The 42528-nt window shown below is 45.5% G+C and carries 38 protein-coding genes and 1 tRNA gene; 14 read left to right on the top strand and 25 right to left on the bottom strand.

Annotation, left to right across the window (positions count from 1 at the left end; translation table 11 throughout):
• Positions 1 to 2: 2 nt before the first annotated feature.
• Positions 3 to 88 (bottom strand) — tRNA-Leu (locus tag AAC033_RS08745).
• A 346-nt stretch (positions 89 to 434) separates the two neighbouring features.
• Between AAC033_RS08745 and AAC033_RS08740 the strand changes: the two genes are divergently transcribed.
• Genes AAC033_RS08740 through AAC033_RS08720 form a run of 5 tightly spaced genes read left to right on the top strand, consistent with a single transcriptional unit; the run spans position 435 to position 6861 of the window.
• Positions 435 to 1142 carry an NUDIX domain-containing protein gene (locus AAC033_RS08740; RefSeq protein WP_339737128.1) on the top strand — a complete coding sequence of 236 codons (708 nt, stop codon included), beginning with the start codon at positions 435 to 437 and terminating at the stop codon, positions 1140 to 1142.
• A gap of 25 nt (positions 1143 to 1167) precedes the next feature.
• Positions 1168 to 2658 carry an L-arabinose isomerase gene (araA, locus tag AAC033_RS08735; protein ID WP_339737126.1) on the top strand — a complete coding sequence of 497 codons (1491 nt, stop codon included), beginning with the start codon at positions 1168 to 1170 and terminating at the stop codon, positions 2656 to 2658.
• A 43-nt stretch (positions 2659 to 2701) separates the two neighbouring features.
• A complete protein-coding gene (locus AAC033_RS08730) occupies positions 2702 to 4420 on the top strand; it encodes a sodium:solute symporter (protein ID WP_339737124.1) in 1719 nt (572 codons plus the stop codon).
• Between the two features lie 58 nt (positions 4421 to 4478).
• On the top strand, positions 4479 to 5162 hold the full coding sequence (gene araD, locus AAC033_RS08725) for an L-ribulose-5-phosphate 4-epimerase (RefSeq protein ID WP_339737122.1): 684 nt from the start codon (positions 4479 to 4481) through the stop codon (positions 5160 to 5162).
• Between the two features lie 19 nt (positions 5163 to 5181).
• Complete coding sequence (locus AAC033_RS08720; protein WP_339737120.1) at positions 5182 to 6861, top strand: ribulokinase; 1680 nt, start codon at positions 5182 to 5184, stop codon at positions 6859 to 6861.
• A 145-nt stretch (positions 6862 to 7006) separates the two neighbouring features.
• Here AAC033_RS08720 and AAC033_RS08715 read toward each other — a convergent pair whose 3' ends face one another.
• Positions 7007 to 7888 (bottom strand): DUF72 domain-containing protein, encoded by an 882-nt coding sequence (locus tag AAC033_RS08715; protein ID WP_339737118.1) that lies wholly within the window; start codon positions 7886 to 7888, stop codon positions 7007 to 7009.
• A 42-nt stretch (positions 7889 to 7930) separates the two neighbouring features.
• Positions 7931 to 8563: a pyridoxamine 5'-phosphate oxidase gene (gene pdxH / locus AAC033_RS08710; protein ID WP_339737116.1), complete on the bottom strand. Its 633-nt coding sequence runs from the start codon at positions 8561 to 8563 to the stop codon at positions 7931 to 7933.
• Between the two features lie 78 nt (positions 8564 to 8641).
• Between pdxH and AAC033_RS08705 the strand changes: the two genes are divergently transcribed.
• Together AAC033_RS08705 and AAC033_RS08700 are read left to right on the top strand one after the other, a co-directional pair.
• A complete protein-coding gene (locus AAC033_RS08705; protein WP_339737114.1) occupies positions 8642 to 9244 on the top strand; it encodes a thioredoxin family protein in 603 nt (200 codons plus the stop codon).
• A gap of 213 nt (positions 9245 to 9457) precedes the next feature.
• Positions 9458 to 9844 (top strand): response regulator, encoded by a 387-nt coding sequence (locus AAC033_RS08700; protein WP_339737112.1) that lies wholly within the window; start codon positions 9458 to 9460, stop codon positions 9842 to 9844.
• Here AAC033_RS08700 and AAC033_RS08695 read toward each other — a convergent pair.
• Positions 9836 to 11041, bottom strand: a complete 1206-nt coding sequence (locus AAC033_RS08695) for a hypothetical protein (RefSeq protein ID WP_339737110.1) — start codon at positions 11039 to 11041, stop codon at positions 9836 to 9838. The genes AAC033_RS08700 and AAC033_RS08695 overlap by 9 nt on opposite strands.
• A 298-nt stretch (positions 11042 to 11339) precedes the next feature.
• On the opposite strand from AAC033_RS08695, the gene AAC033_RS08690 reads away from it, so the two are divergent.
• Complete coding sequence (locus AAC033_RS08690) at positions 11340 to 13271, top strand: OmpA family protein (RefSeq protein WP_339737108.1); 1932 nt, start codon at positions 11340 to 11342, stop codon at positions 13269 to 13271.
• A gap of 86 nt (positions 13272 to 13357) precedes the next feature.
• Here AAC033_RS08690 and elbB read toward each other — a convergent pair whose 3' ends face one another.
• The 8 genes from elbB to AAC033_RS08650 form a co-directional block, all read right to left on the bottom strand.
• Complete coding sequence (gene elbB, locus AAC033_RS08685; protein ID WP_339737106.1) at positions 13358 to 14014, bottom strand: isoprenoid biosynthesis glyoxalase ElbB; 657 nt, start codon at positions 14012 to 14014, stop codon at positions 13358 to 13360.
• Between the two features lie 68 nt (positions 14015 to 14082).
• Positions 14083 to 15000: a homoserine O-succinyltransferase gene (gene metA, locus AAC033_RS08680; protein WP_339737104.1), complete on the bottom strand. Its 918-nt coding sequence runs from the start codon at positions 14998 to 15000 to the stop codon at positions 14083 to 14085.
• A 58-nt stretch (positions 15001 to 15058) separates the two neighbouring features.
• Positions 15059 to 16363: an O-acetylhomoserine aminocarboxypropyltransferase/cysteine synthase gene (locus tag AAC033_RS08675; protein WP_339737101.1), complete on the bottom strand. Its 1305-nt coding sequence runs from the start codon at positions 16361 to 16363 to the stop codon at positions 15059 to 15061.
• 18 nt (positions 16364 to 16381) lie between these two features.
• Positions 16382 to 17728 carry a hypothetical protein gene (locus AAC033_RS08670; protein WP_339737099.1) on the bottom strand — a complete coding sequence of 449 codons (1347 nt, stop codon included), beginning with the start codon at positions 17726 to 17728 and terminating at the stop codon, positions 16382 to 16384.
• 460 nt (positions 17729 to 18188) lie between these two features.
• Positions 18189 to 18920 (bottom strand): hypothetical protein, encoded by a 732-nt coding sequence (locus AAC033_RS08665; RefSeq protein ID WP_339737097.1) that lies wholly within the window; start codon positions 18918 to 18920, stop codon positions 18189 to 18191.
• A gap of 72 nt (positions 18921 to 18992) precedes the next feature.
• On the bottom strand, positions 18993 to 19712 hold the full coding sequence (locus tag AAC033_RS08660) for a tRNA threonylcarbamoyladenosine dehydratase (RefSeq protein ID WP_339737095.1): 720 nt from the start codon (positions 19710 to 19712) through the stop codon (positions 18993 to 18995).
• A complete protein-coding gene (locus AAC033_RS08655; protein ID WP_339737093.1) occupies positions 19705 to 20406 on the bottom strand; it encodes a TatD family hydrolase in 702 nt (233 codons plus the stop codon). The genes AAC033_RS08660 and AAC033_RS08655 overlap by 8 nt, the downstream gene beginning before the upstream one ends.
• Positions 20363 to 20776, bottom strand: coding sequence for a threonyl-tRNA synthetase editing domain-containing protein (locus tag AAC033_RS08650; RefSeq protein WP_339737091.1), 414 nt, complete (start codon positions 20774 to 20776; stop codon positions 20363 to 20365). The genes AAC033_RS08655 and AAC033_RS08650 overlap by 44 nt, the downstream gene beginning before the upstream one ends.
• Positions 20777 to 20907: 131 nt before the next feature.
• On the opposite strand from AAC033_RS08650, the gene AAC033_RS08645 reads away from it, so the two are divergent.
• A complete protein-coding gene (locus tag AAC033_RS08645) occupies positions 20908 to 23106 on the top strand; it encodes a trypsin-like peptidase domain-containing protein (protein ID WP_339737089.1) in 2199 nt (732 codons plus the stop codon).
• Here the strand turns inward: AAC033_RS08645 and AAC033_RS08640 are convergent.
• From AAC033_RS08640 to AAC033_RS08620, 5 genes are all read right to left on the bottom strand, one after another.
• Positions 23100 to 24512 carry a thioredoxin-like domain-containing protein gene (locus AAC033_RS08640; RefSeq protein WP_339737087.1) on the bottom strand — a complete coding sequence of 471 codons (1413 nt, stop codon included), beginning with the start codon at positions 24510 to 24512 and terminating at the stop codon, positions 23100 to 23102. The two genes, AAC033_RS08645 and AAC033_RS08640, sit on opposite strands and share 7 nt — an antisense overlap.
• On the bottom strand, positions 24484 to 25596 hold the full coding sequence (locus AAC033_RS08635) for a glycosyltransferase family 4 protein (protein ID WP_339737085.1): 1113 nt from the start codon (positions 25594 to 25596) through the stop codon (positions 24484 to 24486). The genes AAC033_RS08640 and AAC033_RS08635 overlap by 29 nt, the downstream gene beginning before the upstream one ends.
• A gap of 73 nt (positions 25597 to 25669) precedes the next feature.
• Positions 25670 to 26704, bottom strand: a complete 1035-nt coding sequence (locus AAC033_RS08630) for a hypothetical protein (RefSeq protein ID WP_339737083.1) — start codon at positions 26702 to 26704, stop codon at positions 25670 to 25672.
• Positions 26688 to 27254 (bottom strand): hypothetical protein, encoded by a 567-nt coding sequence (locus AAC033_RS08625; protein WP_339737081.1) that lies wholly within the window; start codon positions 27252 to 27254, stop codon positions 26688 to 26690. The genes AAC033_RS08630 and AAC033_RS08625 overlap by 17 nt, the downstream gene beginning before the upstream one ends.
• 11 nt (positions 27255 to 27265) lie before the next feature.
• Complete coding sequence (locus AAC033_RS08620; protein ID WP_339737079.1) at positions 27266 to 27823, bottom strand: sigma-70 family RNA polymerase sigma factor; 558 nt, start codon at positions 27821 to 27823, stop codon at positions 27266 to 27268.
• Between the two features lie 112 nt (positions 27824 to 27935).
• Here AAC033_RS08620 and AAC033_RS08615 point away from each other — a divergent pair, with 112 nt between their 5' ends.
• The 3 genes from AAC033_RS08615 (at position 27936) to AAC033_RS08605 (ending at position 30491) form a co-directional block, all read left to right on the top strand.
• On the top strand, positions 27936 to 28829 hold the full coding sequence (locus AAC033_RS08615; protein WP_339737077.1) for a cation diffusion facilitator family transporter: 894 nt from the start codon (positions 27936 to 27938) through the stop codon (positions 28827 to 28829).
• Positions 28830 to 28981: 152 nt separating this feature from the next.
• Complete coding sequence (locus AAC033_RS08610; protein ID WP_339737075.1) at positions 28982 to 29911, top strand: aldo/keto reductase; 930 nt, start codon at positions 28982 to 28984, stop codon at positions 29909 to 29911.
• A 316-nt stretch (positions 29912 to 30227) separates the two neighbouring features.
• A complete protein-coding gene (locus tag AAC033_RS08605; RefSeq protein WP_339737073.1) occupies positions 30228 to 30491 on the top strand; it encodes a DUF1456 family protein in 264 nt (87 codons plus the stop codon).
• Positions 30492 to 30536: 45 nt separating this feature from the next.
• Here the strand turns inward: AAC033_RS08605 and AAC033_RS08600 are convergent, their stop codons facing one another.
• Together AAC033_RS08600 and AAC033_RS08595 are read right to left on the bottom strand one after the other, a co-directional pair.
• Positions 30537 to 31556 (bottom strand): DUF3500 domain-containing protein, encoded by a 1020-nt coding sequence (locus AAC033_RS08600; protein WP_339737071.1) that lies wholly within the window; start codon positions 31554 to 31556, stop codon positions 30537 to 30539.
• 120 nt (positions 31557 to 31676) lie between these two features.
• Entirely contained in the window at positions 31677 to 32117 is a 441-nt protein-coding gene (locus AAC033_RS08595; RefSeq protein WP_339737069.1) for a hypothetical protein, read from the bottom strand.
• Positions 32118 to 32425: 308 nt separating this feature from the next.
• On the opposite strand from AAC033_RS08595, the gene AAC033_RS08590 reads away from it, so the two are divergent.
• Together AAC033_RS08590 and AAC033_RS08585 are read left to right on the top strand one after the other, a co-directional pair.
• Entirely contained in the window at positions 32426 to 33133 is a 708-nt protein-coding gene (locus AAC033_RS08590) for a protein-L-isoaspartate(D-aspartate) O-methyltransferase (protein WP_339737067.1), read from the top strand.
• Complete coding sequence (locus tag AAC033_RS08585; protein ID WP_339737065.1) at positions 33126 to 35504, top strand: hypothetical protein; 2379 nt, start codon at positions 33126 to 33128, stop codon at positions 35502 to 35504. The genes AAC033_RS08590 and AAC033_RS08585 overlap by 8 nt, the downstream gene beginning before the upstream one ends.
• Before the next feature lie 20 nt (positions 35505 to 35524).
• Here AAC033_RS08585 and AAC033_RS08580 read toward each other — a convergent pair whose 3' ends face one another.
• The 6 genes from AAC033_RS08580 to speA form a co-directional block, all read right to left on the bottom strand.
• Positions 35525 to 36544: a cytochrome d ubiquinol oxidase subunit II gene (locus tag AAC033_RS08580; protein ID WP_339737063.1), complete on the bottom strand. Its 1020-nt coding sequence runs from the start codon at positions 36542 to 36544 to the stop codon at positions 35525 to 35527.
• Entirely contained in the window at positions 36537 to 37847 is a 1311-nt protein-coding gene (locus AAC033_RS08575) for a cytochrome ubiquinol oxidase subunit I (RefSeq protein WP_339737061.1), read from the bottom strand. The genes AAC033_RS08580 and AAC033_RS08575 overlap by 8 nt, the downstream gene beginning before the upstream one ends.
• 94 nt (positions 37848 to 37941) lie before the next feature.
• Entirely contained in the window at positions 37942 to 38526 is a 585-nt protein-coding gene (locus AAC033_RS08570) for a uracil-DNA glycosylase family protein (RefSeq protein WP_339737059.1), read from the bottom strand.
• An 11-nt stretch (positions 38527 to 38537) separates the two neighbouring features.
• On the bottom strand, positions 38538 to 39329 hold the full coding sequence (locus tag AAC033_RS08565; protein WP_339737130.1) for a cation transporter: 792 nt from the start codon (positions 39327 to 39329) through the stop codon (positions 38538 to 38540).
• A gap of 91 nt (positions 39330 to 39420) precedes the next feature.
• Positions 39421 to 40380 carry a hypothetical protein gene (locus AAC033_RS08560; RefSeq protein ID WP_339737057.1) on the bottom strand — a complete coding sequence of 320 codons (960 nt, stop codon included), beginning with the start codon at positions 40378 to 40380 and terminating at the stop codon, positions 39421 to 39423.
• Between the two features lie 127 nt (positions 40381 to 40507).
• Entirely contained in the window at positions 40508 to 42400 is a 1893-nt protein-coding gene (gene speA, locus AAC033_RS08555) for a biosynthetic arginine decarboxylase (protein ID WP_339737055.1), read from the bottom strand.
• Positions 42401 to 42528 lie beyond the last annotated feature (128 nt).

Genomic DNA, 42528 nt, shown 5'->3' with positions numbered 1-42528 from the left:
TGTGCCCAGAACAAGACTCGAACTTGCACGACCGTAAGCGGTCACCAGCCCCTCAAGCTGGCGTGTCTACCAATTTCACCATCTGGGCAATATGTTTTGTAACAAAGCTAAGCCAGCGTGTTTTTTGTCAACAGGTGCCGGGGCTCTGGCTTTTCGTTTAAAGCGATGCAAATATAAAAAAAATGTCGTTGTCTCGTTTGTTTTTGTTGAAATTATTCCGTTCGTCCGTTTGCCCGGTCGTGAAACTCAGGATCGGGTGGGCTCTGTAATTTTAGAAATCGATTGCAATTGTCCAAACCTTCACTGGCAAACTCTTTTAATTCATTCTTACCTTACAAATCCAGATCTGCTACTTTTGTGTTATAGAACATCTATCTTAAAAAAATAGGAAAAGCTCATTAAGAGTAAAAAATACTTTTATAATTTTGAACCGTATGGAATCAACAAATGAATTTTTGTCTGAAATGTATGGGGCGCACCCCAAGCATTATGTCGCCGTAGATTGCGTCATTTTTGGATATAACAATGGTGAGTTAAAATTGCTGTTGTACCCGCGCAGCTTTGAACCTTCAAAAGGGAACTGGTCTTTGCCTGGCGGATTTGTTCAAAATTACGAGTCTTCGGATCAGGCTGCTATCCGAATATTGAAAAAAACCACGGGCCTTGATAATATTTTTATGGAGCAGGTGGCTGCCTTTACTGAGCCGGAGCGTGAAAGATCGGCCCGAGTCATTAGTTTGGCTTATTACGCATTGGTGCGACTGGATAAGTACGATGATAATCTTTTAAAGGAACATGGTGCTACTTGGTATGCCCTGACGGATATGCCGGATCTTATTTTCGATCATAACGAGATGGTGGCAAAAGCCTTAGCGAAGCTGCAATACACGGCAGGCTATCAGTTGGTGGGATCGGAATTGTTGCCTGAGCTTTTTACACTGACCCAGTTGCGACGACTTTATGAGGCGATTTTTCAGCGCGAACTTGACCCAGGTAATTTTAGAAAGAAAATTCTGTCGTTGGGTATTTTGAAAAAATCCAACAAGAAAGACTCAACGGAATCGAAAAAAGGCGCCTACTATTATTGTTATCACCAAGAAGGGATTGACGAAAAGGAAATTGGTCGAATTATTAAAGTATAAAATAACAAAATAAAAAGTGGACACAATGGAAACAAAAGATTTAAAATCGTATGAAGTCTGGTTTATAACCGGAAGTCAAAATTTGTATGGTGAAAAAACGCTGCAACAAGTTGATAAAGATTCAGAAACAATAGCTAAGGCTTTTGATGCTTCAGCTACTATTCCTGTAAAGATTGTTTTCAAGCCGGTACTGAAAACCCCGGATGAAATTTACAATTGCTGCCTTGACGCTAACAGTTCGCCCAACTGTATTGGGTTGATTACCTGGATGCATACCTTTTCTCCATCAAAAATGTGGATTCAGGGTCTGAGCGTGCTGAATAAACCGTTTGTTCACCTGCATACCCAGTTTAACCGTGACATTCCATGGGATACCATTGATATGGATTTTATGAATCTGAACCAATCTGCACATGGTGATCGCGAGTTTGGGTTTATCTGTTCGCGCATGCGGCTGAATCGGAAAGTGATTGTTGGTCATTGGGAAGATCAGAATGTTCAGGAAAAACTAGGCCGATGGACACGCTCCGCTGTTGGTTACAATGAATCAAAAAATCTGAAAATCTGTCGTTTTGGTGACAATATGCGACATGTGGCGGTTACCGAAGGCGACAAGGTAGAAGCTCAGCGTATTTTAGGTTGGCAGGTCAACTACCATGGGGTAGGCGATTTGGTGGCCAGTATGGAGACTGTTTCTGAAGCCGACATCGATGCTTTGATGGATGTTTATGCCAGCGAGTACCAATTGAACGATAAATCAAGCGAGAATATTCGTTACCAGGCTAAAATTGAACTGGGTTTGAAGAAGTTTCTGGATAAGTATGGCTACAAAGCTTTTACCACTAATTTCGAAGATTTGCATGGTCTGAAGCAGCTACCTGGCTTGGCTTGTCAGCGATTGATGGCGCAAGGTTATGGTTTTGGAGCCGAAGGCGACTGGAAACAATCCGCTTTGGTTCGCATTATGAAAGTCATGTCGCAGGGAATGGAGGGTGGCTGCTCATTCATGGAAGATTATACCTATCATTTGGATCCGGCGCAGCCAGCCGTTTTGAGTGCGCATATGCTTGAAATCTGTCCTACAATTGCAGCCGAAAAACCTAAAATTGAAGTGCACCCCTTGGGGATTGGCGGAAAAGACGCGCCAGCCCGTTTGGTATTCAACGCGCCTGAAGGTGATGGTATTAATGCCACCTTGGTTGATATGGGCGGTCGCATGCGGATGATTATTAATCCGGTGAAATGCATCACGCCAAAAGCCCTCCCGAAATTGCCGGTTGCCTGTGCCTTGTGGGTTCCAATGCCTAACCTGGAAGTGGGAGCCGCTGCGTGGATCTTAGCTGGCGGAGCTCATCATACCAGTTTTAGCATGGCATTGAACAGAGAGTATCTGGAAGATCTGGCTGAAATGATTGGTGTGGAATTGGTGGTGATTGATGAGAAGACTCAAATTTCAGAATTCAAAAAAGAACTGAAATGGAATGATTTGTACTATCATCTTTCCAAAGGACTATAGGAATTAAATAAACTAATAAACACAAACTAAAAACATTGAACTAATGGGTTTACTTGACTGGATTGTGATCGGGATCTTTGCCCTGGCACTGATCGGGATTATCGTGTGGGTGTTTAGGCAAAAAGAAGAAACTTCAGGCGACTATTTCCTTGCGGGCCGAGGAGCCTCCTGGATCGCCATCGGCGCATCAATTTTTGCATCCAATATTGGATCTGAACACTTAATCGGTTTGGCCGGCGCTGGAGCTTCAAGCGGAATGGCTATGGCTCACTGGGAAATTCAAGGGTGGATGATTCTGGTATTGGGCTGGGTGTTTGTCCCCTTTTACTCGCGAAGTATGGTAACCACTATGCCCGAGTTCCTGGAGCGACGGTACAATAAGGAATCGCGTACGATTTTATCAATGATCTCGTTGATCAGTTATGTCCTGACGAAGGTGGCCGTAACGGTTTATGCCGGTGGATTGGTTTTCAAGGAAGTCTTTGGAATCGAGTCGATGTGGGGAATTGATTTCTTCTGGATCTCAGCCGTGGGGCTTGTCCTTCTGACAGCTATTTATACTGTTATTGGCGGGATGAAATCGGTGCTTTACACATCGGTATTGCAAACACCGATTTTGCTCTTGGGCTCTATCATCATCGTTGTATTAGGACTGCGTGCTCTGGGTGGTTGGGATGAAATGATGAGAATAGCCAGCGCGACTCCGGTAAACGAATATGGCGACAGCATGACTAACCTGATTCGAAGCAACCGGGATCAAGACTTCCCCTGGTTGGGCGTATTTATTGGCTCAGCAGTGATTGGGTTTTGGTACTGGTGTACCGACCAGTTTATTGTACAGCGCGTACTTTCGGGTAAAAACGAAACCGAAGCCCGCCGGGGAACCATTTTTGGCGCTTATTTGAAACTGACTCCCGTATTCTTATTTATGATTCCGGGGATGATTGCTTTCGCGATGGCACAAAAGGGAGTGGTAATCAACGGGCAGGTATTTGCTTTAACTAGTTCAGATGCCGCTTTCCCAACGCTGGTGGCAACCTTGCTGCCTGCCGGTGTAAAAGGCTTGGTCGTTTGCGGTATTTTGGCAGCTTTGATGAGTTCGTTGGCTTCGTTGTTTAACTCATCGGCTATGTTGTTCACCATCGACTTTTATAAAAAATACCGCCCGGAAGCCAGTGAACGCAGGCTGTTGCATGTTGGCCGTATTGCAACCGTTGTGGTGGTTGTACTCGGTGTTCTTTGGATTCCGGTTATGCGTAGCATTGGCGATGTGCTATATACTTACTTGCAAGATGTACAGTCTGTATTGGCCCCGGGTATTGCAGCAGCTTTCCTTCTGGGAGTTGTTTCGTCACGACCTACACCCAAAGGCGGCATGTGGGGTATGATTGCCGGTTTTATTATCGGGGTTCTGCGGATTGGTGCCAAGGTGCTTTATACCTCTCAGGCAAAAGCTGACGGTTTCGCTGACGTAAAACTGTGGGCAGCCGAAACCGGTGTTACCAATTGGTTTTACACCCTGTTCTACGATGTTAACTGGCTGTTCTTTAGCGGCGGTATGCTGGTTTTCAGTATTCTGGTTATTATGGTGGTGAGTCGTTTTACCCAGGCAGCTCCCGCAGCGCAGTTGGAAGGCTTAACCTTTTCATCAGCCACTGCCGGACAAAATGCAGCAACTCGAGCCAGCTGGAATCATTGGGATGTGATACACTCCGTAATTATTCTTGGTATTACTGTAGCTTTCTACATTTATTTTTGGTAGAAGAAGGATCCACCAGAGGATCAATAATCGATTGCAATTTTTTTGAAAAAAGCATAAGATGTTAGAAGAATTAAAAGTACAGGTTTGTCAAGCTAATCTCGACCTTGTAAAACACCAGTTGGTGGTATTTACCTGGGGAAATGTGAGTGGCATTGACCGCAAAAATGGATTGGTCGTTATCAAACCCTCAGGAGTTTCCTACGATGGTATGAAACCGGAGGACATGGTGGTGCTCGACCTTGATGGGAAACAGGTGGAAGGCAAATACAAGCCTTCGTCTGATACACCAACACATTTGGTATTATATCGGAATTTCAAAAATATCGGTGGTATTGTGCATACACATTCCGAATGGGCCACAAGCTGGGCGCAGGCTGGAAAACCAATCCCGGCTATTGGAACAACACATGCCGATTATTTCTATGGTGAAATTCCGTGTACACGGAAAATGACTGATGACGAAATCAAAGGCGCTTACGAGCTGGAAACCGGCAATGTAATAGTGGAGCGGTTCAAAGAACTGAATCCTGATTTTATGCCCGGGGTGTTGGTTAATAATCATGCGCCATTTTCGTGGGGAACCGATCCGCATGATGCGGTACACAATGCGGTTGTACTGGAGGAAGTAGCTAAAATGACTTTCCGGTCTTTCCATCTTAATCCAAATACAGAAATGGCGCAAACTTTACTCGATAAACATTTTTTGCGCAAGCATGGGAAAGATGCTTATTACGGACAATAAAAACTAAAAACTGATTGATATGGCACAAACAAAATACACAATCGGATTGGATTATGGTTCAGATTCGGTACGTTCGCTAATCGTGAACGTGGAAACGGGCGAAGAAGTCGCCAGCGTGGTTTTCGAATATCCGCGCTGGAAAAAAGGATTGTATTGCGATCCGGCACAAAACCAGTTTCGTCAACATCCGAAAGATTACCTCGAAGGATTGGAATACACCATTGTGGAAGCTTTGAAGCAGGCTCCTGCAGGAGTTGCTGAGAACGTAGTCGGAATTTCAGTCGACACAACCGGTTCAACCCCTGTGGCCGTCGACGAGAAGGGGATACCTCTGTCGTTAACCCCTGGCTTTGAAGAAAATCCCAATGCCATGTTCGTATTGTGGAAAGATCATACGGCGGTAAAAGAAGCCGATGAAATTAATGAATTGGCTCGGAAGTGGGAGATCGATTTTACCAAGTTCGAAGGGGGCGTTTATTCTTCGGAATGGTTTTGGGCGAAATTGTTGCACGTTTCGCGGGTGGATGCTGCGGTTTACCGTGCAGCCAATTCGTGGGTTGAGCATTGCGACTGGATTCCGGCAGTCTTGGTGGGTAATACCCGCCCAAAAACATTGAAAAGAAGCCGTTGTGCGGCAGGGCATAAGGCCATGTGGCATGAAGCGTTTGATGGCTTACCATCCGAAGAATTTTTAACGGCACTCGACCCTTTGCTGGGTGGTTTGCGCGAACGTTTGTACAAGGAGACTTTCACCTGCGATGTGGCCGTTGGCAAGTTGTCGCAGGAGTGGGCAGACAAGTTGGGCTTATCGACAAATGTGGTAGTTGGTGTGGGGGCATTTGATGCGCATCTTGGTGCCTTAGGCGCCGAAATTGAGCCTTACCATCTGAGCAAGGTGATGGGAACATCAACCTGCGATATGCTGGTAGCACCGATGGAGGAAGTTGGCGATAAGCTGGTGGCTGGGATTTGCGGACAAGTGGACGGTTCTATAACGCCAGGCATGCTGGGCATGGAGGCCGGGCAATCCGCCTTTGGCGATATTTATGCCTGGTTTAAACGACTGCTGTTATGGCCAGCCGAACAAATTCTTGCAAAGAGTGAATTGGTGAGCGAAGAACAACGCAAGGCACTGATCGAAGAAATGGCCGATAATATGATTGCCGAGCTCTCGAAAGAAGCAGAGAAAATAGGTATTGGAGAAAGTGGTGTTTTAGCTATTGACTGGATGAACGGGCGACGTACACCCGATGCCAATCAGAACCTGAAAGGCGCAATCGCCGGCTTAAGTTTGGGGACCGATGCTCCGCGTATTTTCCGTGCCTTGGTCGAAGCCACAGCGTTTGGTTCCAAAGCCATTGTTGATCGTTTCCGTAGCGAAGGCGTTCGCATTGATGGCGTCATAGCGTTGGGAGGCGTAGCTAAAAAATCGAAGTTGGTGATGCAAATAGTCTGCGATGTGCTGAATATGCCAATTAAAGTGGCGCGTTCGGAACAGGCTTGCGCTTTGGGATCCGCCATGGCAGCTGCCGTAGTTGCCGGCGTTTATGCTACAACCAACGAAGCGCAGAAAAAAATGGGTGGTGGTTTTGAAACCGAGTATCATCCGATTCCGGAGAATGTGGCCAAATACCAAAAGATATATGAAGAATACCTGGCTTTAGGTGGATTCATTGAAGAAGAGCTTACGGTCAAATAACATCGTTAAATTGTATTAACTATTGAGAGGGGAGTGTGGTCAGCATTGATGGCACTCCCTTTCTTTAATAAATCATACACGTCAGAGTATCCCCACAAGTCTTCATGCTTTCCAATGAATATTCAAAAGCAAAACCAGATTAAAACTATTTTCCATTGGAGATATCCGGTATTTTCAAATCGGTTCCAAGCCGTTCATTCAGCTTCTGAATCAAGTAGCCAGCAAGAAGAGGCGATTCCATTTCGACATTCTGATGAACAAAAAAGTAGATGTCCTGCAATCCAAGTTCAACCCATCTTTCCAGACGGTCTACCCAAGCATCCAGTCGTTTGTATTTGCTTTCGGTGTGATTGGCTCCCACGTAACGGATAAAAGCTGTAGGGGTTGTTAAGCGCATGTGCAGCAAATCTCTTCTGCCAGCGGTATCAACCAGAACATTTGTAACGTCGTTTCTTTCCAGTAAATCAAAATAGGCATCGGCATTTTTGGGATCTTCAAACCATTCCGGATGCCGCACTTCGGCGGCCAGGGGAATAACTTTTGGAAATTTTTCAAAGAATGAACTTAGCCGGTCAAGATTCTTATAGCCAAAATTGCCATGCAACTGCAGGAAAGCCATCCCAAGTTTACCCTCGAATTGGATAATCCGATCGCAAAATTCCTGGGTTAATTGATCCACATTGTTCAAGCGTCTAAAATGACTTATGGATTGATTGACTTTTGGGAAGAACTTAAAATCTTCGGGCGTTTTATCATGCCAGGTTTTAATTTGAGCGGCATCAGGAATTCTATAAAACGTGGCATTCAGCTCAATGGAATTAAATTGGCTGGAATAGTAGGCCAATTCATCTTTCGTTCCACGCGGATAGAAACCTTTCAGCTCTTGCCGGTTCCATTTGGCGCATCCCACGTAAACGCGCAGGTTTGTATCCTGCTGCTGCTTTTTCAGAATTTCTTGTGTGTCCGGATGATCAGCGGGAAGCGTAAAATCGATTTGCCCGGGGTTATCCACTTTTCCAAAATCCATAGTATATAATTTTAATGACAAAGAATCTGGGCAATAGGCAGTTTATGGCGAAAGGCGTTTGAATTCCCAGTTATGCTTCGGTATGCGATAATACCTAATCCGGTCATGAAGCCGGCTCGGGCGTCCCTGCCAGAACTCAATTTCATAGGGTGTCACCTGGTAGCCGCCCCAAAAGGCTGGTTTGGGAATGATTGTGCCTTCGTACTGTTTCTCCAACAGTTTATATTTTTGCTCCAACTCTTCACGGCCAGTCAGTGTTTCACTCTGTGCCGATGCCCAGGCACCCAATTGGCTTTCGCGTGGGCGGGTATTGAAATACTCGTTTGAGAGGTTGGCATGCACCTTCGAAATCAAGCCCTTGACCCGCACTTGCCGCTCCAGTTCAGGCCAGAAGAAATTGAGCGCCACTTGGGAATTCGATGCAATCTGCTTTGCCTTTGCACTGTCGTAGTTGGTGTAAAACAGAAAGTTACCATCGTCAATTTCTTTTAAGAGAACCACACGCGTATCAGGAATATTGTGGGCTGAAGTTGCCAGAATCATTGCCGTCGGTTCGTTTACTTGTCCTTGAATGGCTTCATTCAGCCAAAGATTAAACAGTGCGATAGGATCTCCAGGTAAATCAACTTCTTCCAGTTTGTGTTTTTGGTAATTATTTCGGATTTCTCTAAGCATTTACAGTTGTTTAGATTTATTTACAAACAACTTGCAAAAAGGTTTTGTTATTCTGTCATAACCAATACAAATACAGATATGAAAACCTTATTGTCTTTTATTTTAATTATTAACGGTTTTCTTGCTTATGCGGGGGAACCCCATTTAGAAATTGGCGACAAAGCCAAGCACACTTCTGTAAAAATGCTGGATGTTTCGGGTGAAAAGATGTCCTTGGACGATGCCCTTGATCAAAATGGCCTGGTGCTGATATTTTCCTGTAATACCTGTCCTTTCGTTTTAAAATGGGAAGACCGGTATAATGGATTAAAGCAGTGGGCCGATGAGCACAATGTAGGTATGGTGGTTGTAAACTCAAACTACAAGAACAGGGATGGCGTAGATTCCTATGAGGCGATGCAAGAGCATGCGAAGGAAAATGCCTACAACTTTCCGTACCTTGTAGATGAAAACAGCTTGCTGGCCAATGCTTTTGGCGGTCAGACTACTCCGCATGTTTTTCTGTTTGACAAAGATTACAAGCTGGTGTACAAGGGAGCCATCGATGATAACTACGATGATGCCTCAGGCGTGAAAAAAGCCTATCTGAAAACAGCTATCGCCAGTCTTTCGGAAGGAACAGAAATTGCCCAGACTGAGACCAAGCCTGTTGGCTGTAGTATTAAGCGGAAGACAAATTAGGATGCTCCAAGCCGGAGTCTGACTTCGGTTTGTCTCTGAAACAATCAACTGTTCAATATTTAAAGTTGAACAGTTTTTTTTTGAAAAATACCCAAGTTGGTGCCGAGAAGAATGATCCGGATTAAATTGAAACGAACGATCTGAATGATGTTATTAAAAAGCTTTGATGAAATTGTTCAATTTTTTGCTTAACTTTTCAGGAAAAGAATTACTATGACAGTATTCGACGAGGACTTATCAGGCAAAACGGTTCTTATTGTTGAAGATAATGAAAATAGCAACAGTTATTTCAAAGCTGCCTTACACAAATTTGGAGTTACCACCTTATCGGCGGGAAACGGCAAGCAAGCGGTTCAGATGTTTGGCGAAAACAAACAGATAGACTTGGTTTTGATGGATTTAAATATGCCCGAAATGGATGGATTTGAAGCCACGCAAAAAATCAAGTCGATGCGCCCCGAAGTTCCTGTAATTGCACAAAGTGCTTACATTTTGTCGGGTGAAGAAAAGCGTAGTATTGAAGCCGGATGCGATGAGTTTTTGGCTAAACCCATTCGACTGAGCTCCTTGGTTGACGTGCTGCAACGGTACCTAAGATAGCAGCAGATAAGCCCCAAATAGACTGTCGTTTTTAGGGGCAGTGAGCGACAGGAAACCTTTCCGCAGTCGCTGATCCCTCACAATAAGCGGATTTTTTTTTGCCTGCTCTTCAACAAATTCCTTGTAGCTTTTTCCTGGATCGTAGTAAGTCAGAAACATACCGCTACTTTCCGGATGAATCTTCTGCGCAATCGCCTGACTCAAAATGCCCATATTCAAGCGTGGATTTATTTCCAGGCAGGGCTGAATTTTAATTTCACGACCTACTCCGTATACCAAGGCATCGATCCCTAAAAAACCGTGGTAAAGACTCTGAAAGTAACTTTTTCGGAGTTGATCGGTCAAGCGATTAGCGATTGTTGTCAGTTCGTCCTGCTGAAAATAGGGATATGCCAAATCTGTAGGGGGATTTATGTGATGTCCCAGGTACTGCCCGTTGTTGTTCGTTTTGAAATGGCTGATCCCCAGAAACACGATTTCGCCCGATGGCTTCAATTCAAACTGAAATGACAGGTCTGCCCTTTTATTGAATAAGGGCTCGGCAACCAGATAATTTTGCTGAGCCAGTGTGGTTTTAATCCAGCGCCTGTTTGAATCATTCAGTTCGTTTTTGCGAATAACCTGTAGGCCACGTCCACTGGAACTTAAGGGAGATTTGAGAACAATTTGTTGATGTTTGAATAAATAACGGTCAATGGCGTCAAGAGAATCAAGCAGTTGAGGGCGTTCTTCTTTTCTGGGGAAGAAGGGTTGTGGGTTGTCATCCAAAAAATCATTGACAAATCGTACCGCATGTTTACGTTGAAACAGATCGCTGTTCACAATTTGCTGATGTTGTTTTCGAATTTCAGTAGGCTGCTCGTATGTGGCTAGAAAATTCAGCGCTGCAGGACTCCATCCCCAGGGCTGTAAAAGAACGGGTTCGCTAGTTAGTACCTCCAGTGATTGCACCTTTGACATGCATGGTGCGCTTGAAAGCCCTAGTTCACGCATTCGTTCGATGAATTGATCGGGGAGTGGTCTTTCTTTTAAAACGTGATCATTGGCAGAAGCGAAAAGCAACAAAATGGGGGCCAGCTCCTCTTCAAACTCCCGAAGGATCGCGGGCGCCTGATAATGGGGTGAACCGTTGGCAATGGCCAGCTCACAGGTTGGATTAAAATGAAATATCTTTCGTAATTGGCTTAATTTTCTCATTTTTCAGGCTTTAAAAATAGCTATATTCTACGTCTGATTTCGGTTGTAGCGGCTGTTTACGTGCTTAAAAGGTTATTTTGGCATAGAATACGGATTCTTTGATGATATTCTGTTAAAAAATTATGAAATTAGGCCATCAAATAAAAGGGGAAAGGAACGAGCCTGTTTCAGGCATGAAAGAGCAGGAGGACTCGGTAGTTTCTTGTATGGCAATCAAGTCAAGAAAGGCTTGTAGCCAGATTGTCTCAAGTACAGAATTTGAATGGGGTTTTCCCGGTTGAGCTAAAACGATAAACCAATGAAGTTACTAATAACCATTATCGCCTTGTGCCTGATTCTTGGTGTCAATGCCCAGGAGTTGTCAACTTCAAGTAAGAAAGCTGAAAAATCTTTTCATAACGCAACAAATCTTTTCCAGCAGGGGGCAAACAGTGCTGCCATTGGTGAACTTCAAAAAGCCTTGAAGTCAGATGCTGGCTTTTTGGAGGCCATGCTGTTAATGGCCGATATTTATAATGAAATCAAGCAGGATAGTCTGCAGGTTGTTTATTTGGAACGAGCCTTGAACCTGAAATCTGAGCATACCGCCAAAATTAATTATGTGCTGGCAAATGCCTGTTATCGTATGGGGAAATACCAGCAGGCACTTGAGGCCTACCAAGCTTTTGTCAGCTTGGAATCACCTAATCATCCTTTTTACGAAAAGGCACAGGCAAAAATTCCCGATTGCCGGTTTGCCATTTCCTTATACAAACATGCCGTTGAAATGGATGCCGTGAATTTGGGAGATCAAGTGAATTCAGAGTACAACGATTATTGGCCCAGCCTTACGGTTGATGGGAAAACGCTTGTTTTCACCAGGCTGAATCCAGCTAGTGGAGCGACTTCGCGTCAATATCAGGAAGATTTTTATATGTCGGCATACGAGAATGGCGCATGGATGGAGTCACAACCGATGCAATCGATTAACACCCCAAATAATGAAGGAGCTCAAAGTATTTCGGCCGATGGGAAATTGCTTTTCTTTACCGCCTGTTCGCGCAGTGATGGCTATGGTAGTTGTGATATATATTATTCGAGAAACCGGAATGGTAACTGGTCGATACCACAAAATGCAGGCGAACCTGTCAATTCCGGGGCCTGGGAGTCGCAGCCATCCATTTCTGCTAACGGCGAGTATTTGTATTTTGCTACGAATCGTAAAGGCGGCAAAGGCGGCATGGACATTTGGCGTTGCCGCCTGAACGGATTCGATACTTCAGGAAAGCCACAGTGGAGTGACCCTGAGAATCTGGGCGATTCAATCAATACGGCAGGAAACGAAACTTCACCATTTATTCATGCCGACGGACGAACCCTGTACTTTGCATCAGATACTCATCGCGGCTTGGGCGGTTCCGATATTTTTTATGCCCGCTTAACGGGTGATTCGTGCTGGAAAACACCTGAAAACATGGGCTATCCCATCAATACTCACAACGACGAGCAAGGTTTGATTGTGAATGCTGCCGGTGAAACAGCCTATTTTGCATCTGACCGCCCCGGCTCAGAAGGTCTCGATATTTACCAGTTTGAGCTGTACCCGGCCGTACGGCCAACACCGGTTTCGTACGTGAAAGGCAAGGTCTTTGATGATTCAACCAAGCATGCCTTGTGTGCTCAAATCGAATTGATTGATCTGGACAACAATGAATTGGTTGCGAAGACCGAAAGCTGTTGGGAGCTTGGTGAATTTCTGATGTGCTTGCCCCTGGGAAAAGAATATGCGTTTAATGTATCTAAATCAGGGTATTTGTTTCATTCTGAGAATTTCTCCTTGAAACAGCTTCGCGAAGCTGAAGATCCTGTTCAATTGGATATTCCGCTTAGTGCTATTGAAATTGGCAAAGCAACGGTTTTGCGCAACATTTTTTTCGAAACCGGCAAGTTCACCTTATTGAGCCAGTCGAAAGCAGAATTGGATAAGCTGATCGATTTTCTGGTCAATAATCCACAGGTGAAAATCGAAATTGGTGGGCATACCGATTCAATTGGCAGTGCGGAATTGAATCAGGAATTATCTGAAAACCGGGCCAAAGCTGTTTACAATTATTTGGTTGAAAATGGGGTGGGGCGGTCTCGTCTAAGCTTTCATGGTTATGGATTCACGGTTCCTGTTGCCACAAACGACACAGAAAAGGGCCGAGCGAAAAACCGCCGCACCGAGTTTAAAATTATTTCAACCGATTAAGCCAATCGATTTTCTGAAACTGAGAAATACAGGGAGCCAAATTATAAATATTTATAATTTGGCTCCCTGCTGTAGATGAATAATAATCAGAGTGATTTCAAAATTGCTTGAATAATATTTTCGGCCCCATCTGCAATCTGATCAATGGTGGCATCAAGCATGTAACAAGGTGTGGTGTAGATTTTGTATTTCGAATCGAAAACTACTTCGCCATGCGTAGCGTTGGTGTGGGTTCCTCCCATTTTTTCGATCGCGCCTGCCGTACCTGAGTCATTTCCGATGGTGACTTCCACATCGTTGAGTATTCGGGTAATGACAGCTGGTGCAATACACAGTGCACCGATGGGTTTGCCTGCTTCTACTGTTTGCCGGACAGCTCTTTCCACATCTGTATTGACGGTGCAATTTGGTCCGTCGAAAGCAAAGGTGCACAGGTTTTTTGCTGCTCCAAATCCTCCGGGAAATACCAAGGCATCGAACCTACTGGCTTCATAAGTTTTTAAGTCAGCAATTCTCCCACGTGCAATCCGGGCCGATTCAACCAAGACATTCCGACTCTCGGGCATTTCTTCACCAGTAAGGTGGTTGACGACATGCACCTGATCAATGTTTGGTGCAAAAATTTCGTAAGTTGCGCCCTGGCGGGCAATGGCCAGCAGGGTCAGGGTTGTTTCGTGTATCTCCGATCCATCGTATACGCCGCTTCCGGATAGGACAACGGCTATTTTTTTCTTTTCTGACATCATTCTTGATTTTTTGTTCCCTTAAAATTAATGAATTTTCAAGAACCATAAAATTAAGAAAGGCCCATTCACCCAATGTCATCCAAATTATAAGGCGTTTCCTGGTAAACATAGTAGTTTAACCAATTGGTAAATAGCAGGTTCGCGGCCGACCGCCACTTCATGTTTGGTTTCTCTGCTGGATCATCATTCGGAAAATAATTCTTCGGGATTTCGATTGGTAATTTTTTCTTCAGGTCGCGAAAATACTCATTGCTCAAGGTGTTGCGGGAGTATTCTGAATGGCCTGTTATAAAAAACTGCCTGCCGTTTTTAGCCATAAGCATATTCACCCCGGAGTCTTCGGAAGTGGAAATGATTTCCAGTTCAGGTACGCTGTCAATATCCTCTTTCCTGATTTCGGTGTGACGGGAATGAGGCACAAAATATTCGTCATCGAATCCCCTGAAAATTGGGATTTTGTTATCTGACACACGATGTTTGAAAACACCAAACATCTTTTTGTCGAGGCTGTATTTCGGAATTCCATAGAAATGGTACAGAGCCGCTTGCGAGCCCCAGCAAATAAACAGCGACGAGGTAACATGATGAGCTGACCAATCCAGAATCTCCTTCATCTCTTGCCAGTATGTCACTTCTTCAAACGGGAGCTGTTCCACCGGAGCACCGGTAATGATCATGCCATCGTATTTGTTTTTTCTGATTTTGTCGAAGGTGGTATAAAACGCCCGCATGTGCTCTGCTGAGGTGTTTTTGTGTTTGTGACCTTTGATCTTCAAAAAATCAATTTCCACTTGCAGTGGTGTGTTTGAGAGCAAACGTAGCAAGTCGGTTTCCGTTGAAATTTTTAAAGGCATCAGGTTTAAAATGACAATTTTCAACGGACGTATATCCTGATGAGAAGCTTTTGTTTTGTCGATCACGAAAATGTTTTCTTCACGAAGCAATTCAATAGCAGGTAATTGGTCTGGTATGTTTAATGGCATCTTGTTTATTTATATATGACTTCCCGGATGCCGTTGAAAGCATCCGGGAAGTGTTTAGTTAACCAATTTGATTTAAGGCTTGCTCAAAGTCGCCTATAATATCGTCAATGTGTTCAATACCGACAGATACACGCAGTTGCGCCGGATAAACACCGGCTATCAGCTGTGCTTCGGCCGATAGTTGCTGGTGGGTGGTGGCTGCTGGTTGGATAATCAGTGTTTTTGTATCTCCAACGTTTGCCAAATGACTTACCATCTGTAGTTTGCCCACCACAGTCTTGGCGTCTTCCTCGCTGCCTTTCACAATAAAAGAAAGGACACTGCCGGCTCCTTTAGGTAAATATTTTTTTGCCAACTCGTAGGATGGGCTGCTCTTCAGTCCGGGATAATTCACGCTTTCAACTTTTGGATGCTTTTCCAGCCACTCAGCCAGCGCTTGTGCGTTTGCGACGTGTCTGTCGAGGCGCAAAGATAAGGTTTCCAATCCTTGCAGCAATAAAAATGAATTAAAAGGACTGATGGCCGGACCAAAATCACGAAGCCCTTCAACACGGGCTTTAATGATGAAGGCTATATTCCCAAACGGACCATCAAAATTAAAGATGTCCCAATACTTCAGGCCGTGATATCCCGGAGATGGTTCAGTAAATCCGGGGAATTTGCCGTTGCCCCAGTTGTAGTTTCCGGCATCGATAATCACTCCGCCAATGCTGGTTCCATGTCCGCCAATCCATTTGGTAGCTGACTCGACCACGATGTTGGCCCCATGCTCAATTGGGCGGAACAAATAACCCGCTCCTGCAAAGGTGTTATCAACAATAAACGGGATATCGTATTTTTTGGCGATTGCAGCAATGGCATCAAAGTCGGGAATGGCGTAAGCCGGGTTGCCAATGGTTTCGACGTAAATCGCTTTGGTTTTGTCATCAATCAGTTTTTCAAACGATCCAGGTTCCAAATCGTCCGTTAGGCGGGCATCAATTCCCTGCCTTTTGAAGGAAACAGTGAACTGGTTGTATGATCCCCCGTAAAGATAGGGCGAACTGACAAAGTTGTCTCCAATTTCGAGCAAGGTGTTAAAAACCAAAAACTGGGCTGCGTGCCCCGAAGCTACAGCCAGTGCCGCTGCGCCACCTTCGAGTGCTGCCATCCGTTGCTCAAATACATCCGAAGTTGGGTTCATAATCCGGGTATAGATGTTGCCAAATTCTTTCAGGGCAAAGAGGTTGGCTGCATGGTCCGAATCCTTAAACACATACGAAGTGGTTTGATAGATTGGAACTGCCCGTGCTCCGGTTGTCGGATCAGGTTGCTGCCCCGCATGTTGCTGCAGGGTCTCAAATTTTAAATTTTCGATAGTCATTGTACTAATCTTTAAGGGTTAACGTTTGAAAAATATTTTATGAATTTCATTAATCGCTTTTTGCTTGTCCTGCTCATCAACAATCAGGTAGCTAACCAGGTCGGATGCCCCGGAACCGCTGAGCAGTACATTAATTTCGTGTTTGGCAACTGCCGAAAATAATTGGGCCGATATGCCGTGATTGGTTTGCATGCCATGTCCAACAATTGCGATGAGCGAGATGTTCGAAACAAACTCAATTTGGTTGACTGATCTGAGGTCGAGTTGGCGACTGATCTTTTCAGCTTTTATCACATCCTGTTTGCCAATGATGATGTTGATGCTGGTTTGCGCCGTGATCACCGACCGGATATTGATTTGGTGTTTGGCAAAGGCTGTGGTCACGATGGACAGAATTCCTGGTTTAAATCCAACTCCTGGTCCATTAAGTTTCAAAATGGCAATGTCGTCGCTGTGGGCCACGCTTTTAATCGTTTGTCTTTGCTCGCCAAGCGAAGAGTTGATGGTGGTTTTGAGAACCTTTTTGCCGTTTTGCAACTCAAAAACCCGGATGGGTATGTGTTGCTCAATCAGCGGTTCCACGATTCGCGGATGAATGGATGAATGATGAAAATACGCCAATTCCGAAGCTTCCGCATAGGTTAGGTTTTCAATATAGGACGCGTCGGCAATCAACTCGTCGTCGGCTGTCTTAAACGATTTGCTGATTTCCCATAGCTCCAATTCTGCGACATCTAGAATGGAGCCTAGCGCTGCAGCGGTATAATCGGCGGCACGTTCACCAATACGGGCAATTTTCCCGGCTTGAGTTATTCCATATGACCCAGGAATAAGGCTGAGCCTTTCCCATCGGCGATTCTGAATATTTTCGACCGATTGCGCCTTAAGAATACTTGCACTTCCGTATTCATCGGTCACGATCAGCCCAATTTCCTGCGGAAGCAGCAGTTGAGCTGTTTGACCGGCATGACCTAGAATATCATGCAGCAGTGCGGTGGTTATAATTTCAGCATAGCTCAACACCTGGTCGCGCAGGGCCAGCGAATAGTCGCCGGTGTATTGAATGCCCTGCAGCAAACGTTCCAAAGGAATCAGGCTTTGCTCAAAAACGGGAAGCTCCGGGATCTGATTCAGTTTAGCCACCAAGGCGGCTTCCTCACATAACTTCTCCAGCAGTTCGCTGTAGGTTTGCGATGAAATGCAAAGCAGTTCCAGTCCGGAAACCAGGATGTGCTGAATGTTTTCTGAAGCAGAAACCACAAGGATGTGATTGTTTTCAATCTTCTTCAGAATGCTTGTTAAAGAATGAATGATTTTGGGCTGATTGATATTATTTCCACCAAGCCGGACAACATGCACAGGCATAAGTTCAGTATTAAATTAAACGAAAAATGAGAGTGAAAAAATGGAATAACTTGTGGGGCGCCTTCAATCCGCATTGATAAAATATCGGTTGAAGGCTATCGCATACACATAGACATGGATGGCATGGACATGACAGCAGCACTTGTGGAAAGTGCTGTAGATCGTTGCTGGTATGTTTTGAAAATGTCCATCAGTTGCCTTTAATGTTGATGCAAACCTATATAATTTTTCTAAATAACAAAAGCTGATCGGGAAAAGTTTCAGCCGAAAGGCATATCTTTTCTTGATTATCTCTTACGTCTGTTATTGGCGTTATTTTTTTTCCCGACCTTGAATTGCTGAGTCTAAACTTATACTGTTTAATTCGGTTCTGAGGTAAAAGGTTCCCCGCTTTTTTTTTTATTGAAAAGTATAACAGTTGTCCGACAAGTTGTTTTTGTTGTTCACGCTCGTTTCATCCTCAATTTGGGCGATGCTGAGTTTGTTTAAAGCTCATTTCAATCGTTCTGTCATCAACAGGCAATAGTAATTTGATGAAGGAGGCCGACGTAATCGCTTTGAAGAAGACTTTTCCGTGCATGGAATAGTTGCTCTCAAGGGTTGTTTTTCGGATGGTTGTACTCGACCATTCATCGCGAAGGACGTTTAAATTTTGTGTTTCCATGTCGTTTTCAATGGCTCCGGCTTGCGTGTCGGCAAACAGGTGGGTTCGCCAGTGGTCGTTGTTCGGGTTGTCGTCACTCAAAGTGGCCACTCCGGTGGCGATGTCCACTCCGGCAGCGAACAAGCTCAATCCCAGGTGGTTTTTTTCGCGGGCTTCGTTGTGAGATAGTTCCTTATCGATGGACAGAATTTCATCTTCCGGGTTAATAGCCTTTATTGGTTCGCTTGTTTGGGTATTCATCAGCGAGTCGTACGCTTCGTAGGCGAAATCAACCGGATCGATCAGGATGGGCAGGTTGGAACGGTTGGTGATGTGAAAATCGAACCAATATTCGTCCCCGACAAGGCGATCGAATCCCACTTCGTAGATGATTCCATAGAGCGAATCGACGGCAAACGACTGCCCAAAAAGCCACTTGACCGATTCGGTTTCGGGCTCCAGTTTAATGATATTCCGGGGTGCGGAACAAGAATAGAGAAGAATAAGCGTGAAAATCAAGATTGTTAGTGGCGTGAGTTTTGTCTTCATGGCTGTTTTATTCGTTTGAAGGCATCCCCCCAAATCCGATGCCAATCTGGTTCTGCGGGTGCATTTATTAAACTAATTCGTTGCCAGCAAATCCTGAATCACCACCGAAGCGCAAAAGCAGCCAAATACCGGAGGCATATATGAGATGGTTCCGACGGCCGATTTTTTGTTTTGTCCTTCCTCAATTCTAACGCGCTTGGGGTCAACTGCTTCAGGCGAAAAAATAACTTTTACGCCTTTCCGAATACCTAATTTATACAGCCGTTTGCGAATCATTTTGGCCAGCCGGCAATTGTAACTTTTCGATAGATCGGCTTGCTGCACCTGTGCCGGATCAAATTTGCCGCCTGCACCCATCGAGCTAACAATAGGTAGGTTTGCCTGCACACTGTGATAAATCAGAAACGTTTTGGGAGCCAGCGTGTCAATGGCGTCAACCACATAGTCGTACTGGGCTTCATGGAGGATTTCAATCATTCGTTTATCCTTCAGATATTCGTTAATTACACAGAGGTTGAGCTCGGGGTTGATGTCCCGGAAGCGTTCGCCCAGGATTTCGGCTTTGGGTTTTCCCTCGTTGCTGATGAGCGCCGGCAATTGCCGGTTGCGATTGGTTTGCTCCACCACGTCACCGTCGACAATCGTTAAGCTTCCAATGCCTGCCCGGCACAGTTGTTCGGCAGCGTAGGCTCCAACACCGCCTAAACCAACGATTAGCACATGCGCTTTCCGCAGTTTTTCCAAATCCTCATCACCCAGCATCAAGGCCGTGCGCTCTTGCCATTTAGCCATTTTCGAAAATTCTTTGATAATTATTGAATACCGTTTCCTGTAGTTGTTCGACTGTCAAACCAAGGATTGGGGCAGCAAAAGTATAAATTGTTTCAATCTTTTCCGTGCTGTCGTCCGTTTCAAAAAATAGTTTTTCGATGGGGATTTGTTGAATGGATTCTAATAGTTTCTGTTGGCCTTTCAGCAACTGCGGCCCGAATGAAAAGTAGAAGTCGTGCCTCAAAAGCTGGAGACTGGTTTCCCGGTTTCCATTATACCCATGCAAAATCCATGGGATAGGAGCAGGGCTGTCTTTCTTGATGCGAATCAGGTCGGGATACGATTTGACCGCATGCAGGATGAGCGGCTTGCTTTTTGCCCCGGCCAGCTCAATCTGCTGGCGAAATACTCGCTCCTGAAGTTCAAGATCGGTATCAATGGCCCGGTCCAGTCCACATTCGCCAATGGCCAGCACATTCGCCTTTTCTGGAAGAACCGCCAGCTTCTGAAGCATTTTCTCCGTATCCAGCTTTTCAAGATCCCAGGGATGCAAGCCAACCGAATACATTGCATCCGGCTTCTCCGGAAAGTCCTTCTGAATGGGATGGTTGATGAGTTGAATGCTTCCATCTCCGGCTTGGTGGTGAGTATGAATGTTGATGAATTGCATATCAAAGGCTTGCCCAGATGCGGGCCAGCGAATAGCCCGGCGCATCAATTTTTAAATCGAGAAAGTATCCAAATGGCGTTTGAAAGGTTTCAAAGTCCGCATTCTTCAAGCGTTTTTCAGCTTCGTCAAACAGCGATTTAGTGAAGTCTACACTCGCTTTCGACTCGGACAGATGAGCAAATGAGTGTAAGATCACGCGCTTGCAACTGTTTTTCCGCGCGGTCCATTTCAGATGGTTCACCAGTTTTTTTTCCCGGCTTTTCAAATCTTTCATTTCGTCCTCTTCCTCCACTTGAATAAAGGCTAAAATTGCTTCCGGAATTGCTGCTCCGTTCACAACGCTTTCTGCTTCTTCCAGATTCTTTTCAGCGGGAGTATAGCTGAATTCATTGACATACATGACTAAAACTTTCATTTAAAGAGATTTTTTATCGTGTTTGTTGGTAACCCGTTTCCCAAAGTTCAAAATTATCACCTTTCAACGAAAACACTTCAATAAGAACAAGTGTTATTATATTTTCCTATTTTTGAGTGAATTTGAATGGCATGGGGGGTTATCGATTGATATTTTTATCATTGCTCATTTGGCTGGCAGTTCCTGTTTGGGGGCAGCTGTCTGATGGCGGACTTCCTTTGGAGGTGCCTTGGCCTGTGTCATTGAAGAGCAAGGCTGTCGTTGCATTGCCTTCAATGGATAACGAACGCTTACTAAGAGCCAGCCAGGCCTGGATGAACGAGAATCAGTTAAAACCTTTGCGTTTTGCTCAGCCAGTGGAGGTTTCGCTCAATACTGAAAATTCGGGACGTTGGCTTGAAGTTGGTCGCTATCGCGTTTGGCAACTTGTTTTGCGTTCGGAAGGAGCCAAATCATTGAACCTGATCTTTGATCGCTACCAATTGCCCGATGGTGCCCGCTTGTTTATGTTTTCAGCCGACCGAACCGACTTAATCGGGGCATTTACTTCAAAAAATAATTCTTCCAACGGCGTTTTTGCAAGTTCACCTGTTGCGGGCGATCAGCTGATTGTTCAGTATGAAGAGCCCTTAAATGCTGGCTTTGAGGCGGAGCTTTCAATCCGGCAGGTCAACCATGATTTTATTGGGATTCAATCCCTGAAATCCGATCGGCGGCCGCTGGGGCATCCCGCAGGAGAATGCAACATCAATGTGAACTGTGATTGGTTGGATGCTTACCGGGATGAAAAAAATGCGGCTTGCCGGATTATTGTGAGTGGGATTGATTTGTGCTCCGGAGCTTTGGTGAACAATACCCAGAACGATGGTACGCCTTATGTTTATACAGCCGGACATTGCATCACAACGAATAAAGATGCCAACGAATCGGTTTTCCTTTTTAATTATGAATCGCCCTACTGTGGCGACATTGACGGCGATGCCAGTCATTCGCTAAGCGGAAGTGCATTGCGGGCGACATCGGATAGTCTGGATTTTACCTTAGTGGAGTTGGCCACGGCTCCTCCTCCTGATTATCGGCCTTATTATTTGGGGTGGGATCGAAGTGAAGAAGAACCTGACTCCACCGTCTGCCTTCATCATCCGGCAGGCGACGTCAAGAAAATAGCCATTGACCGGCATAGAGCGCTTATCAAATCATACAGCCAAGATTATAAGGACGATGGATTTTTATATATCGGAGGCTGGGAAGAAGGAACAACTGAGGGAGGTTCTTCCGGGGCTGCACTGCTCAATCACAAGAAGCGCTTGGTAGGCTCGCTTACCGGTGGTGCGGCCACTTGTGAAAGTCCTTACCGAGATTATTTTGCGCGTTTGAGCCTGGCCTGGAATTATTATTCACAGGAAAACAAGCAACTTAAAAGATGGCTCGATCCGGGCAATTCCAATGTAGAGTCGATTAGTGGTTATTCGCCTTACACGGATGAGAACCTGTGTGGCGCTTATACTAATTTCAGAGACGAGGATACGCATGCCAGCCTGGAGATTGTGGAGCAGGACGTTTCAAAAGGATACTGGAGTGGCACCAACGACTATGGATTTGTGGCTTTTGCCGAGCGAATTGAAAAGTCGGTGAGTTCGGAACTGGCTGGAGTCTCGATTGGTGTTGATCAGCTTACGCTGGGCCGCATAAATTCCGAAGGAAAGATCAGTGTTGCCGTTTATTCTGGCGACCGTTATCCCGACAGTTTGCTGTATGTGCAAGATTACGGTTTGAAATCGCTGGACAAAGGGGTGATGAATTACCTGCCGTTTAGCGAGCGTGTTCAGACAAATGGTGTGTTTTTTATTGTCTGCTCAATAGAATTGTTGGAGGAATCGGATATCTTTTCGGTATTTCTTGCCAAACGCGAAGTGGAACCGCTCAATTCATTTTTTATTCAGGATGGCGCGGAATGGTACACTTACCAAGAAAAAACAGGTGGTCAGGAAGGTTCGGCCATGTTGATGGAAGTGATTCTGTGCAATGTTGACACGCTGTTGTCGGATGATAGCCTGAAGAACGCCAATCTCGAAATCCAGGTATTTCCCAATCCTTTTCATAGCGGACAGGAATTGTTAATCAAATTTGATAAACCCATTAACCCTTACCTCGTGCAAGCATTCGATTTGATGGGCCGGCAAGTAGCTGTTCGTTATGAGCAGCCGGGCGATCGGTGGCTCAGCTTTGATTTTTCAGGATTGATTCCCGGCCATTATCTTTTGAATATTGTGGATGCAGGCCGAAAGCGGCGATATCAAACTAAGGTTATTTATCTTGGAGATTATTGATCGGCCTCAATGAGTTCATCTAGTAGTTGTTTTACCTGATCGACGGTTAATTTTTTAGCGATAATTTTCTTGTCTTTATCCAACAAATAAATCATGGGTGTGCTGCGAATATTATAATTCACCTGGAAATTGCTTGCCCGGTCTGGGTCCCACACATTCAGCCAGCCATTGAGTTCGTGTTCATACAGAAAGTCATGCCATTCTTCTTGCTTATCCTGCGTATAAACAGCCATCACCGCCAGTTTTGAAGGATCAGTTTTCAGGAAGACCTCTTCAAAAAGCTGAGGCAGCTGCTTTTTGCAGTGTCCGCACTCGGGTTCCCAAAAGACGACCAGTGTAAAGGGTGTACTTTGTTGATGCAGGCTGTGGTAGTTTCCTTCTTCATCGGGCAAAAATAGTTCTTTGGCAGTTGCTCCAATCAGGTTGTTTTTCCGGAAATAAACCTCACGACGAATGTTCTCCAGTGTTTTTTCACTGGCCCAGAAAGCCTCACCGCCCAGGTAGTATTTTTCAGCAACGGCAACAAAAACATTCTCAATGCCCAGATATTCTGACTGAATGCTGTTGTTTAGCACGAAGGACGTAAGGTTTTGAAAAATTTCCTGATTGTTTTTGCTGGCTTCTATCAATTCAATGGCGACCGGCAAAACCGAATCGGGATGTTGAATTAAAACCTGGTTAAAGTATTCCTTCAATTTGGTGTTAATTGTTGGCGTGCGCCACATGCGTGCATCGAGCAAATCAAAATGATCCCAATAGTGGGTTTTGTTATAGTTGTAGGAGTAAACACGCAGCAGGCTATCGCTGGTTTGTGCAGCTTCCGGAAGTTGCTTCGTGCTTAGCGTAGGATGGATATTGGAAGCCATAAACTTACCATAAAATGTTCCGACGCCTCGCTCAGCTTCTTGTTTCCATTTCTCCTGAATGTCGGAATCCAGATCAGCCAGCTTTTGTTTTAGCTCCGCCGCTAAATCTGGCTGATCACCTGCTTCTGGTAGTCTTTGGCGCAGTTCAGCGGCTTCGCTTTTCTTTTCAGTTAGGTAATCCACATAAGCCTGAAACCACTCGCTCTCCGAAGATCCACTTATTTCTGTTGCTCCATTTTTCTGGCTGATTGACAATGTTTGATCGGCCCCAAGCAAAAAATCCAGCTGCTTTCTCTCTTTAAAATAGAGGCTGTAAATTCCTTCCTGACGCAATTCATCTTCAAGATGGGCGTTTCCTTGGTGGTCAAAAATCAGGGTGTCGTTCACGAATAGCTTGCCATTGTAGTAATGCGCCAAAACAACCGTGTCATTTTTATGATCGGGAAGGTTGAGGTCAAGGGAATGTTTTTGGGCGGACAGGCCTTGGGCCAAACAGCTCAAAACAAGCAGGCTAAATAATTTCGTAAATCTTTTGGGCATTGTTCGCATTTGAAAATTGGTTTTCAAGAAGTTCCTTTCGCTGGTTGATTTCTTCCACTGTGATTTTTTCTTCAAATTTTTTCTGAATGATTTCGACCATGTCTTTAACATTGTCTGCAAGATAGCAAAGATGGCTTAATCCGGTATTCCTGGTCATGGGCGAATTGGTAATGCAATGACGTCCATGAAATAAAGAAGCCAAAAGCTTCAACTTTAGTCCGGTAGATTGAAATGTTGGAATGAGATTAATCTGAGCATTCTGAATAAGATGGTTCATGACTTCCGCGTCTGGATTGCCAACTAAAGTAACATGCGGAATATGAGCCGTTTTTTTGATTAACCATTCTGGCGGATTCTTTCCGGCGATAATCAGTGGTAGGGTGATTTCTGTGAAAATATGATCCAACAGGTAGCTGATTGCTTTTTGGTTTTCGCCGACACTAAGGTTGCCATGAAAAAGAATATACTCTCCCAGCCCGCGATTGACCTTCACCTCGTCAAATGGGTGAAATGCCGGGATATAGTCGCCCATTCGATAGTTGTTTCTGAAGTAGCTGGTGTCTTCGGGCGAGATACTTAAGATGGAAGAGGCGTGTTTCAGTTTTTTCTCAAAGTAACGCAGCTTGAGCGCTTCCTGCTTGAAGTAGGCCCGTTTGAAAATGTTCTGCTCCGACAGGCTTAAATATTGGTAATAATGGTGCTCAATGTTATGTGTGCGGACAATCTTCTGGTAGGCGCCAAGCAACGGATGATCGAGGTAATAGCAGGAATGAAGCCCTTCGAATAAAATTGGCACGATTTCGTCCTGTAAGTTTTCAAGCAAGGTTTTGGAACTCCTGGTTTTAACAATGTAGGGGAGGGGTGAAAGCAGATAAAAGGGCCCCTTTTTTCGTTTGTAATAATGAACCTGATGACAAATTTCTTCAAGCTCTTTTGATTGCTCCCTTCCATAATGAAAACAGTGCAAAATAAGATCGATATTGGCTTGGGCCAGGGACTTCAGTTTATAGTAAACATCAATAATACCGCCATAATCGGGTGGGTCGGGGACGTTGAAGCTGACGATATGCAGTTTTTTTTTCATGCAGGGGTTAAAAGTAAAAAAAAACCGCAAGTAATGAACTTACGGTTTCTGCTTTTTTTCTGTCGATACACGACTATTTCATGAGTTTGATTCCTCCGTAGCGGCTTTTTATCACAACTTTCTTGTTTGATTCGGGACCGATATTTCCACGTAAAGAGAAGCTGTGGTCGCGCTTTTCCCGGTCTCCTTCAAATTCAGTTTCCGGATACTTGATATCGCAGTAATCGCAAACGGCGTCAATGAAGTAGTTGGCTTGATTCAGCCCGAGTTCAATTCCCCCGTAACTGTTTGTGACTGCTATGTTTTCAAAATCTTCAGCAACTTCGTTTATTCGGACCGAGCCGTACTGGGTGTCCAGAGTCAAGCTTTGCTTAAGTTCTTCAATGCTGTAATTGGTGTATTTTGAATTGGCTCTGAGGCTTCCAATTTCTTCAATGTTGACACCATCGTATTTTGACTCGAGTAGGAGCTCTCCAATCTCTTCGATATTTAAGCCTGAATACTTTGATACGGTCTGGATGGTTTGCGCCTGGCCGATAAATAATTTGGAGTATTTTACATCAGCCTGCATGTGGTTCACCGATTCAATGTCAGCTTTTCCATAGGCAATATCGAGGTTGATTTTGTTACCTCCCGGGGCTTCCAAATTTCCGGCGGTCATGTTCCCGTAGCCTAGGTTAAACGTTCCTTTGGCATTCAGGTTATTGAGTACAATATTGCCAAATTTATTGGTTACGGCTAGATCGCGGTCGGCCGGAATGTTGATGGTGTAGTCGATCGAGAAATTACCTTTGGTTTTGAAATCATCGTTAATCACGGTTTCCAGGTTCAGAACATTACCTACCCGACGCATGTTGATTTGAATCTGGTTGAGCAGGGCTTCAGCCTTCTTTTCATTTGTGTTTTCCACCGAAATCAGGACATCAACGACAACTGAGTCGCCGCCAAAATCATTAATGGTTATGGTTCCAAACTTGTTGGTGACATCTAATGCCTGAACCTGTGATTTCAGGTAAGAGGCATGTTCATTCCGGGTATAATCGGCTGCCTGAGCAGTAGTGAGGCTTACTCCCAGAATCAGGATGAGGATTTTAAATTTCAGTTTCATTATGAGTTAATTTTTGGTGTTTCACTTCTTTTAATTTTTCAATAATCAGGGTTGTTACACTCAGTCTGGCCTGGTAATAATCCAGCATCGCGTTAATCACCCTTTCGTCATCAGGATTGGCTTGCAGTTCCTTTTGAAGTTGGTTCTGCATCCGGTCAAATTCTTCGATCTCTTTGGTCATCATTTGCTGGTCGGCTTCCGAGATAAATCCATCTTCGATCAGTTTGTCCCATTCGGTCATCCCTTGGTTAATGGCCGAGGTAAAGTAGAATTCAACTTCGCGGTATTCGTCCGACACGGATGAAAGAGTCGCCATTTCATCTTGTTGTTTTGCCCGATCGGGTGCGAAATAAATACGAAGCTGATTCCCCAGTAGCAACACAAAGATCAGGGATGCAGCCAGCTGTAAATAAAACTTCGTTCCGAATTTATTTCGGTGTTTAAAACTCTTGTTCAGCTTGGTTTCAAATCGTTCAAAGTGTCCCGTGGGGGCATCTTGCTCCAGGGCATCTTTGTTTTCCCGAATGATCTTCTCCAATAAATCTTTCATATTACCCGTTATTAGTTAATTGAGAAAACTTCATCTTTTTGTAAATAGTCGCGCAATTTCTTTTTTGCCCGCAACAGTTGCGATCGTGATGATGAATTGCTGATGTGCAGGATTTCGGAAATCTCATCGTGGTCGTATCCTTCGAGCAGGTACAGGCTTAAAACAACCCGGTAACCTTCCGGGAGTTGCATAATGGCCTGTTTCAGCTTTTGGAGATCCAATTCACGGGTTTCCATCATAGGGGTTTCCATTTCGTCAGCTATCCGTTCATCCAGTTCTTCAAAATGAACTTTGCGTTTTTTTAAGTAATCCAACGAACGATTCACAACAATTTTTTTGAGCCAGGCACCAAAACTCACCTGGCCCGAGTAAGTTTCAATTTTTTTGAACGCACTTAAAAACGCTTCCTGCATAATGTCTTCTGCCTCTGTGTCATTGCCAACGATCCGAAGGCTGGTGTTATACATTGATTTGTAATACATCTTGTATAACTGAAATTGAGCTTCGCGTTCACCCGACTTGCAGCGGTCAATCACATCTTGATGGATATTTTTATAAAGTGCTTCCAACGGTGTTCTTGTTATTTCTGATTGAAAGACGGTTTGAAAAATTAAATTGTTGCATCATTCCTGACGATTCTTTTCAAAATATTTCTAATTCAAATATAATATCAATATGCTTATGCGGAACATTCGTTTTAATTCACTTGTTAGAGCAGCTATGACACATGAGCATGCACAAAATCGATTGGGCATCACCATTTTTCTTAATGTCGTGATCACCGTAGCGCAAATCATAGGGGGAATCATTTCAGGAAGCCTCGCCCTGATTTCGGATGCATTACATAACCTGAGCGACAGTCTGGCTGTTGTGCTGGCATACATTGCCAACCGATTAAGCGGGCGGGAGAAAACATCAAAGAGTACGTTTGGTTTTCAACGAGCTGAAATCATCGCTGCTTTCATCAATGCCTTGGTGTTGGTCGTTATTTCATTTTACCTGATGGTGGAGGCCATAAAGCGTTATTTCGATCCCCAGGTAATCGATTTTCGCTGGATGCTGTGGTTGGGTATCTTGGGAATTGCGGCCAATGGGTTTTCTGTTTTTTTGTTGCACGCCGACCAGAATCATAATCTGAATATTAAGGCCGCCTACCTTCATCTGATGGGAGATGCGATGACCTCGGTTGCTGTTGTTGTTGGCGCTTTGTGTATTTGGTTATGGGACTGGTACTGGATTGACCCCACAATCACTTTGCTGATCAGCTTTTACCTGCTGCTTCATACCTATAAGTTGCTGAAAGAATCGACTGAGATCTTGATGCAGTTTGCGCCTTCCAATATCTCGGTGCCGGAAATTGCACGACGACTTACTGAGCACGACCAGGTGGCTCAGGTGTATCATATCCACGTTTGGCGCCTGACCGACCGCACGGTTCATTTTGAAGCGCATGTCGTGCTGAACAGCGATTTAAAGCTTTCAGAGACTAAAATAATCAATAAACAACTGGCTCAGATTTTAATTGAGGAATTTGAAATTCAACACATCACCCTGCAACTCGAGTGCGTTAAATGACTGGAACGGTCCTACCTTCTCTTCGTTTCTGTTGCCTTAGCAGGTGCCTTGGAACATCTCCCGCTTTCAAGCTGTTTTTTGAAATGATGCTGTCAATCAACCAATTTCTTTTACATTTGTTGATATCATCAACCAATTAAAAATCTTATGCCATGAATATACCTGGATTGAACCGCCGAAAGTTTATTGCCGCCTTATCCTTAGGAACGGCCCATCTACTGTTCGATAATCCCTTGCTGGCTTCGGGTATTCCCGTGCGGTCTAACGATCCCTTACAAGTAATTAAGCTTGGAAAGTCAGGCGTTGAATCAAGCTTGATTGGAATGGGGACAGGTGTTCATGCCGGAAACAGAACATCATTTCTTACCAAACAGGATAAAAATCAAAGTATTGGTATTATACGGCATGCTTACGATCGTGGAGTCCGGTTTTTCGATTGTGCCGACACTTATGGCACCCACCCGCTAATGTCGGAAGCTCTTCAGAAAATGGATCGTGACAAAATTACGCTTTGTTCGAAAATTTGGGTGAGACCGGGAGGCATTCCTGAACCAGAACGGCCCGATGCAGATGTGGTTATTGATCGTTTCAGAAAGGAACTGGATACGGATTATCTGGATATGGTTCAAATTCATTGCATGGTTGAAACGGATTGGACAGATACGCAAAAACGGCAGATGGAAATCCTCGACAAGTTGAAAGCCAAAGGAATTATTCGGGCTCATGGCGTATCGGTTCATTCGCTCGATGCCATGAAAAAGGCAGTCGCGAGTCCCTGGGTCGACATTATTCATGTGCGCATCAATCCCTACGGTATTGCCATGGATAAGCCGGAGCCGGAAGAAGTGATTGAAGTGATCAATCAGCTTCATGAATCCGGGAAAGGCGTTATCGGTATGAAATTGGTTGGCAATGGCGAATATCGCGACGACAGCCAGAAAATTGACCATGCCCTGAAGTTTGTTCTTGGCTTGGGCTCGGTTGATATGATGATTGTTGGTTTCGAAACCACCGACCAGATCGATAACTATTTAACTCGTACTGAAAATGCCCTGACGGCGCTCACAAATGATTCGTATTAATTGGCAGAAAATAATGCCAAAGGAAGCTACCCTGTTCCCGTAGCAATCTACTCAAAGTCCGAAGGTAAATATCCCCTGGGCAAATAATAATATGCCTTTAACGAAGGCTTATGTGTTAGGATGTGTCGATGGTGTCCATGGATATCATAGATATATCCTAAGAGATTTCCCTTCGATCCCTGGATATGGAAGCAAAAAAGTTGGACTTGCAATCCGGTTTAATCTGTTACTTTTGTGACAGGCTTCGCCGGCGATCAAAACGAAAGCGGGCAGCCAGTAGTATGAGAATCAATTTTCAATCAAAAAACAACAAGCAATGCCTCTTACCAATAATGATATTTTAAAGAAGTTGCGCGTGGCGCTGAAATTGCGTGATGACGACATTATCGAAATTTTAAAGCTGGTGGATTATCCGGTTACAAAAAGCGAACTGGGGGCGTTCTTTCGGAGTGTTGAACATCCCAACTACAAGCCGCTTCAGGATCAGATTCTGCGGAACTTCCTCAATGGGCTGATTATTTATAAACGCGGGCTAAAAGACAAGGGGCCTGCACAAGCTCCGGAGAAAAAACCAGAATAATAGCTCCGGCTATTCAATGAAATAGAAACTTTCGCTTTTTTTGGTTCATTCCCGGTCGTGATGATTGGAATGCTCATAATGTTCCCTGATCAAATCGCGGCCAAAGTCACCGTCAAAATCGCGCCAAACGGAATGGATGTGGTTGGCTCTGTTTTGCGTGTTGTCCAGCTCGATCAAAAAGGTTCTGCCTTGCACCCGGTAGTAATGCGGCTCTCCGGGCTGTGTGCCGCCAGCCCATCCAAAGCGGATCTGGTCAAACTCTTCGGTCTTTAGCAGGTTCATACGTTTTGTAGCCAGCTTGGGGGGCATCGAAGCCAGGTATTCATCAATCAGTTCAAGTAAAATGGCTTGGTGCTTTGGCGCCAGGTCTTTCAGCCGAATGCCCACAGGTTCCATGGGTTTCACCTGGCTTTCATTTGAAGTGGTGATGTCCCGAAAAGTCCGCTCCCGGAAGATGGCTTGTTGGCGTTGATTCTCGGGCAAGGCGTGGAGTAATTCAAAGCCCAGGTCCTCTTCGCGCGCCAACGTTTTTTCTCCTTTTCGTTTTCCTTGGGGAATCACTGCCGGATTGGCACCCATAAAGCGGGGAGCCATCGAAAGCTCGCCGTCAGCCATCGTGAAATTCAGCGACAGGTGGTGCCCTTCAAACGACCAGCCCCACAAGTTATTTTTGTCAGGTTTGCCATAAAAGGCCACAAAATAGTTGTCCGGATTGCGATAGATAGGGTTGTTCTCCAGCTCACCCAGAATCTCTTCCAGCTCCAGAATCTTTTGTGTTTTGTCGTAGCCGGTTTCGCTCAGGTAGCCTTTCAATAAGCTGAAAAGCAGTTGCCGCTGCGTATCGTCAAGCTCGCCCAGGCTAACTCCCGCCCGGGTCCAGCTGGAGGCAGGCAGGTAGTGCCACCGGCTTCGCGACGAATCTTCAAAAGGGAGTTGCGCCCGCTCGCGCTGTGCTTCATCGAGCGACGCCAGAAATTGCCGGGCAGTATCCGGTCCCACTTGGGAGTGGGCAGAGAAGGGACCAACAGCGGAAAGCAGAATCAGAATGATAGCCATTTTTTTCATTTTTCAGGTATTTGAATTAAGGCACAGCCTGTTTGCACAGGCAACGCACTGTTATTCTAACAACTGAACGACCGTTTTTGCTTGCTGTATCTTTTTATCCTGATGATTCCCGATGAAGCGTCAAGGGAGGAGGTAGAACAGCGCGATCAAAATGATGGTGAGCGAAGACACACCAATCGGAAACCACACCGGCGCAATCCAGGGTCGGGGAATGAGAAAGAGCACATCGGGTGTGGTGAGCTTTGGCGGCCACCGGATGAGCATGTAAAGCGATCCGTAGTAGAGCAGGTCCCAGAAAGCGAAGGTCCACAAAAAGACCATAATTTTTTCCAGCCAGCCTTCGCCAACCAACCAGGCCAGTGTTACGAGCATGACGATGGTTGCTGCTTCGCGTGTCATTTCAATCTGCACAAAGCGGCGTGGTACTTTTTCGAGGGCTTGCCGGTTATCCACCTCCGGATCGAGCAAGCCAATAGCTTTGCGCAGGTAGACCACCACGACACCTTCAACATGTGCCATGGCAATACCAAATAGGGCCAGTAGTATGAATTTGACGATCATCGGTTTTCCGTTTTTTTTGAGATGAAACGATAACTTAAACCGGAGTGGATGATCAAAGTTAAGCAGTTACTTTGGCAAATCAAATACCAGCGATTTTAGTCACCCGATGATTCAACAATTAACTGTTTTATAAGAAAGCGACATCATCGTATTTAGCAACATTTATTCATGGGATGACTTTTCGGATCAGACTCAAGTTAAGGATCGTTGATCAGTTCAACTAGCTTGAGAATGAAAATTGTAGCTGATAACCTCCTGTATATTGCTTCGTACATGCAACTATGGAAAACAAATAAAATTAGTCAGCGATGTCAAAGATTTTATTTTCAGTTTGCCTGGCAGGCTTCAGTCTTTTTGCCCTGGATGGCAATGCACAGCAGGATCCGTATGAGCAAACCCGAAAGCTGATGGTTCGCCAGCAGATCGAAAGCCGGGGTATCCGATCCAAACCCGTACTTGATGCCATGCGTGCGGTTCCACGCCACCGCTTTGTACCTGCCAGTTATCAAAGCGAAGCCTATCGTGACGGGCCGCTCCCGATTGGGTACGGACAAACCATTTCGCAACCTTACATTGTGGCGTACATGACCGATCTGATTCGTCCGGAGCCCGGATTTAAAGTGCTGGAGATTGGGACCGGATCGGGATATCAGGCAGCCGTGCTGGCCGAAATTGTTGATTCGGTTTATTCCATTGAAATTGTTGAAGAGCTGGGGCGGGAGGCTACTGAACGGCTGCGGGATTTGCACTACGATAATGTCCATGTGAAAATAGGCGATGGCTACCACGGGTGGGAGAGCGTCGGTCCGTTTGATGCGATTGTGGTGACCGCGGCAGCCAATTATATTCCGCCGCCATTGATCAAGCAGTTGAAAGAAGGCGGCAGGATGGTCATCCCGGTTGGTTCGCCCTTTCAGGTTCAGCAGTTAAAACTGGTGGAGAAGAAAAACCAGCAAGTCAGGACGGAGAATCTGCTACCGGTCCGGTTTGTGCCTTTTACCCGTGAAAATGATTAAAGCAGCGCAACTGAATACTAATCGTGTTGGACTTGGCATTGGGCTGGTATCAGGGGCGCTCATCGCTTTTCAGCTGGCTTTAATGCAAATCTTTTCCATCACTCAGTGGTATCATTTTGCCCACCTCATTATTTCGCTGGCTTTGTTGGGATTTGGCGCTTCAGGAACCTTGCTGGCTTTTTTTCGAGAGCGGTTGGTGCGGCGTTTCGAAACGGTTTATCCGGCTTTGCTTTTGCTTACTGCGGCGATGATGGCATTGGCGCCGCTTGTTATTCAAACTGACCTTTTCCGTTTTGACACCTACCTGCTGTTCAGCGATCGTCGTCACCTGGTCCGTCTGGCCCTGACCTGCCTGTTTCTGCTGCTACCTTTTTTCTTTGGTGCACTGGCAATTGGGCTCAGTTTTGTTCGGTATGGCAGGGACATTGGCAAGCTTTATTTTGCTAACTTGCTGGGATCAGGCATGGGCGGTTTGCTGGCGCTTGTTCTTATGTGGCTGATTTCTCCGGCGGGTTTGCCAGCCGTTTTGGCTATTCTCCCATTGATGGGTGGCTTCGTAGGCCGGGCACATCGGCAAAGCCGGTTGCTGTTCTGGTTGTGCCTTATCCTGTTGGTGTTTATGAATGTTGACGATCTCAGACTGGTTCGTTCAGAGTATAAAAGCATTGAGAAAACCTTGCTGCTTCCGGATGCCGAGGTGGTTAGCCGGGCTTATAGTCCCTATGGTTTGCTCGAAGTGGTTAGCACGCCGGCACTACGTTACGCCCCTGGTCTAAGTCTGACTTATCAGGAGGCCATTCCTCCGCGTCTGGGTGTTTTCAACAATGGCGATGGGCTGGGGGTGTTTCTGCCAAAACCTGAACAGGACTCAGCATCCATTCTGCAATACACCACCAATGCATTGCCTTATTTGATTCAGCAGCATGAAAAGACGTTGATTTTGGGCAGTGGAACCGGCGAACAATTGAGCTTGGCCGTGTCGTATCAAACAAGTGGGATTGATGCCGTTGAGCCCAATCGCCTGTTGGTTGCACTTATGCGGGAGGAGTTTGCCGACTCAATCAACCACTTGCTGGATGATCCGGCTGTCGACATCCACTTGCTCGAGTCGCGTACGTTTGTTCAAGGCAGCCAGACCTCGTACGACTTGATTCAACTGCCGGTGATTGGTTCCTTTTTTGGTTCATCCGGGCTGAATGCCCTGGAGCAACGATACGACCTTACCCGCGAGGCTTTTGGTGAACTGTGGAAACGCTTGTCACCCGATGGACTGATCAGCGTCACGTGCTGGATGGATTACCCGGTGCGCAATCCGTTGAAAATTCTGGCTACTTTGACTGATCTGCTGGAAGTGGAGGTTGAGGAAAAAGAGAAGCATCTGGCAGCGATCCGAAGTTGGAGTACGGTTACGTTTGTGCTTAAAAAGTCGGCTTTTACGCAAGCCGAGGATTCGACGATCCGCGAATTTTGCGGGCGTATGTTTTTTGATCCACTGCTTCTGCCAGTTCAAGGGGAATTTGAGCGCGAGCACTTCAATCAATTGGATGATCCCTGGTTTTTTGAGGCAGTAGATCGGTTGGTAACCGGTTCGGCAGATTCGTTATACAGTGACTATGCTTTTCGCATTCGGCCTGCCTCTGATGATCAGCCATATTTTTTTCAATACCTCCGGCTGAAAAGCTTGAATCAGTTGAATCAACTTTTTGGCGAGCAAACTGTACCGTTTTTGGAATTGGGCTATGTGGTCGTCTGGCTCACCTTACTGCTGGTAGTCGCGGCTTCGTTGGCTTTTATTCTGTTGCCGCTGGTTCCGTCTTCATTCAGCTTGAGGAGAAAATTCAGGACTTTCCTCTATTTTGGTGGGATTGGCTTGGGATACCTATTTGTTGAAATGGTCTTTATCCAGCAGTTTACGCCTTTTCTTGGGCACCCGATTTATGCTGCATCGGGAGTCATCAGCCTGATGTTGCTGTCTTCGGGAGTTGGCAGCTATTTTTCCGGGCACATCCGCCTTTCATCCAAAAACCTTGTGGCTGTCAGCTTGGGAATTGCAGTGGTGACCCTCATTTATGCTTTCAATCTTACTGTTGTCTTGCGCGGTTTTAATTCGTATTCCATGCTGATTAAGGTCGGACTGATGATACTCATTGTTGGTGTTCCGGGTGTGATCATGGGCTTGCCTTTTCCGCTTGGACTGACTGACATTAGCAGGCGCCAGCCGTCAGCCGTTCCTTGGGCCTGGGCTGTCAATGGTTGTGCATCGGTGGTGAGTGCCAGTCTGGCAATCCTGATTTCGGTTGAAGCCGGGTTCCTTTGGGTGATGGTTTGTGCTGCCCTGGCATATTGCCTGGCTGCGCTTGCCAACAGTTAAATCCCTTATCAAAGGATTACTCAGTTTGCTTTTTGTTCGTCCACAGTTTTATCTCCAAACTTGAATGTTTTATAAAGGTAACCCATGTATGGAAAAACGACCAGTACGCCTACAATTAAGGCGATGAGCAGTTGCAGCTGTGTTTGTTTTGGAGCAATCGCGCTTTGAACGGTGATGTCCACCCCATCATTGACTTTGACCAGCACCGGAAACTGAATGGCAAACCATCCGAGCACAATCATGGTGGTTTGAAAGCCTGCAATCAATCGCAGCATTTGGCGGTTATTCCGCTTTAGGTTGATCCACAATAAAGGAAGGGCCAGCGTTGCCAGCACCACACAAATCATGCTTGGGATGGAGTGGTAAAACTCAAAGAAAAGCGGATGTCCTTCCAGCTCGGCCGTGGCAAAAACCAGGGCTCCTGCTACAACCAATGCTATAATCAGGTAGGTGGCGATTCGGGTAAATCGCTCGACATGCGGTTTTTCTTTGGTTTCGCCCAAGGTGTAAATGGTTGCTAAAAAGGCAAAAAGTATCACCACAAAAATTCCGAGACTGAATGAGAACCAGTTAAGCCAGGGATTCAGATAAACAGCATAAAAGCCCTGGGTGTAATCCATCGTGATATCGCCCAGAATAATTCCACCGGTTGTTACTCCTAAAAAGAAGGTGGTAAACAAACTGGAATATCGAAATATGGACGAGTAAATGGCTTTGGGAGTCTCTTCTTCAATGTCATAATGTCGGAAGGTAAAGGCTGAACCACGCAGGATAATACCGATCAGAACGAGTAAAACAGGGATGTGTAGGGCTGTTAAAACGGTGGAATAAACCGATGGAAACCCGACAAACAAGATCACCACCACCAGAATGAGCCACATGTGGTTAGCTTCCCATACAGGAGCAATGGCTCGTGATACGATGCCGGAAGCTTTTCCACGCGAAATCAATTCGAGGATTCCTCCTCCGAAGTCAGCTCCACCGAGCAGGACATAGAGCAATAAAGAAATTCCGAGTATGATTAAGATTATTTCAGTCATGTTTCAGGTATTTGGATTGTAGCATTTTGATTTGACGGCTCATCAGCCAGACAATGATAAAGCTTAACAGGAGGTAGACCGCCGAAATGGTGTAAAAGGTGTATTGGATTCCGGGCATTGGAGTCAGGGCATCTTTGGTTTTCATGATGCCGTAAATAATCCAGGGTTGTCGGCCTACTTCCGTAACGACCCATCCAGCCTGAATAGCAATGAAGCCGAGCGGAGTGGCAAAAACGAGCAGTCGCATCCACCAGCGTTTTTCGAGCCAGTGTTTCCACTTGTAGGTTCCACCCAAAAAGATCAGCGCCAACAGCACCAGAAACATCCCGATGGCTACCATCAGTTGAAAAGAATAGTGAACAATCGGAACTGGCGGCCACTCTTCTTCCGGGAATTCTTCGAGGCCTTTCACTTGGGCATTGAAATCGCCATGAGCCAGAAAACTCAGTGCCCCCGGAATTTTGATGGCGTAGTTGACTTCACGCCTTTCCATATCCGGAATGCCGCCAATGATCAGCGGTGCCGATTCCTGTGTTTCAAAATGGGATTCAAAAGCAGCCAGCTTGGCCGGTTGCAGTTTCGCTACATTTTTGGCAGCGTGGTCTCCACTGAGAGGTTGAAGCAAAGCAGCTACTGAAGCAAACGCCAGTGCAATGGTCAGGGCTTTGGCGTGGATCTCCAACCGGTTTTTCATAAAAAGCAGCGCGTGAACCCCGGCAACAGCAAAACCTGTGGCTGAGAAAGCAGCGATAATCATATGATGCGATTGGGCAAACCAAGCTTTGTTGAACATGGCCGCCACCGGGTCGATATTGTATGCCTGACCGTCAATCCAGTCGAAGCCAGCCGGGGCATTCATCCACGCATTGGCGGAAATAACAAAGATTCCGGACGCAACGCCAGCAATGCCAACAACCATTCCTGTGTATAAGTGTACTTTGTCACTTAGGCGATTCCAGCCGTACAGCCAAAGCCCCAGAGCAATCGCCTCAACAAAAAAGGCCGTTCCTTCCCACGAAAAGGGCATGCCAAAAATAGGACCTGCATGTTCCATGAAGGTTGGCCAAAGCATACCCAGCTCAAACGAAAGTACGGTTCCTGAAACGGCACCAACTGCAAAAAAGATGGCCACTCCCTTCGCCCATGCCTTTGCTAAATCAAGGTAAACCGGGTTTTTTGTCTTCAGCCATTTCCATTCGGCCACAAACATAAACCATGGCATAACCATACCAATACAGGCAAAAACAATGTGAAATCCGAGCGAGACAGCCATTTGCAATCGTGCAGCCAAAAACTCATCCATAGTCTTTTTTTTTGTCTAAAGTAATTAATTTAACTCATTCAACACCTTAAACGGCTTTCTGTTTGATGCGGAAAAGCACAAAAAGAGAAGCCATTTAGGAATCAGCCGGTTGCAGGATGTCTTTTACCAAGGTTTGTAGTTTGGAAAGCACTGATTGGGCAAACCATTCGTTTTTAGCTTGCCAAATGTTGTTGCGGGGCGAAGGGTGGGGAAGAACAAAGTACCCGGGCAGGTAATCTTCAAAATGGCTGACGGTCTCGGTAAGTGTGCGCCGTGTCCGTTCGCCCAGGTAATAGCGCTGAGCATACTGACCGACCAGGATGGTTAGTTTGATTTCGGGCATGCGGTCAAGTAATTTTTGATGCCAAAGTGGGGCGCAGTCTTTGCGGGGCGGCAGATCGCCCGATTTGCCTTTCCCGGGGTAACAAAATCCCATGGGAACCAGCGCGATTTGATGGGGATCGTAAAAATTTTGTTTGTCAACCTGCAACCATTGTCGAAGCTTGTCGCCGCTTTTGTCGTCCCAGGGAATGCCGCTTTGATGAACCGCCAAGCCGGGAGCCTGCCCTACAATCATGATTTTGCTTTTAGGGCTTGCGGTAATAATGGGGCGTGCGCCCAACGGCAAAAAATGGGAGCAAACCTGGCAGGCTGCTATTTGCTGAAGTAGCTTTTCCATGTTTGTCAGATTTATTTACCGAGTTTTAAAATTCGGATAGCTCCCTGAATGACCAACACAAAGACAATGGATCCGACAATCAGGTCGGGTTTGCTCGAATGGAGCCAATTCACGAGTAAGCCGGCCACAATCACCCCCAAATTAATAATCACGTCGTTCGAGGTGAAAATCATGCTGGCCTGCATATGGGCTTCCTTGCTTTTCGATTTTTGCAGCAGGTAAAGACAAATTCCATTGGCGATCAGTGCCAGCACTGAAACCACAATCATTGTTGAAAAGTCGGGCATTTTTTCAGCGCCCAAAAACCGGCGAACCACTTCCATAAACCCAATAACAGCCAGCATAATTTGAAAATAACCGGCCAGCCTGGCGATTTTCTTTTTACGGATTAAGCCGCCACCAACGGCCAGCAGGCTGATGCCGTAAACGAACGAGTCGGCCAGCATATCGAGACTGTCGGCTACCAGGCCCATCGACTTTGAAAGGATTCCGGTAGTCATTTCCAAAATAAAAAAGGTGAAGTTGATGGCTAAAACAGCCCACAAAAGCTTGCGCTGCTGCGATTCCTGATGGAATGAAACCTGTGCTGTTTCTTCGGTCGATAGCTTTTTGCCACCCAGTTTTAACTCGCTGATGGATTGCTCAATGTCATCCAATTGGCCTTGGTGATAAACGGTGAGCTTTCGTTTGGAAAGATTAAATTCTAGCTGTTTGATACTGCTTATCGGATCCAGTTTCATCCGGATCAGGTTTTCTTCCGACGGACAATCCATCTTTGAAATTTCGAAAATCGATTTTTGCATCATGCACATTTTCTTTGAACAGGTAACGGATAAACTGGGCACTTGGTTTTTATCGGTCTTGTCGAAATTCGATGGGCTAGTTTAAAGTTGATCAGTGATTGGCCTGATCGATTGCCGATTCGAAGAATTTCAGAAGATCTTGTTTCACTGTTTCCGGGTGTTCGTGCCCAACGCCCGGATAAGTTTTTATTGTGGCTTCAATATGATGTGCTTCATATTGAAGGGCGCAGTTGGTCCATCTTTCAGGCTGCATTTGTTCACCGAGTGTTTCATAAATCAGGTTTCGTTCGTCCTCGTCATAACCGTCGGCATACGGAATAGCATCATTCTCGTCCAATTCACCCATAAACCAGAACTGGGGCGTTTGGCGAAACGTTTCCAGTTGAAAAGGTTTTTCAAAGCGATCGGCGAAATCACAGGTTCCCAGCGGATAGCTCATGGCGTGTCCGTGCAAGCTGTCGGTTGGAAGCATGAGTAAGCCATTGAGGCCTCCGGCTGCAACAGCCAGAATCCGTTCGGGGTGGATCATCGAAAAGCGATTGGCGAAGGTTCCCGAAGCTGAAAATCCGGTGAGTAAAAATTGCTGTTGGGCGGAATAGCCCATCTCTTTTAGTCGGATTTGCGCATCTTCGACCATGCCCAGCAATTGTAAGTCCATTCGCTCCAGATCATTGCCCCGTTGGTTCATGGCATCGCGATCCAACGAGTGGGTGTAAATGTGCCAGTTTTCAGCTGGCCGGGGAAATACCGGTACCAACAGCGGATAGTTGAGTTGCCGGGCAAGGAAGTTGCCAAGGTAAAAATCTTTCGATGCGACCCGCTTAGCCTTTTCAAGGTGTTCGTCAAAATCATCGCTTGTAAAGCCCGAATTGTTGGGTTCAACAATCAAAAACTGGCTATTTGCCGTATCCATTTTTTCTGGGATATAAAGAAAATAGGGGAAATGGAATCCGGTGGTTTCGTTGGCCTGGATTTGGATGATCCGGCCTTGTTCATTTTCACAGGAGACAGAAAGAAATAAGAGAATAAGCAGCAGCCACTTGTGATTCATTGTGTTAGTTTTTTGTTTTTTTTTAGTATGCAACTCTCCTGAAAAATTACACGCTGGAACTTGCTGGTGAGACAAAAAAAGGCCATTCATTACTGAAAGGCCTTTTGTATTTGTTTTGAATTTCGTCCTATTCCAAATAAGTGTAACCATAAAGGCCTGAACGGTAGTTGGACAAAAACTCTTTGCCTTCAGCAGCTGAGATTATTCCGGCTTTTACCGACGATGTCACCCAGGTTTCGACGGTACGCACCATCTTTTTTGGGTTGTACTGCACGTAGTCCAGTACTTCGGCCACGGTTTCGCCATCGATGATCTGGTCGATGGAATAACCATCTCCGTCAACGGAAACGTGCACCGCGTTGGTATCGCCAAACAGATTGTGCAAATCGCCCAGAATTTCCTGGTAGGCACCAACCAAAAACACCCCGATGTAGTAAGGCTCTTTCGCTTTTAATTTATGCACGGGCAGGTAATGCGAAAGGTTCCGTGTGGAAATGAAGTTGTCGATTTTGCCATCCGAGTCGCAGGTAATATCTTGTATTGTCGCTGCGCGGTCAGGTTTTTCATCGAGCCGGTGAAGCGGCATAATTGGGAAAATCTGATCAATTGCCCAAGAGTCTGGCAGGGACTGAAACAGCGAGAAATTGCAGAAGTATTTGTCAGCCAGTAGTTTTTGTAGTTGGTTCAATTCTTCGGGTACGTGCCTGATTTTGCTGGTCATCTGTTGAATTTCGCGGGCAATCGACCAAAATAAACGCTCCACTTGGGCCCGGGTTTTCAGGTCGAGCAATCCAAGGCTGAAGCGATCCAGTGCTTCTTCGCGTATTTGTTGGGCATCATGCCATATTTCCAGCATGCGTGGCTGGTTAATGGTATCCCACAATGAATACAACTCTTTTACCAGTTCATGATCGTCTGGTTGAGGTTCTTCCTCCTCATCCCACTCAGGCAATGAAGCTGATTCCAGTACCTCAAAAACAAGCACTGAATGGTGAGCTGTCAGCGAGCGCCCCGACTCGGTAATGACGTTTGGGTGGGGAATGTTGTTTTTGTCGCTGACATCAACCATGGTCGAAATCGCATCGTTCACATACTCCTGAATGCTGTAGTTGACGCTGCTTTCGTTGTTGGCCGAACGGGTGCCGTCATAATCAACACCCAAACCACCGCCAATGTCCACAAATTCAATGTTGAAGCCATTCAGGCACATTTGGGCGTAAAATTGTGACGCTTCGCGCAACGCGATTTTGATGCGACGGATTTTGTTGACCTGGCTTCCAATATGAAAATGAACCAGTTTCAGGCAGTCGACCAATTCGTTTTCTCGCAAATATTCCATGGCATCAAGCAGTTCGCTCGACGTCAGTCCAAATTTGCTGACATCGCCACCGGAGTTTTCCCATTTTCCGCTTCCCGAGCTGGCCAGTTTTATCCGGATGCCCAAGTTGGGTTTTATTTTTAACCGTCGGGCAATGCGGGCAATCAATTTCAGCTCGTTCAGTTTTTCCACCACGATATAAATCCGCCGGCCCATTTTTTGAGCCAGCAAAGCCAGTTCGATGTAGTCTTCATCTTTGTAACCATTGCAGATAATCAGAGAGTCGTTGTTCGTGTTTGTCGCGATAACTGCATGCAATTCGGGTTTGGAACCGGCTTCCAATCCAATGTTAAATTTCTTGCCGTGGCTGACAATTTCTTCAACAACCGGCCGCATTTGGTTGACTTTAATGGGATAGATGATGAAATTTTGTGCTTTGTAGTTGTATTCTTTGGCGGCAATTTTAAAGCAGTTGGACATCTTTTCAATCCGGCTGTCCAAAATATCCGGAAAGCGAATCAGCATCGGAGCGGCAACATCCCGTACCTGCAATTCATCAATCAATTCTTTCAAGTCAATCTGAACTCCGTCTTTATGCGGGGTAACAACCACATTTCCTTTCTCATTTACTGAAAAATAGTTGATTCCCCAACCATTGATATTATAGAGTTCCTCGGTATCTTCTATGCGCCATTTTCTCATAGTTATCTATCGTGCTTTTGCATTAAACGTATTTTATTCGGGCCTCAAATATAGTTGATCAATCAATACAATAAACAATATTAAAACGCAAATCCGAGTGAAACAATTTTTTTGGCATAAAAAGCAGT

Source organism: uncultured Sunxiuqinia sp. (assembly GCF_963974515.1).
Lineage (GTDB): Bacteria > Bacteroidota > Bacteroidia > Bacteroidales > Prolixibacteraceae > Sunxiuqinia.
The sequence above is the reverse complement of the archived record's forward strand: the minus strand, read 5'-3'. Positions and strand labels throughout refer to the sequence as shown.

Excerpts from the sequence above, each read along its gene's own strand:
- AAC033_RS08585 (WP_339737065.1), top strand. The coding sequence starts at position 33,126 with ATGATTAAAGCAGCGCAACTGAATACTAATCGTGTTGGACTTGGCATT.
- AAC033_RS08615 (WP_339737077.1), top strand. The coding sequence starts at position 27,936 with ATGCGGAACATTCGTTTTAATTCACTTGTTAGAGCAGCTATGACACAT.
- AAC033_RS08645 (WP_339737089.1), top strand. The coding sequence starts at position 20,908 with ATGGGGGGTTATCGATTGATATTTTTATCATTGCTCATTTGGCTGGCA.
- elbB (WP_339737106.1), bottom strand. The coding sequence starts at position 14,014 with ATGTCAGAAAAGAAAAAAATAGCCGTTGTCCTATCCGGAAGCGGCGTA.
- AAC033_RS08650 (WP_339737091.1), bottom strand. The coding sequence starts at position 20,776 with ATGAAAGTTTTAGTCATGTATGTCAATGAATTCAGCTATACTCCCGCT.
- AAC033_RS08695 (WP_339737110.1), bottom strand. The coding sequence starts at position 11,041 with ATGAGAAAATTAAGCCAATTACGAAAGATATTTCATTTTAATCCAACC.
- AAC033_RS08690 (WP_339737108.1), top strand. The coding sequence starts at position 11,340 with ATGAAGTTACTAATAACCATTATCGCCTTGTGCCTGATTCTTGGTGTC.
- AAC033_RS08605 (WP_339737073.1), top strand. The coding sequence starts at position 30,228 with ATGCCTCTTACCAATAATGATATTTTAAAGAAGTTGCGCGTGGCGCTG.
- AAC033_RS08655 (WP_339737093.1), bottom strand. The coding sequence starts at position 20,406 with ATGCGCCGGGCTATTCGCTGGCCCGCATCTGGGCAAGCCTTTGATATG.
- AAC033_RS08730 (WP_339737124.1), top strand. The coding sequence starts at position 2,702 with ATGGGTTTACTTGACTGGATTGTGATCGGGATCTTTGCCCTGGCACTG.
- AAC033_RS08580 (WP_339737063.1), bottom strand. The coding sequence starts at position 36,544 with ATGACTGAAATAATCTTAATCATACTCGGAATTTCTTTATTGCTCTAT.
- AAC033_RS08590 (WP_339737067.1), top strand. The coding sequence starts at position 32,426 with ATGTCAAAGATTTTATTTTCAGTTTGCCTGGCAGGCTTCAGTCTTTTT.
- AAC033_RS08600 (WP_339737071.1), bottom strand. The coding sequence starts at position 31,556 with ATGAAAAAAATGGCTATCATTCTGATTCTGCTTTCCGCTGTTGGTCCC.
- AAC033_RS08705 (WP_339737114.1), top strand. The coding sequence starts at position 8,642 with ATGAAAACCTTATTGTCTTTTATTTTAATTATTAACGGTTTTCTTGCT.
- AAC033_RS08595 (WP_339737069.1), bottom strand. The coding sequence starts at position 32,117 with ATGATCGTCAAATTCATACTACTGGCCCTATTTGGTATTGCCATGGCA.
- AAC033_RS08570 (WP_339737059.1), bottom strand. The coding sequence starts at position 38,526 with ATGGAAAAGCTACTTCAGCAAATAGCAGCCTGCCAGGTTTGCTCCCAT.
- AAC033_RS08625 (WP_339737081.1), bottom strand. The coding sequence starts at position 27,254 with ATGAAAGATTTATTGGAGAAGATCATTCGGGAAAACAAAGATGCCCTG.
- AAC033_RS08660 (WP_339737095.1), bottom strand. The coding sequence starts at position 19,712 with ATGGCTAAATGGCAAGAGCGCACGGCCTTGATGCTGGGTGATGAGGAT.
- pdxH (WP_339737116.1), bottom strand. The coding sequence starts at position 8,563 with ATGCTTAGAGAAATCCGAAATAATTACCAAAAACACAAACTGGAAGAA.
- speA (WP_339737055.1), bottom strand. The coding sequence starts at position 42,400 with ATGAGAAAATGGCGCATAGAAGATACCGAGGAACTCTATAATATCAAT.
- araA (WP_339737126.1), top strand. The coding sequence starts at position 1,168 with ATGGAAACAAAAGATTTAAAATCGTATGAAGTCTGGTTTATAACCGGA.
- AAC033_RS08700 (WP_339737112.1), top strand. The coding sequence starts at position 9,458 with ATGACAGTATTCGACGAGGACTTATCAGGCAAAACGGTTCTTATTGTT.
- AAC033_RS08720 (WP_339737120.1), top strand. The coding sequence starts at position 5,182 with ATGGCACAAACAAAATACACAATCGGATTGGATTATGGTTCAGATTCG.
- AAC033_RS08740 (WP_339737128.1), top strand. The coding sequence starts at position 435 with ATGGAATCAACAAATGAATTTTTGTCTGAAATGTATGGGGCGCACCCC.
- AAC033_RS08675 (WP_339737101.1), bottom strand. The coding sequence starts at position 16,363 with ATGACTATCGAAAATTTAAAATTTGAGACCCTGCAGCAACATGCGGGG.
- AAC033_RS08610 (WP_339737075.1), top strand. The coding sequence starts at position 28,982 with ATGAATATACCTGGATTGAACCGCCGAAAGTTTATTGCCGCCTTATCC.
- AAC033_RS08630 (WP_339737083.1), bottom strand. The coding sequence starts at position 26,704 with ATGAAACTGAAATTTAAAATCCTCATCCTGATTCTGGGAGTAAGCCTC.
- AAC033_RS08575 (WP_339737061.1), bottom strand. The coding sequence starts at position 37,847 with ATGGATGAGTTTTTGGCTGCACGATTGCAAATGGCTGTCTCGCTCGGA.
- araD (WP_339737122.1), top strand. The coding sequence starts at position 4,479 with ATGTTAGAAGAATTAAAAGTACAGGTTTGTCAAGCTAATCTCGACCTT.
- AAC033_RS08665 (WP_339737097.1), bottom strand. The coding sequence starts at position 18,920 with ATGAAGACAAAACTCACGCCACTAACAATCTTGATTTTCACGCTTATT.
- AAC033_RS08670 (WP_339737099.1), bottom strand. The coding sequence starts at position 17,728 with ATGCCTGTGCATGTTGTCCGGCTTGGTGGAAATAATATCAATCAGCCC.
- metA (WP_339737104.1), bottom strand. The coding sequence starts at position 15,000 with ATGCCATTAAACATACCAGACCAATTACCTGCTATTGAATTGCTTCGT.
- AAC033_RS08715 (WP_339737118.1), bottom strand. The coding sequence starts at position 7,888 with ATGGATTTTGGAAAAGTGGATAACCCCGGGCAAATCGATTTTACGCTT.
- AAC033_RS08635 (WP_339737085.1), bottom strand. The coding sequence starts at position 25,596 with ATGAAAAAAAAACTGCATATCGTCAGCTTCAACGTCCCCGACCCACCC.
- AAC033_RS08560 (WP_339737057.1), bottom strand. The coding sequence starts at position 40,380 with ATGAATCACAAGTGGCTGCTGCTTATTCTCTTATTTCTTTCTGTCTCC.
- AAC033_RS08640 (WP_339737087.1), bottom strand. The coding sequence starts at position 24,512 with ATGCCCAAAAGATTTACGAAATTATTTAGCCTGCTTGTTTTGAGCTGT.
- AAC033_RS08565 (WP_339737130.1), bottom strand. The coding sequence starts at position 39,329 with ATGCAAAAATCGATTTTCGAAATTTCAAAGATGGATTGTCCGTCGGAA.